Source organism: Pseudomaricurvus alkylphenolicus, assembly GCF_011683955.1.
GTDB lineage: Bacteria > Pseudomonadota > Gammaproteobacteria > Pseudomonadales > Cellvibrionaceae > Pseudomaricurvus > Pseudomaricurvus alkylphenolicus.
Window position 1 is genome coordinate 1 of the sequence record NZ_JAAQPI010000012.1, and the last position, 57,671, is coordinate 57,671.

The following is a 57,671-nucleotide window of genomic DNA, read 5'->3' on the forward strand; positions in this document are numbered from 1 at the left end:
CGGGCCGAAGCCAACGAACATCTCCGGCAGAACCGGCGGATTACGGCGCAAGCGCCTAATCCGCCCTACGCATAAACAACGCCGTCAGAGTACCAATCCTGCGAGTTTCTAAGACCGGTTATGGCACTTTGCTGCCTATCCAATCCCGGCACCGTGGGCGCCACAAAAAAAGGGCAATCAGCTCTCACTAATTGCCCCAATACAAACTCCGAAACTCAAGCGACTACTTCAAAACCACCGGTCGTGCCACCTTCTCCCCACGACCCTCAAACCGAAAATCCTTCATCTCCGGCGGCGTCACCGCCACCTCCTCAGGCCGCTGCAACTGCGGCACCCAATCATAAGGCACCCGGTAACCACGAAACACCGGATTATCCCCACCCGGATTGCGCCACTTGGACTCCACAAACTCCCACACAATCTCCAAATCCTCGGTCACCTCGAACATCCGTCCATAAGCCGCCTCAGTAATCAACGTATTCCCATTCGGCAAGCGCTGCGCATTACTCTGAAACGGTGAAAAAAACTGATGCGGATTTCGTACAGAGCCATGATTCGCCTTCTCCGCCGAATACTCCCACACCACCTCCAGCGTCACCGGATTCACCTCCAGCACACGGGAATAATGACGCCGCATCGTCCCCAAGCCATGAGGCGCACCAGGAACCGCATCACCGACACCAGACCAACCACCATTGTCAAACACCAACAAATTACCCGCCCCGGGCAAACCCACTGGAATAATATGCGCCCCATGAGAACCAATAATCGGCCCCATTCTACGGGTACGCGGATCACTGTCATAATCCGGCCCCATCTTCCACACAATCTCACCCGTCTTGCGACTCGTGATAGCAATAATGCTGGTGTTGCGTGACGTCCACAAAATATTATCCGGATGAAAACGCTCATCCCCCTCGTCATACCACTTGTTCGGTCCCACCCAGGAAACCGCATTAATATGCGCCCAATCCACCGCACTCTTACCGGCGGCTACCGCAGCCCCGCCATTGTGCGACATAAACCGATGAGCACCGTGCAACGCCTCCCGCGCCACCTCATCCAAACCCAACTGATCAATATGATCGTTAATATCCCATTCCCAGAGAATATTGCCTTCCCAGTCCACCTCCAGCAAAAAATTGCCCTCAACCGGACCACCCTCCATCACCTCAGGTCGAACCTTCTGCCCCTTGGTGCCGCGAAACTGCGCATTCAGCAACGTTCTTCCGCCCTTGACCTTGGGCTCCATATTCGGCGCCGGCGTATAATAGCCAACGGGGTTACCCTCACGGTTAATATCATGACTGTTATAAGCGCCGTCATACTTCCAGATCACATTGCCATCCCAATCCAGCACATGGGCCGTCGCCTTCTTGATGGTGCCGAACTGGCCGCTGATATGCCCGCCAGGCAAAATCTTGGCGGAGTGCCCCAACAAACCCTTCCACTCCTTCACCACCTTGCCGTTCATATCCACCATATAGGTGCTGGCATCTCCCCACCAACTGGGGCCAATCAGGTTATACCCTCCCCACGCCTTTTCCGGTTTATAGATCAGTGTTCCCGTCGGATATACCGAGGGAAAAGAAGATACCAGTGACGGTATCAAGGCCATTCCAGCCAGAGCCAGTTTGAGTTTTGTCTTCATCATCATCTCTCATTGAATGGTTAAACATGTGCGTTAGAAAACATCGAGATCTTGCGCAGCAATCACCTCGCCGGAATACTTGGATTTGATCTCCTCAAGCAATCCCTCCCGGGATCCACCCCACAACAACAGGTGGTAAAGCACCAGCAACTTCGGTTCCGCCTCGTTGGCAATTTCCGCCAGCTCGAATGTGGAGGTGTGATTCTCCGCGTGATACTGCTGCCAGAACTCACTCTTTTGCTTGTAAGTTTTGCGGTAGTAAACTTCGTGAATCAGCATGTCAGCTCCGCTCGCATACTCCATCAGCTTTTCGGAAGGCGCCGTATCGCCTGAAATTACGATCACCTTGTCCGGCGTAGTAAAACGGTAACCCCAGGCATTGGGCCAGTGACCATGGGGAACGGGAAAGGCTTCCACCACCACATTGTCATCTTTGTAGATCACACCCTCTTCCCGAATTTCATGACTGTTCACCCTCCAGCCTTGATTATTGGCAGGCTCCGCCCCATAAAGGCGATACCGAATATCCTCCTGGTAAGCCTCCAGAATATTGTTGGTCATCGCAGTTAAGCCTTCGGGGCCATAGACCTCTAACGGAGCATCCCGACTCATCACCCAGGGCGTCAGAATCAGATCCGGGTAACCGGTGGTATGATCGGAATGCAGATGCGTCAGAAACGCGCGCTTGATCTTTCTCACTTGCAAACCCGGAATATCCCCCCCATAGCGGGGTGAAAAGCGGGCTGCCTGACGGATCAGACCGGGACCGAAATCAACAATATAGGGAGTATCCTTAACAACGATGGCAATGGAACAACCGGATTGAAACGGAGATGGGTTGGGTGTACCGGTCCCGAGCATCACCACCTTGGTAATGTCGGAATCGGAGAAATCCCGCTGCGCCCAGCTGGCTCCACACAAAACCAATCCCATCGCCACAAACAGCAGTTGAATGCGTATTGGCATCTCAAAACCTCAATTGAAAATATCCATGGGTATCAGTAGTTGGGAATGGCCATGCTGTTATTGCCATCGCTTCGCGCCAGTGAACGAGAGACCAGATTGCCTTGCGCGTCCCTCTCAGGATTGATGCGCTTGAACAACTCAGGCGTTAACCCCCTGACCTTGAGCAAATCCCTGGGATGTTTAAAGGGACCATGGGTATCCCGGTGGTTGACAATCGCCCGCGCCAGAGACCGGGAAACATAATCAATCTTCATCAATTTGAAGGAAGAGGCGGTGTTGAGATTAATCTCGTCTCCGGCCAGCGCCCCCACAGTGGAAAAACAGAGACCGAAAAATATAACCAGCGAGGCCGCCAATTTGGTCATGCAGCTGATAGGGTGGAACTTCATGGTAAACGAACTCCTGCAGTTGGGTATCGAATAAACAATCTACCCACTCCTCCCCGACGATGCGTCCACCCCCACCGTCATGCACCCAAAACCGGGCGCCAAGCTCTGCGCCGATCCCTGCGGACTCTAATCTGATAAAAACCTGATATAAGACAACAACTTATTGATAGTATCCGGATACAGCGGCGACAACTGCCGGCGCTAAGTGACTATAAGACTGGCAACAGCCGAATCAGTTTGTTATAAGAATTGACGCCCTTTTTATAATGAGAGACGTAACAGCTTGATGGATTGGATAGGTCTGCTTTACGGGTTTGGTATTCTTCAGGGGCTGGTGTTGGCTACGGTACTGTGCCTGACCCCCAGTGGACATCCGGTGGCCAATCGCTTTATGGCGGCATTGGTCATTGCTATAGGCACGTTCCTTATCCACAGCTGGCTCATTCGCAGCGGCTACTTTCTCCGCCACCCGACCGCCTGGACCTTACTGCCTTCGCTTATATTTAGCTGGGGGCCATTGCTGTTTTTCTATGTCCACAGCATGACCGGCCATTCGATCCACTCACGGCAGATGCTGCATTTCTTACCCGCCCTTCTGTTAACGCTGATAACCACGGTGAGCTTCTGGCAGGAGAGTGAAGACGTTCAGCGATCTTTCCTTCAGTATTTTTGGAGCCCGCGGGACGACATCGAATTAATCACCCGGTTTCAGGCAACCGTGCCGCGCTTTTGGCAGCTGTGGACGGACTGGCACGTTCAAGGCAATTTGTTTGCCCTGCACTTTGCCGGCTACTGCCTGATCGTGTTGAGGCAGATTCGCAACCACAATGCCCGGCTGGTGCAGCACTACTCCTCCGTGGAAGAAATGAACCTGCGCTGGTTACATACCCTTACCCTGGCCTGTCTGGTATTTGTCGCTGTTTATATGCTCTTCAATCGGACCACCGTGTTAAGAGCCGGGTACTTCAATGCAGACGCCCTGGCTCCCAGCGTGCCCTTTCTGTTCCTGGTGGTGTTGGTTTATATCATTGGTATTGCCGCCACCTTCCAGTCCAACCTGATCAGGGGATTAGCACCGGTAGCCGCCGCTGCGCAGACGCGTAATGCCCCCCCTCAAACTGAACCGGCCGCAGTAGCCACCGAGCAGGTTCAACCGTCAACCACCACAAAATACGCCCGCTCCGGCCTGAGTGACGAAGACGCGGAAGCCTACAAGCAGCGACTGATCTCTAAAATGGAGTCCGAGCGCTATTATCTGGACTGTGATTTAACCCTGCCGGATCTGGCCCAGGCGGTTGATCTGACCCCCCATCAGGTTTCGCAAGTCATCAATGAGCGCTTGAACCAGAGCTTTTTTACGTTTGTCAGCGAATATCGGATCGAGCTGGCGAAACAAATGATGGCGAATCCCAAAACGCGCCAGATGCCCATAGTGGATTTGGCGATGGAGGTGGGGTTCAAATCCAAATCTTCGTTCTATAACGCTTTCAAAAAGTTTGCCCGGATGACCCCTACCCAATACAAGAAGACACTGCCAACCGACAGCACATAACGCCATCAATAAATGAACTTCCGCGGTGTTCTTTGACGACATCCATTGGTACTATTTGAGAAATTTTGGGCGCAGCTGTTCTATGGATTTTGTTGGATTTCTCTTTGGTTTCGGCCTGCTGCAGGGCCTGATCCTTGCCGGGGTGTTACTCTTCGCCCGCAGTGGCCATCGCCTGGCCAATCTATTTATGTCGGGACTGGTGGTTGCCATCGCACTGAGCCTGTTGCAAAACTGGCTGGTCCGGGTCGGCTATTTCTTTGATCATCCCTCGACGGGGCTCTTGATTCCACCCCTGGATTTTCTTTGGGGGCCACTGCTTTTCCTCTATGCCTATAGCCTGACAAACCGCTCTGTGCATTGGCGACAGGCTCTGCACTTTGTTCCCTCTTTGTTTTTATTGGCAAACTCCGCCAATTTTGTGCTCTACAGCCAGGAGGAACAGAGTGCCATCCTTTCCTACATCTGGAGTCAACACACCGACACCGCGCTGGAGCAGCAGGTTGCCAGTACTGTACCTGCGGTCTGGCGCCTCTGGATCGACTATCATCTGCAGGGCAGCTTGTTTGCCCTGCATTTTGGCACCTACTGCGCTTTGGTTCTGAGGCAGATCCGACAGCACAATCAGAGAATGCAGCGACATTTTTCATCCCTGGAACACATGAATCTCCGTTGGTTACGTGCACTGGCGCTGACTTGCCTGTTTTTCCTGCTGGTTTTTCTGACCTTTAACCGTTCCCAACTGATTATCGTCGGTCACTTTGATGTCAACGCGCTGATCCCCAATATTCCCTATTTGTTTTTGGTTGTCTTGATCTATATCGCTGGCGTGGCAGCCATATTTCAACCCAATCTCATTACCGGTGTTAACGCGGCCCTGGACAGCGACCCCAACACGCAGTCAGATTTACCAAATCCCAGTTCCGATCCTGCTCCCGCCCCGGCGACAGAGGTCGAAATACACGACCTACCTGAACCGGTAAAGGAAAGTACGCCATCAGTGGCTGAACACCGTACCGAAGAAGAGAAACCCAACAAATACGAACGCAGTGGCCTCAGTATTGAAGATGCCGAACGCTACAAGATCCTATTGATGCAAAAAATGCAGGAAGAGGAATTGTATCTGGATTGCGAACTGACGCTGCCGGAGCTCGCCCAGAAAACGGGGCTGACCCCGCATCAGGTGTCCCAAGTACTTAACGGACAAATGAATCAGAACTTCTTCAGCTTTGTGAACAACTACCGTATTCAGCTGGCCAAGACTCTGTTAAGTACCCCGGAAACCCGCAATATGCCGATCGTGGAGTTGGCGGTGGAAGTGGGTTTTAAGTCCAAATCCTCATTCTACGATGCCTTTAAGAAAGCCACCCAAATGACGCCAACCCAGTTCAAGAAAAGCGTTGAACAACAATGACGTGGGTTTTGCCTTAGCGCCTCGCGTAGTCGACAAAAATCGGTGACGACCAGGCCCGATGCTCTGAAGGGGCCAGACAATCGTCACTGTAGTCCGTACGCTCATCGATGTGGCAGGGATTCACCTTAATGCACTGACCATGCTCATCATATTCGCAGCGCAGATTCGCCCCATTGATGGTTGGTGTCGGCTCCTGAATGGCGCGAACATAATAGAGACTGTCACGGCTCATGGCCGAAAAGTCTTCGTCCTCAAACTCGACCACACAACCTTGACCCCGGTCATCACAAGCAAAGCTTTTCCAGGTATCCAGGATCAGCTCTCCCAGGTCCTCCTCGGGCTCAACCTGGGGGGTGATCTTCACCACCTCGATACGTGAAATACGGTGGCGTTCATCATCCGGGTTATAACACTCGCCATAGCACACTTGCTCCAACCTTTCCGCAGTCAGACCAGAGACCGCGTAATCCGGGCACCCCGGCTGCTGCTTAAAGGCCCCCAGAGCCCGAACCCGAAAACGGGGAGTCTCTGCCATTTCCAGTTCGGAACCCATTGGTTGTTCTCCATTGTTGCCATTCAATAGATCAAACCAGAGCAGCATGCGGGGGCCGCTGGTACCGTAAATCTCCTTGCGTTGCAGCGCGTCCCAGATGGAATGGCGATCACGGCCGCTGGCGTGAGTGGCTATCAGTCCACCGGTGTAGACAAACGATCTTGAACGCTCAGTAAAACGCACACTGGCGTCACCGCTGTGCCCATCGAAAGCCACAGGACTGGTCAGGGGTTGGCCTCTGCCGTTCATAATTCGCGACAGCCACTGAGCCTTGGGCCCGGAAATATCCGCCGCATTATGACGTCCTACCTCCTTAAAACCGGTGCCGGCACGGGCAACGTGGTTGTCACTGGAGGCCATCAGCGCAAACTTAAAACGTTCGCTCTCGCCCTCCCCCGCCTCAAAATTTCGTACGGCCAAGGCTGCCTGCACACTGGTGTTCGGTCTCAGGCCACTGACGGGTTGAAAACAATCGTTACACTGGCCGGCGTCAAGCCACTCCTCAACTTCTGAGCCGCCCACCACCGCGAACTCCTTGTGGCCGGCTCGCGCCGAATACAGTCGGGCAAGATCTGCACGGTCGGCACATTGCTGCGCCTCGGTACCTTCAGCCAGACAGCGCTGTTCAATGATGTTGCCTGCCTGCCAGCACATGGCCGTATAGTTGTCTGAGGGCTCCGGGCAGTAGGCATTGCCCAGTTCGTCCAGGGCATAGTCCTTAAAAGGCCGATATTCTTCGGAATTGCCATGGCCGGAATACACCTCGATCATACCCTGCAGCGCCGGGTCGTGATTGCCGGAAGTCAACTGATTCATCCAGCTGGAACCCTGGGGGGTATGGTGGCCCACCGCATTGCCGTGAGGGATAACCATGGTCGGGAAGCCCCACTGCTTGAGCTTGGCAAACAGCTCTGCCGGGGTGCTGGCGTATTCGATACAGTCACTGGGAAGATCGCGGGTGTCCGTGCCTTCCGGGCAGAATTCCGTTTTGGTCTCCCGCAGAAAGTTTTCAAAGTCGTAGTATTGTTGACGGTTGCCCGGATCCAGCGCCGGCAGCAGGTATTTCTTGGCCCCGGTGGACGCCGTCTGAATGGTCTGCAGCGCCGGCCCCATGGCCGCAATGGGTCTCTCAGGCACCTTGTCGTCATCGGTATCCACAAAAATCACGTTCTTGTGACCAAAATGATTCGAAGCCTCGGTACCCGTCTGTGTCCACTCCCAACCTAAAAAGGCGACCGTGTCCGGGTTGGCGGGATCGCCGGCTCCGGCATTGCACTGGCGGATGGTTTCCTTGGTCTCCAGCCAGCGGCGTGGATTGAGGCTCTCCGCGTGATCATTAATGGACCAAAAATCCAGGGCAGAGCAGTAGCGGGCAAAATCGCAGGCATCCGCCGGGGGATGAACACCTTCACCCTGCATTAGCGGTAGGGTGTTGAGATAGGCATCGATGGAAAACGAGGTATGCACATGCAGATCCCCAAACAGGATTTGCTTGTCAGAATCCGCACCCAGCTCTGCCGCTGCACTTTGCTGCTGGACCCGACGATTGCCAACCGCCGCGTGCTTGCCCCCGTTGGCAGCTACAGGAGTTCCGGGATCCATTGCTCGACCATACCAATTCTGGCCAACTCCCAACACATAAATTCCCAATACGGTGATCATCGCGGCCAGTGCCACGCCGACGGTCTTGTTCGTGCTCCAGGTGCCCAACCCCATAGAAAAACTCCGGTTTCGTATGCGCATGTATCAAGCTCCATCTAACCCTATCGGCATGGAGCAATGCGTCCGAACGGATGGGTCTGGATACCTTGGCCCTTGCCCCGTCTGGTCTCCGTTGTTTCCGACCTGACTGACAAAGTCCGTATCCATCGGCACGGACGCATCATCGGCTGCATCCGGGTGACACTGTTCCCAGGAACAAAATGACCATTATTTCGGACCCCACCATGCTGAAAAAACCACTGTTTATGACCACCGCCGCGCTTGCTCTGGGTTCGAGTCTCTACCTGGCCCTGGCCTACCAGGGCGCCTTTGGCAAGCTGGAAAGTGCCGGCAGCGTCAACCCGACGCCACGCCCGGAGCAGGTCACCCAACAAGGTCAACTCGCACAGCAAAAAGTGTCCCCGGCCCGGCAGCAAGACGGCAACCAGATTCTGTTCGGTGATCTGCATGCACACACCACCTACTCCATCGATGCTTTTCAGTACAGCCTGAGCATGATGGGTGGCGAGGGCGCCCATCCACCGGCAGACGCCTGCGACTTTGCCCGTTACTGCTCTGCCCTGGATTTCTTCTCCATCGCCGATCATGCAGAACACTCCACCCCGGACCACTGGCAAGACACCAAAGACAGCATACGCCAGTGCAACGCCACCGCGGGCGATCCATCCAATCCCGACATGGTGGCCTTTCTCGGCTTTGAATGGACCCATGCGGGCACCCGTCCTGACAATCACTACGGCCATAAGAACGTGATTTTCAAAGGTATTGAAGAGCACCAGGTCCCTGCCCGCCCCATCTATGCTCAGGGTGCGGGTATCGTGAATCGATCGGCCAGCCCGGCTGAACGTCTGATCATGCCGTTCTTCGACCCCGCTGACCGCCAGCGGGTCTTTGATTTCAACAAACTCACGGATACCGTCTACGGCACCCCCGAATGCCCTGCTGGAGTGCATGTCCGGGCCCTGCCGGCGGACTGCCGCGAGGGAGCCGCTTCACCGAAGGAACTGTTTACCAAACTCGATCAGTGGGATTTCGATACCCTGGTCATTCCTCACGGCAACGCCTGGGGGGTATACACACCGCCGGGCACCACTTGGGACAAGCAACTCAAAAACGGCCAACAGCGCAGCGACTACCAGTTTATGATCGAGGTCTTCTCCGGCCATGGCAATTCCGAGGAATATCGAGACTGGCGTTCGGTGGAGATCGACTCCATCGGTAATACCCACTGCCCTGCACCCACCGCCGACTACCTGCCCAGCTGCCATCGCGCCGGCGATATTATCCTGGAACGCTGCCTGGCCGAGGGCACCAATCACACCGAATGCGAGCTACGTGCCGACCTGACCCGACAAATCTACGCCCGCAACGGCGTGGCGGGTCACAACACCGTCAGTGGCCTCCTCTTCGAAGACTGGCTCGACAGTGGCCAATGCCGCGACTGTTTTCTGCCGGCGTTCAACCTGCGCCCCGGTGGCAGCGCCCAGTACGCACTCTCCGTCACCAACTTTGACGACCCGGAAAACCCGCAACGTTTTGACTTCGCCTTTATCGCCTCCAGCGACAACCATGTTGGCCGCCCCGGTACCGGCTACAAAGAATTTGACCGCTACGGCATGACAGAAACCTCCGGAGTACAGGAAGAGTTTGCCCGCAACCTCGCCTACCCCCGTTCGGAATACTCTACCCTGCCCCGCGAAGGCGACTTTATGAGCCTGCCTCCGGTCAAGAAGTTCGAACACGAGCGCAGCAGTTCCTTCTTTTACACCGGCGGTCTGGTGGCCGTACACAGCTCAGGACGGGACCGTGATTCCGTTTGGCAAGCGATGCAAAACAAGCAGGTCTACGGCACCAGTGGCGAGCGCATCCTGCTCTGGTTTGATTTGCTCAATAACGATCAAGGGGAAGTGCCCATGGGCTCTACCGTTCATCAATCCGAAGCGCCGCGCTTCCGGGTATCGGCAGTTGGAGCCTTTAAACAAAAACCGGGATGCCCCGATTATGTAATGGATGGTTTGTCCACTGAACGTATGGAAAGTCTTTGTCGAGGCGAGTGTTATAACCCGGGCGACGAACGCCAATTGATCACCCGGATCGAAATCGTGCGGGTTCGTCCGCAGATGAACGAAGGTGAACCGATGCGATTAAGCGATGGAAGTTCTCGCATCGAAGATATCTGGAAAACATTTGAGTGCGAACCCGACCAAAACGGCTGTAGCGTGGAATTTTCCGACCCTGAATTTGGGTCCATGCAACGGGATGTGACTTATTACGCAAGGGCAATTCAGGAACCTGCGCCCCATATCAACGCCGACAACCTTCGCACCCGGTTTGACGAGAACGGAGAACCAATCCGTGTTCAGCCCTGCTATAGTGACAAACGTACCGAACCATCGGATAACTGCCTGGCAATGACCGAAGGCCGAGCCTGGTCATCGCCAATATTTGTTCGCTATCAATCGCGCTGAAGCAGAAAGTTGAACGTCCACTTGGTGCCATAACCGGAAATTCATAATCCTGGTTCAGGGCACCATGGGCATCCGATAATGTCCGCAACGACCGCACGACGTAGGGTGGATTAGAAGCGCTTTGCGCTTCGTAATCCACCGATCCGCCGAAGGTTTAAATTGGCGGCGGCCGTGTACAAATCACCTGTTACAGGCACATTCAAGGGTGTTAAAAACCGGGCCGCAGCCAACGAACATCTCCGGCAGAACCGGCGGATTACGGCGCAAGCGCCTAATCCGCCCTACGCATAAACAACGCCGTCAGAGTACCAATCCTGCGAATTTCTAAGACCGGTTATGGCACAGAAGAAACTATGCAACCAATGCCTATAGCCGCCCAACCGTTTTACCTTTTTCGAAACGCCAACGGCGGTTTACCCGTCCACTTCTTGAAGGCTCGTCGGAAGTTACTGACATCGCTGAACCCCACCAAATAAGCAATATCTTCGAGCAACAAATCAGAAGTTGCCAGATACTGCTTTGCCATTTTTTCCCGGACACTGTCCAGCACCGACTGAAAAGAGCTGCCCTCCGCCTTCAGAGCCCGACGCAAAGTACTTTCGCTCATCCCCATTTCTTCGGCGACAGTATTGATCGACGCAAACTCACCAGGCGTTTGCAACAAGCGACTGCGCACTTTATCAACCACGCCATGCTCACTGTTCTGATCCCGAATCAACTCTTCACACAAATTTATCGCCTGCTGTGAGGCAACAGGATTATGACCCGGCAAAGGCTGATGAATGGCATTGATATCCCAGACAATTTGATTTACCGGTCGATCAAACTTAACAGGACAACGAAAGTGAGCCCTATAGCGATCTTTGTACCTGGGTGCCTGATAACTGAAATGGACTTCCCTGGGCCTGACCGGATCACCTATATAGGTTTGCAGTAAATGAATCACCCCACCCAGGTCTTCTTCTATAAAAAATGGCAACAGATCCCCAACGGGATACAAAGTGTCGGAGGTCAGCGCAAAATAATTATCGCTTACTTGCAAACTGTTTTCGGTCAAACGCGTTGCAGCACCGCTATAGCGCAAGCCAATTCCCAAAGCCTCCTCCAGCGTGGCACAACTGGCCACGGCGTAGCCGAACATGCCCCAGTCCGTAAAATTCATCTGATTGGCAACACTTAAGCCCAATCCAGGATCGGAAGTCAGCGCCAATGCATTGCCAATAAGACACTGTGACTGCGCAAAGGACAAACGGGTATCCTGCCGGCTCAGCTCAACCAGCGTCAATCCCGAACTCTCCATCATAGGTTCCGGATCAAGCCCTCCTGCACGCAAGACTTTGACGACCACATTAAACATGTAAGTAGGAATACAGCGTGTATCAATTGCCATAGCAGCAAATTAGTTATCCGTTTCCAGCAGTCTAATCCGTTTGCCCGAAATTGACCAATTGTGCCCGTTTCGAAGCTATCGGCAAAGTTGGCGCGGCTCTAGGATAGAAGCGTCTGATTTATCCTGAGGCTACACAATGAAAAAACAGTTTGTCAGTATCGGCGTGACCATCCTCGACATCGTCGGCCACCCCATCCGTCAGATACCCGAAGGCGACAGCACCGAGTTGGTGGAATCTATTCAGATCTGCCCTGCGGGCACCGCTGCTGCTCCCGCGGTTGTCGCCGCCAGACAGGGGCTGGAAACCACCTTGATCGGGGCCGTGGGCAATGACGATCTGGGGCGTTTCCTGAGAACCAAACTGCAGGACGAAAACGTCAAAACCGACTGTCTGCAAGTTCGGGATGATATGCCCACCGCGGCAACCATTTTGCCTATCAACAATGAGGGAGATCGCCCCAACTGGCATATGCCAGGGGCGTTTCTAATGTTGGAACTGGACGATAACCGTCGCCAACGTCTGGTCAACGCGGACCATATTCACTGGGGGGGAGTGGGCCTGCTGTTCAACCTTGACGGCGATGTCGGTGCAGAACTGCTGGCCGAGGCCAAAAACAATGGCGCCACCATCTCGGCCGACCTGATCGCCCCGGGCCCACACACGCTCGATTCCATCGCGGCCATTGCCAAATATCTGGACTATTTTATGCCCTCCATCGACGAAGCACTGGAAATCGCCGCAACGGATAATGTCGCCGACGCGGCACAGTTTTTTATCGATCTCGGCGTCAAGAACTGCGTCATCAAATGCGGCGCTGACGGTGCCTACCTGGCGCACGCCTCGGGCATTCGCGAGCAGATACCAGTGATTTCTGAAGTAAAGGTCGTGGATACCAGCGGTTGCGGTGATTCATTCTGTGGTGGCTTCAATGTCGCGTTGGCACATGGCTTTGAGCCACTGGACGCCTGCCGTTTTGCCAGCGCCACCGCCGCGCAGGTTGCCAGTGGTATGGGCTCCGGGGCCGGTGTTGTGGATTTCGAAACCACCTTGAAAATCATGCAGGCGGGCAGCATGACAATTTTGCACCAGGAGCAACCGGCATGACACCTATCGATCATGACAACCAACACGGTCGTCAGCAACTGGTGGATACACTGCGTACTCTGGTAACCAAGGGTCTGACCAGTGGCACCTCCGGCAATGTTTCCATGCGCACCGCTGCGGGCATGATAATTACCCCCACCGGAATTGCTCCGGACCAACTCTTACCTGAACACATCGTTGCCATGACCCTGGATGGACAAATGGGCGACGACCAGTTGACACCCTCCAGTGAGTGGCGCATGCACGCCGATGTCTATCACCATCGGCCGGGGTTAGAGGCGGTGGTTCACTGCCACTCCCCCTACGCCACCATTCTCGCCTGTGCCCACAAGAGTATTCCGGCCCTGCACTACATGATTGCCGCCTCGGGCAGCAGCGAAATCCCCCTGGCGACCTACGCCACCTTCGGCAGCCAGGAATTGTCTGACGCAAACCTTGAAGCCCTGTCCTCATCCCTCGCCTGCCTGCTCGCCAATCACGGCCAATTGGCTACCGGATTTTCACTCGAAGGCGCGCTCAAGCTGGCAGAGTTGGTTGAAGAGCTGGCGCACGCCTACTGGGGTACCCTGGCCATCGGCGGCCCAGAGTTGCTCGCGCGCGAACAGATCGACGACGTCATGGTGGCCTTTGCCGAATACGGCCAGCAAAAGAAACGCCCGGATCTGGCCTCAGGTAATCGCCTGAATCAGTAGCCCTAACCAGCTGGCAACTGCCAGCAGCAAACTTCAGATTCCGCAAAGACCTTTCGGAGAAAACTCAATGAGCAATACCCCGACAACCTATTCACTGAAAATCGACCTCGAACTGCGCCAGCGGGCCCAAAGCGCATTTCCCAACGGTGTTTACGGGCACATGAATGCCGCCTCACTGTCACCCGCACACCCGCAGTTTTTTGCCAGGGCCGAGGGCGGACGGCTTTGGGATGTGGACGGCAATGAATACATCGACTTCATGTGCAGCTACGGCACCAATCTGCTGGGTCACCATCACCCCAAAGTTGACGAAGCCGCCCGCCGACAACAAGCCATTGCTGACTGCACCACCGGCCCCTCCGCTTTAATGCTGGAGCTGGCGGAAACCTTTAACAACAAAGTCGCTCACGCCGACTGGACAATGTTTGCCAAAAACGGAACCGATGCCACCACCATCTGCGTAATGACCGCCCGTGCCCAAACTGGCCGTAACACGGTTGTCCTGGCCACCGGAGCTTATCACGGTGCCAACCCCTGGTGTACGCCCGCCGCCAAGGGTGTTACCGAAGGTGAAAAAGCCAATCAGATCACCTATACCTACAACGACGTGGAGAGCCTGAAACAGGCTGTGGAACAAGCCGGAGATGACCTGGCAGCTGTTATTGTGTCGCCTTTTAAACACGATGTGTTTGAAGATCAGGAGTGGCCTACCGATAATTTCGCCAAGACGGCTCGGGCACTTTGCGATCAAAAGGGTGCGGCATTGATTCTGGACGACGTTCGCTGTGCGTTTCGTTTCACTACCGGCAGCACCTGGGAAACCATCGGTGTATTGCCGGACCTGTGCGCCATGAGTAAGTCCGTCGCCAACGGTTACAGCCTTTCCGTGGTTACCGGCAACGACAAATTCCGAACCGGCGCCGGCGAAATTTACGTGACCGGCTCCTTCTGGTTTGCGTCGGTATCCTTTGCCGCCTCACTGGCCACCATTGAGGCCATAGAAACCGAGGGCGCGATTGACAAGATGCACAGTGCAGGCTCACTGCTGCGCCAAGGACTGGAAGAGCTGGCCGGAAGTTACGGGTTCCATTTACGACAGACCGGTCCGGTACAGATGCCGCTGGTGTTATTTGAGGACGACCCCATGTGGGAGAAGAACAATTTCTTCTGTGCGGAAGCCGCCAGACGTGGCGTTTATTTGCACCCCTGGCACAATATGTTTGTGTGTGCGGCTCACGAAGAACGGGATATTCGAGAAGCCCTGGAGCGGATCGACGGCGCCTTCAGCGCTCTGAAAAAACAGTTTGGATAATCGCGGATTATTTTTTCTTGCGACGACTGGCGGGCTGCGATTTCTTCTTTTCTTCCGCGTCTAACTTTGCGCCCGCCTTTTCCAGCCAAAATAGCGTATCCATGTAGGAGACAAAGCGGTTAAGATACTGGGGAGAGAGTTCTCGCAGTGTACGCAGAGAACGAATCGCCAGTTGATGCTCGTTGAGAGGGCCGGGATTTTCCGGTCCTTTCGCTACCGATTCCGCCACGCGGTTGCTGGCGTTAACCCGTGCCAGAGATTCCCGGAACAAACGCACGGATTTAAGCTCCGAAGCGCCGCTCATGCCAGTATCAACCTTCTGCAGCAAATCCAGTTCCTGTTGCTGCAGCCGATCACCAAAGCTCATCTGCTGCCAGGTCTGTTGCGGCTGCAAGTCGTCCTGTAATAGCTCGAGAGTTAGTGCCCTAAGCGCACTGCGCGGCTCTGTGGTCTGCGGCTCAGAAATTTCCGAATCTGAATTTTTTACACTGAGATGGCACTGCCAGCGATGCTCGTAGTCATCCAGAGCGCTGCCAGCCTTGCCCAGCACCAATGCCGCAACCGTTGGTTTATGCTCGCGAGCACGACGCTCCAACGCCTCAATATAACGCCAACGCACCGGATCAAACCTATGCGCCGATTGAGAGCGCAATTGCTGCAGACGTTCTGAGATGCCGCTCGGCAGCGCAGTGGCCGTTTCGGCCACTGCTGCTTTAATTACCTCAGCTTCGCGCAGATCCGTCATCGCATCAATACCCTAGGATTTCGCTGAGTCATCGGAGAGGTTGTTGCCCCTGGGCACCGGCGCCATTTCCACCCGGCGGTTGCGGGAGCGATTTTCACTGTCGGTATTGGGTACCACCGGTTGCTGATCACCGAATGCCGCGGCGAATACCAGCGAGCGCGGCATGCCCGCATCGATCAGTGCACGAGTCACCGTCAAGGCACGTTGGGCAGACAGCTCCCAATTATCATCAAAATGAAGATTGCCCTTCTGAATCGGCAGATCATCGGTAAAACCGCTGACCATCAGCAGTTCATCTTTGTCACGCAGGTAAACCTGCAGTGGCGCCACCAGCGTCTGCAGCAGCTGCCGACCTTCAGGCTGCAGCTGATCGGAATTCAAGGCAAACAAGACACTGCCGCTGATGCCGATGCGACCGTCATTCAACGTCACTCGCCCGGAAGACAGAGGGTCTTCCAGCGCCGCTTCCAACTGCGCCCGACGCTGCTCCTCCTGCTCACGTTTTTGCACTTCCTGTTGCAGCGACTGAGCCAGCTCCAGCTGAAAGCCCAATACCCACACCAGAATCAACACAAATACGCCGACCAGGCCGGACATCAAATCCCCGAAGATGGCCCAAACGGGGGTATCGTCGGACTGTTCCCATTCATCCATGGAGCAATCCTCAGGCTTCCGCCGCCGCGGTCAGATTGAGCTCATCCTGACGACCAAACTGGCGCAGCTCCTCCAACATTTGCTTCTGGGACAATACACTGTGATCGATAATATCCCGCGCCTGGGCCACGTAGTAACCCATCTGCTCATCGCTGCGTGCACCCGACTGCTGCAGGGCCGTTTCAATACTGGCAAAGCTCTCTGCCAGTATTTGATTGGACTGATTGAACTGTTCGACAGCCACACCAAAGGCTTCACCAAGACTCGCCAACTCCACTGCACTGCCTGCGAACTGATCGTTCACATCACTGGCAACCGAGGCGAGCTTCTCGCTTTCTGCATCAACACGCTCGGCGAAACGCCCGCCTGCTTCGCCGAGCATCGATTCGGAAGTCTCCAGCAATCGGGTCACGGCCTCCTGCTGCCCCTCGGAAGAGGACTGCAAAGAGGCAGACAAGCGTTCCAATTGCTCGAAAATATCACGTCGCTCTTGCAGCAGCTTGTTATCCCGCTCGATATTGTTTGAGATTTCCTCACGCAGCTGAGCGATAACCCGGGCAGCCGCCTGTGGAGCCTCCGATGCCGTTGCAATCAGCTCGCTCATCGGCCCCTGCAACTCACTACCCAAACTGACAAGATGTTCCGCCACGCGGCCTTCCAGCGCCGACAGACGCTCAAGGGCAGCATCACCACGCCTCTGTTCGTCCTCCCGAAGCGTTTTCAATTCACGGCCGAGAACCTCAGTAATGTCACCCACTCGCTGTCCGTGATCCTCCAACCAACGTCGTTCTGTATCCATACGGGCCTGAACCAACTGTTCAGACGACTGCACCAGAGTACCGATTCTATCCAACAACTCACTGGAAACCCGGCTCGATGCTGCGCTCATTTCTGTCGTGCAGGACCGCAGATCCGCCAACAATTGTTGCTGCTGTTGGTTTGCCGACAAGGTGTGTTGCTGCCACTGCTCGGCAAAGCGACCAAGCTGTTGCTCGAATTCACCGGTGACTGTCTGCAGAGACTGCGTCTGCATGGATGCCGCCTGCGACAATTGTTGGTGAATGGTCGCTGTGGTTTTGGCCAGGTCTTCACTGGCGCGTTGCTGCGCCTGGCCAAAGGCCTCGCTCAATTGTTCAAGCCGCAGCTGATCACCCTGTTGCTGTTGCTGCAACCAACGATCCGAGACCTGCTGCAACTGTTCAATCAAGGAACGGCTGCGCTGGGTCAGCTCATCACCGCAGCCCTGCAAGGATTCCTCCATACGGGACAACACCGCTTGATGGCTTTCATCCTGAGCGGCAAGACTATCGCGCAGAACCTGCTCCACGGTCTCCGTGGTTTTTGCCACAGCCGACGACTGAGATTGCAGCTGCTCCTGAGCCACCCGGTTAAGCTGCTCATGTGACTGATCAACGCTACCCTTCAGCTCTACCCGCAAGTCGGACATCGCTTGCTCCAGCACCGGCCGCAAACTTTCACCCGCCAGTCGCCCGCTGTTCGCAATCTGTTCGCCGGCCTCCAGCATCTGCTGAGATTGCTGCTCAACGCCATGTTGCAAACTGTCGCTCACCGATTGCGCCAGTTGTTCAAAACTGGAAGTCACCGACTCATGAAAAGACTGCTGATTGGCCAACAACTGATCGTTCAAAGCGGTTTTCATCGAATCCAGGGAATCCGCCAGACTCATTAACTTATCCGCCACCTGCGGCAAAGCTTGCGACTGACTGCGAATAGCGTCATAGGTTTCCTGGCGCTGATGTACAAGAGAGAAACCCCGCAGAGCACCGGTTAACTGAGTGTCCAAACGACGACTTTGCAACAAACGTTCACGCCGGCACAAGGTCGACATCAAACCCAGCATTGCAGACGCAGACACACCGGCCACCGAGGTACCAAACGCCAGCCCCAGCCCCTCAATCGGCGCCGCCAAACCGGCGCGAATCGCTTCCAGCTCCGAAGTCCCCTGCAAAGCAGCCACGGCCCCTTGCAGCGTATCCACCATGCCAACAAAGGTCCCGAGCAGCCCCAGCATCACCAACAGTCCAACCAGATAAGGTGTCATCACCGGCGCCGGCAACGGTGTGCGCTCCCCTTCCACCCGCAAACGCACCGAATTGCGCAAACTGGCCTCCAGCCTGGACAACCAGGACTCCAGCGAATCCACGCTCTCACCGGTACTGTCCAATGCCTTTGACAGGCTCTCAGTCGCAGATCGGAAATGCCAGAGCTCCACCACCCCGATCACATACGCCAGCCCAATGACCGCTGTCACCGTCAGCGCCAAAGCATCCACCCCGACAAAAATCGCGCCCATCCACAACACCGCCGCAGCGCCCAAAACAAACGCAATCCAATTGAGCATTCTAGTCATGCTTCGACCTCTTAATATCTTGTACGGCATCTTCATCGATGGCCTCAACCAGCCCCAGGACGGGCTGCAACCGCGCTTCCAGTTCCGCCAGCAACAAACCCTGCATCTCTCTTCGAAACTGCTCGAGCCAGGTTATGGGGCGCCGGGCATCCTCCCCCTCAAACAACGGCTGCTGATGCTGTTGCTGCTGATACTCCAGCCACAGAAAATGAAAACGTCGCTCCAACAACTTCGGGATCACCCCAAAAAAACGCCGTCCCTGCTGAGCAACCGTCTCGCCCAGCGCCAACTCCAATTCCACCAGCTTCGCCAAACGCGGGGACAAACCCATGGCGCCGTCGCGAACAAACGACTGCAGAAACTGCACCCGCGACTCCAACTCCCGCTGATGTCCCAAATAAAAGCGCTGATAAACTTCAAAGCCGGGACTGCCTTGAGACTCGTTCCCGGCTTGCGGTTCCTTAGCGACAGGAAAACGGTATTTGACCCCTGCCGCGTCCGGCTCAAAACTCTTTAAAATTGCCTTCACCGCCGCCTGGCGAACCTGCAGAAACTCGCGTTTGATAGCGTCCGCCGTGATATCCAATGGCTCAAACTTTAACCGCTTCAAACCACCGTGAACCCGGGACAATTTGATGGAATCCGAAAAGTCGAACATTTGCCCCAGCCGCAGGGCAAAATCCTTATGGGAAGGCTGAACATCGGATACCGCCAGATCGCTCAAATAACGAACAAGACGGGAACCGTGAAGAGAAATCTGAGACTGGAATTGAGTCATTAACACTACTGCGACAACTCAACCGCTGCCTACTAACCTATTGATTTTATTGAAAAAGCTATACCCTCCAAGCCCGTTAAAACGGCACCGGACCTGAATCTTCATTCACATCGCGGGACAACTGCGGAGAGGTATTATTGCTTTATTATTGTGCCGCCATTATCGACATACACCAGGGATATTCAAGACTCCCACAACGGAGAAGTTTGTGGTAGGAAATACGCCGATTGCCTGCTTTTTAAACAGGCAGTCGATCAATAAACCTGCATCTGTTAAGTCAGGAGTGTGCCATAACCGGAAGTTCATAATCCTGGTTCAGGGCACCATGGGCGTTCGATAATGTCCGCAACGGCCGCACGACGTAGGGTGGATTAGAAGCGCTTTGCGCTTCGTAATCCACCGATCCGCCGAAGGTTTAAATTGGCGGCGGCCGTGTATAAATCACCTGTTGCAGGCACATTCAAGGGTGTTAAAAACCGGGCCGCAGCCAACGAACATCTCCGGCAGAACCGGCGGATTACGGCGCAAGCGCCTAATCCGCCCTACGCATAAACAACGCCGTCAGAGTACCAATCCTGCGAGTTTCTAAGACCGGTTATGACACACAAGAGTCATTGCCACTCCGAGTGAGTATCAATCCCTAAATTGAGTAACCTCTTGAACTGAAGGCTCAACCCAATCCGGAAAATAGCTCTCATAAAATTGATTCCGCCCGCCATACTCCATTACCGCCTTGGCGCTCCCACCGCGCCAAACATCAAACCGAGGATTCGCATGCTTTGTGAAAAACACATTCAAATCCTCAGCCAAAGACCTCTCAATATCAGCCACCTGCGCCTGCCCCGCCAGATTCTGATACTCATGAGGATCGGACTTCAAATCGTACAACTCATCCGGCCCCTCCGGAAACCGCTTCACCAACTTCCAACGATCCGTACGAATCGCCCGCGTCCGCATATACTCGAAGAACACCGCTTTGTGTCCCTCAACCGTTTCCCCCTGCAGGGCAGGTACAAAACTCAAACCCGGCGTGTTCGCAAACACCCGATCCGCCATGCCCACATAATCCAACACCGTCGGTGCAATATCGAACTGATTAATCAACTGGTTTCCTCGCGCCCCCTCAGCAATACGACCAGGCTGACGCAAAATCAAAGGCACATGCATATTCTCATCATAGGCCGCTGTCGGAAGCGACGCCGAACTGTTGCCCCAAAGCCCATGCTCACCCAACGCCGCCCCCTGATCAGATGTAAACAACACCAGAGTATTCTTATCCAACCCCTGAGCCTTAAGTGTCGCCATCAGCCGACCGACACCATCATCCACCATCGTCAACTCCGACAACGCATGCACCATTGCCTCTGGGTTGTTTAGCGACCTGACCATTCCCCAGGCCACCTCCGCCCAACGGCTGCTGTGACCTTGTTCCTCCGCACGCCAACCCTTTAAGAATTCACCGCCACCATCGGAAGACGCATCGGCCATGCGAACAAAATTCTGCAAGAACGGATGTATGGGATCGCGGGGCATTGGAGCTGGATTCTTGCGGTAAAACTCCGCGTGTCTGTTTTTCGCCGTCTCCAACACCAACGGCGGCAGCATATAAGGCCCGTTGTAAGACAGATAGAGGAAAAACGGCTGTTTCTTATCTTGCTTTTTAATAAAATCCACCGCACGGTCGGTCCAGAAATCCGTGATGTGTTTCTTCGTACGATAGTGTTTACCGTTATCAATCACCACCACATCGTGAAAACTGCTGGTGTGACCACTGGCGAATGTAACCCACGAATCAAATCCCAACTGGGATTGATCCGGCACACCCAAATGGTACTTACCCACCAACCCGGTACGATAACCCGCATCCGCCAAGGTTTGTGGCAAACTCCGAAACTCACCAACAGCCGCCCAATCGGCAACACCCACCTCCGACGGCAAAGCGTTGTGAACACCGGTCTGCGACGGCAATAAACCGGTTAACAAGGTGGCACGTGTTGGAGAACATACACCGCTGGTTGCAAATGCGCGGTCAAACGTCATGCCCTCATCGGCCAGCTGATCGATATTCGGTGTTTTCACATGACGATTACCGTATGCACCGATTAATTGTGCGGGCACATTGTCCACCAGAACCACCACTACATTGGGTTGCTGATTGCCGAAGGCGAAAAAGGAAAAGCTGAATAACATTGTACTCAACAGGGTTCTACATACTACAGAAAAATAATCCATGAGAAATCCAAAGACTCATTCATCGTCATCAAGAAAACCGTGATGAAATCTAGTGTCGAATTAAAATTCCCAATCGAACTTCACACCAAACTCACGAAAGCGACCGGGTTCAATCTGAGCCATGCCAACCGGGTTATTTACCGCTATACCCGATACCAAATATTCCTCATCTGTCAAATTGGTACCGAACAGGCTTAACTTCCAGGGCTCACTTTCTGGCGCATAACTGATGTTGACACTGAGCAGCCCATAAGCATCCTGTTGAATAAAGTTGGCGTCGGGAATCACCGAACGGAAATCGTCCTTCCAACCGTAATCAACTCGCGCACTTATCGCTTCCCACTCCGCCGTCAGTCCAATGGAGTAAGACCACTGGGGCGCACGGGCAAAATCACTGTCAGTACCAACCGCTGCATTTTCTGTGGCGATGTCCGTGTACTCGGCATCCAGATAACCTACAGCGCCATCCACTGTCAGTACGTCGTTCAACACAAACGTAAACTCGCCTTCAATACCACTCAGCTCCGACTCACCCACATTCTGGATGACATTACGAGTTGTACCCGGCAATATCGAGCTGATTTGCATATCCGTATATTCACCAAAAAACGCCGTCAGATTCAGACGCAGGCGATGATCAAACAGTTCACTGCGAATGCCCAACTCGAACATATCCAACGATTCTTCGTCAAAGGAGGTAATCCCGTAGTTATTTTCGGGCCCCAAATCAGTACGGATGCGATCATTAAACCCGCCGGAGCGAAAACCGCGAGCTGCCGAGGCAAACAGAAAAATATCATCCGCTGCCTGAAACTCCAGACTGACACGACCGGAAAGCGCGCTCCAGGTATCATCATTGTCCACATCCTGATCCACCCGCGGCGCACCAGAGGCCCTGAGTTCATTGGCTTGAATACTCTTGTCGTCATAGGTATAGCGAAGTCCTGTGGTCACCGACCAACGCTCGGACAAATCCAGAGTTGCCTGCCCAAACGCCGCCAGGCTCTCCACTTCATAGGGATCCACTATGCGGGTAGAAGTCCGGTTGACGGAGTTGGTAGTGGTCAATACGTCGCGAACATCGCTGGCCTCTTCGCGGTAATAAAACAATCCCGCCACCCAATTAAGCCCTTCGCCGGCACCCGAAAGCTGGAACTCTTGGGAGAACATATCGATATCCCGCTCAAACACCTGTTCGAATAAAACCGCGTCAGTGCCGTCTGTATCGTAAGCCCCCTCTATGTCGATTCGACGCACCGATGTAGAAGATTTCAACTCCAGCTTGTCGTCAAGGGCCCAATTCAATGTCAGATTTGCGCCCGTATTATCAGACTCATAAAAGTTTTGACCTGTCGAGTAGGACTTTTCAAAGTCTCCGGTGGGCAGCCGTGTGGCATCAAATCCTACTGCCGCCTCTCCCCGCACAAAGGGAGCCTGCTCATTCACGCCCAGGATCACGCTCGCACCACCATTGGTATCCATATGCGTGTAATCCGCCGAGAACAACAATTCCAGGGACTCATTGATATCCCACCGCAAATAGCCCCGTATAAGATCGCTGTTCACATCGCCGTAGTCTTGACCGGTAAACACCCCTTCCACATGCCCATCCTGATTTAAGGTGGCCGCCGTCAATCTGGCAGCGGCGTTATCATTCAGGGGCACATTCACCACAGCCTTGAGATCGCGTCGGTTCTCGCTACCCAGAGTGGCCTGGAGCTTGCCCTCAAACTCCTCGGTGGGTTTTTGCGTGATATAGCGAATGGCACCGCCAGTCGCGCTACGACCAAAAAGCGTACCCTGTGGCCCGCGGGCCACTTCCACCTGAGCCACATCCAGCACGCTGAGCAATGCACCATCGGTGCGTCCGTAGTAGGCATCATCCACATAGAGCGCAATGGCCGTTTCCTGATTGACGGCGTTGCGATCCGTACCGATACCCCGCACAAAAAATGCCGCATTGCTGCCGCCCAAACCGCCCGAGCCGCCAGCGGCCACATTGGGCATTTTCATTTCCAGCCCCTTCAAGTCGGCGACGTTCTGCTGCTCCAGTGCTTGTTCGTCCATCGCCATAACGGACAGAGGCGTCTCCTGCAGACTTTCCACCCGCTTACGAGCAGTAACCACAACCTCTTCCAATTGGAATTCCGCCAGCACGTTAGAGGTCGGGAGCAACGTGGTAATGGCCAGCGCCAACAGATTCTTGGATGTTTTCATCTTGTCTCCTCGATGGGATTGCGACTGTTTTTATTTGAGTTCTCAACATCAACAGGCACGGGATATGAACTAAAAATAGATGCTCTTCTCCTGTGCATCCAGACTAACTCCCGGGGTCAGTTGATATATCAATCGTAGACCTTTGTCAGTTGCTATGTCAACTGATAAAGCGATAAAAGTTTGCTTTCAGTGCTGTCAAATTTTGGAAAGAAATCTTATTAAAACTGAAAAAATCTTTTGGTTTCAATGACCTATAAACTTAGAACGGTTGACATATCAAGGCTTCAACCGGATACTGAAATCCGTCAGACCATAATCAACACTTCGGAGGACAGGGTGGCCAGGGTAAAAGACCCCATCGTGCTGAACAATTATTTCCCCTACTTGCTGCGCTCAATCTCCGGGCGTATTGCCGTAGGCACCAGCACCGTGAATATCGGGGCACACCGCATCGGCATGCGTGAATGGCGCATTCTCTCGCAAATGGCAGACCGGGGCCCTCTGACCAATAAAGACATTGCCGACGACACCGGAATGGACAAAGCCTCTGTCAGTCGCGCGCTAAAGTATCTGGAACAGCAAAATCTGGTGCAGCCTGCCCCCAATGGCGATGACAACTGGCGTAGCAAACCCTTCGACCTGACGGACGAAGGTGGCGACGTTTATTGTGAGATTGCCGCCCAAAAGTTGGCTCGAGCCGACCAATTCTGGAGCGATATGAGCAAGTCCGAACAAAAGGAACTGATTCGCTTGCTACAGAAGCTGAAAAACAATGTCGATCGGGTGCTTAACCAAAATCGCTGATGCCCTGAAAAACGATTCCGATCTCGTAAACTTGTGACCCTTCACTACAAAGATCAGAATAAAGTCAAATAAAATCAAACACTTAAAACACATAGTTGACAAGTATTTTAAAAAGCCCCAGTATCTGCCCAACTTGTGAGCGTCATCACTAACATTAATAACAATTCGACGTAAACTACAGGCTTAGCCCTGGGAGGAACCAGCAAATGGAATACCTGGATTCAACCCACCCTGAGTGGGACGACATGTGGGAAGATTTGTCTGCCTATGCCATCAATGAGGGCAACCCGCTTTGCATCTACAAGGGAATGTGCTGGGAATACCTCGGCTCCACACCGGACCACCACAACTTTCGCCACCCCAAACACCCCAAGACCGGACGCGTCGAACATATTTATATCGAGCGTGCTCGATCGGCTGTAGGCTGGGCCTGACGGGACTTTCGAGCCTATTTGGCGGCCGTGACTCACGGCTGCCATCAAAACTTCTTTGGTTTGTCATCTTGCCAACCTAATTTGGTTTCTGGTACAACAGACGTACGCGCGGTGGCCAGAACTCCTTAGAGGAGTCGCCGAGCTGCCGTTGCGGTGTTATCAACCAGAAGGAAGGATGCTCGCTTATGGTAGATAGTTCACTCGCCGAATCCATCGGCACCAAAGACAACAATCAATTCAACCCCGACAAACGTCCCATACTTTACGTCCTCGACACCAACGTCCTGATACACGACCCCACTGCGCTGCTCAATTTTGAAGAACACCACGTCATGATTCCCATGACGGTTCTGGAAGAACTCGACAAACTCAAAAGCGGAAAAAAAGCACAGGCTGCAGACTGCCGCCAGGCGATCCGGGAGATCGACAAGATACTCGGGCGAGCGAGCCCCGAAGAAGTCGAAGGCGGTGTGCCGATACGACGAGAGGCCTTCACCGAACCCAACGGCAGGCTCTCGATCTTAATGACCACCCCTCCCGACAACGTCTCCGTCCTCCCCACCCACCTCAACGACAACAAAATCATCAACGACCTGGTCCTCCTCAAGGCCAACAACCCCGACCACCGCGTCGTCCTCGTCACCAAAGACATCAACATGCGCCTCAAGGCCCGCGGCTGTGGTATCGAGTCCGATGACTACCACAACGATCAGCTGGTCACCGACATCGAAATGCTGAATAAGGGTTATCTGGAATACGCCGGCAGCTTCTGGGATACGGTCGAGCAGGTGGATACTGAACAGCAGATGGGCCGCACCGTGCACTATTTGCCACGGGATCACTTCCCCAAAGAGCTGTTCCCGAACCAGTTTATTACCGATGAACAGGGTTTTACGGCACGGGTGATCGCCGTCAACGACGACGAAGTGACGCTGTGGCATATGGAACCGGCGCACTTCCTCGAGCAGGAAGCCTGGGGCTTAAAACCCCGCGACGTGCACCAGGCGATGGCGCTGAATCTGCTGCTCGACCCGGACGTGCATCTGGTCAACCTGACCGGCGCAGCGGGCTCGGGCAAGACCATTTTGGCCCTGGCCGCCGCCATTGAAATGACCGTTGCCACCAAGCAATACCGCCGCATCATTGCCACTCGAAGTACTCAGGGCCTGGACGAAGACATCGGATTCCTGCCCGGTACCGAGGCGGAAAAAATGGAGCCCTGGCTGGGAGCCATCACCGACAACCTCGAAGCACTGCACTGTGATGATGAGGACTGCTCCGGCAGCATCGACTATGTGTTGAACAAGGTTCCACTGCACTTTAAGTCACTGAATTATATTCGTGGCCGCAGCTTTCAGCACAGTCTGATATTGATCGATGAAAGTCAGAACCTGACTCCCCATCAGATCAAAACCATTGTTACGCGGGCTGGCAGTGGCTCCAAGGTCATTTGTCTTGGCAATCTGGCCCAGATTGATACGCCCTACTTGAATGCGACCAGTTCTGGTTTGACCTATTTGACAGAGCGTTTTAAAGGTTTTGAGTACGGAGGGAATATCGCCTTACAGGGTGTGCCTCGGTCATTGTTAGCAGAGTATGCTGAAGCGAATTTGTAACTCTTAATCGCGCAGAACTTTAACCGCAGGGTGTGGTGGTGGATTACGGCTTCGCCTAATCCACCCTACGCGGCCTTGGAATAGTTAACTCAACTCTCGCAAAATCAACGCTGGTGGAGTTGTCATCACTCGGCGACAGGAAATCACCCCCATCACACCGATGAGCGCCGTAGAAGCAATCACACCCCACAGCATTAACATCCAGTGAATCTGCAGTGGCATTTCCAACACCCACTTCTGAATCGACAGAATCAGCACCTCGGCACCGACTGCCGCCATAATGCCGGAAAGAAAGCCCAGCACCGAAAATTCAATCCACAAACTGCCCAGCAGGCGATTGCGGGAACTGCCCAAAGCACGCAACAGCGCCGCCTCCTGCATGCGCGCCTCCATACTCGAAGACACCGCCGCCCACATCACCAGGAAACCGCCCAGCAATACCAGCCACAGCATCAACTCCACCCCAAAACTCACCTGTGTCACTATTGACTGTACCTGAGCAATAACCCGGTCCATCTCAATCACCAACACCGACGGAAACTGTTGCAAGAGATCATTGATAAACAACTTGTCCTGCTGCGGCAGATAGACACTGGTGAGGTACGTGGGCGAGAATGAATCCAGTGCTCCCGGAGAAAACAGGAAATAAAAATTAGGATTCATCGAATCCCACTTCAGCGATCGGATACTCGCAACCCGAGCTTCCAATCTCAAACCGCCGACGCTAAAGCGCAGATCATCACCCAGCGAAAGCCCCAGCTCGCCAGCGATCTCCTCCTCTACGGATACACCATACACACCCGGCTCAAACCACTGATCCCACCAGACACCCTTGACCAGCTTATTGTCGTCAGCCAAAGATTCTGTCCAACTGAGATTGGCTTCACGACGCAACACCTCGGCCCGCTCTGCAATCTCCTGACTGGGAATCTCACCATTGATATGGGTAAGACGACCACGCACCATTGGATACATACCCTTTGCCTCCAGGCCGTCGGATCGCATCATGGACTCGACATCGGCAACTTCAGCAGGGGTAATATTGAGGAGAAAGTGATTGGGAGTTTCCGGGGGCAATTGCAGCTGCCAGTCGTTGATCAGGTTAGTGCGCAGATTTGTCAAAGTGAGCAGCAACATCACCGCCAGCGCAAACACCATCATCTGAATAATGCTCTGACGGAGATTACGCTGCAGGCCGGAGAGCGCCAGGCGCCAGATGTTACCTACCTGGCTGCCAAGACGACGCCCTAACGCCAGCAACCCAAACGCAAACAACGCAACCAGGGTCAACAATGCAACAACGGCGGAAACAACACTGGCGGTTAACCAGAGATCCTGACTGAACAGCGCGATCAGAAAAACCAGCGCCAGCAAACCCAGCATCGACTGCCAATAAAAACGCAGCCCTTTCACCTCCAGCTCGCGCCTGAGAATTTTGATGGGCGGCACCATCGGCAGATGCCAAAGAGGTGGGACCACGAAACACATCAGGCATACCATGCCGGTCAGCAGGCCGAGCCCGTAGGCTGTCCAGTCCCCGGCCATCAGCTCAACCGGGTAAAGCGACGCCAGTGCCTTGGCGATCCATTCCTGTAACACGTGCCCCAGCACAAGCCCCGCCAAGGACGTCACCAATCCAAGCGATACCAGTTGAATACCGTAAATATTGCGCACCGCCCAGCCGCTGGCCCCCAGGCTTTTCATCAGCGCCACCTGTTCGACGTGGCGGCCGGCAAAGCGACGCGCCGCTATTGAGATAGCCACTCCAGCCAGCAGTACACCAATCATGGCAGACAACAGCAGGAATTTACGTGCGGTGGTGAGTGTATTGGCCAGCCCCTGTTGCGCCGATTCCACATCCATCACACGCTGATGTGGCGTCAATCTGGGTTTCAGCTCGGTCAGCAGTGATTGCAACTGAATCTCCGAACCGCTCAGCATCCAGTGATAGCGAATGCGGCTGCCGGGCTGAATAACCTCCGTCGCCGCCAGGTCGGAGTCGTTGATCAACAACCGCGCTCCGTAGAGGGCAAAACTGCTGCCGCGATCAGGTTCATCGATAATCACCCGTGTCACCGTGAAGTCTTTTTCACCGACGCTGAGGGTCTCGCCCAGCTCAATGTCGAGCAGTGGCAGCAATCGGGAATCGGCCCAGGCTTCACCGGGTGCCGGTACCGTCTGAGCTTCCAACATTTGCAGTGGATCAGTGGCAAAGGGTTGCTCACTGATGGTGAGATGCCCGACGAGGGGATAGCCGGCCGTTACCGCCTTTACCGCGGCCAGATGCATGCGTTCACCGGCAAACACCATAGAGGCAAACTGAGTGGTTCGGGCGGTACGGCAACCGGCCTCATCGGCCAGGGCCTGCCAGCCCTCGGGAATGGGCTGAGAACTGCGAACGATGCGATTGGCGCCGAGAAAGGTGTGGCTCTCTGCCACCAGTGTTGTTTCCAGCCGGTTGGTAAACACAGCGATACAAGTGACTACCGTAACGGCCAACACCAGCGCACCGGCAAGAATACGAATTTCACCGCTGCGCCAATTACGCCACAACAGACGGAGAGGTAACAGCATAGACTGGGGTGACATTAAACAGCCTCGCAGCAGGCCATTTCCATGGGAAAGCGTTCGACCACCTTGCCTCCCTCCAGACTGATGCGCTGGCGGCAGTGCTCGGCAAGGCGCTGCTCGTGAGTTACCAGCACCAGAGTGGCGCCCTGCTCACGATTGAGCTCAAACAACAGATCGATCACGTGAGCGCCGGTGGCGGAATCAAGATTACCGGTGGGCTCATCGGCAAACAGTATGTCGGGATCACTGGCAAACGCCCTGGCAATGGCAACCCGTTGCTGTTCACCGCCGGAAAGCTGCTGGGGATAGTGTTGCAGGCGATCTTTGAGACCTACTCGGGTGAGGAAGAATTCGGCTTTGCCACGGGCACAATCGCGACCGTGCAATTCCAGGGGCATCATCACATTTTCCAGGGCTGTGAGCCCCGGCAGCAGCTGGAACGATTGGAACACAAAACCCACGTGGTCCGCCCGGACCCGGGCGCGGCCCTCTTCACCCATCGCCGTCAGCTCCTTGTTGTGCAGGGTCATGGTGCCACTGCTGGGCTGATCCAGCCCTGCCAGAATACCCAACAAGGTGGATTTACCGGACCCGGAGGCACCGGTAATGGCCAGGCTGTCGCCGGCAGCGACGCTAAGAGAGACGTTTTCCAGGATTTTTAGCTCTCCCGCCGCGGTCATGACCTGCTTGCAGAGAGATTGAGCGTGCAACATAGGGATACCGAAACTGTCGTGATTGTGGCTATTGTTGTGTCGTGCGACAAGAGTGTCCAAGGTTTTCACAGAACTTTACCCTTTAAGTAAAGTTCTTGGCATTCACTGTTAAAGCGGATGCGGTAGGATAGCCCTGTCTTCCCGATTTACAGTACCTGACCCTATGCTTCGCCCCCTGATTGCCCTGATAGTTGCCCTCTGGTTGCCTCCCCTGCATGCCGCCAACGTGCTGGTACTGGGAGATAGTCTGAGTGCCGCTTACGGCATGAATGAGAATCAGGGCTGGGTGCAACTGCTAAGAGAGCGTCTTGAGCAAAAACAGCTGGATATCCAGGTCATCAATGCCTCGATCAGTGGCGAAACCACCGCCGGCGGCCTGGCCCGCCTGCCCCGCCTGCTCAATGAATATCAACCCTCGGTGGTGATTCTGGAGCTGGGCGGCAATGACGGTCTGCGGGGATACCCCATACAGAGCATGAAGAAACAGCTGCAGCGCTCGGTGCAGCTGAGCCACCAACACCAGGCGCAAGTACTACTGCTGGGCATGGAAATCCCCCCTAACTATGGCCGCCGCTACAGTGAGCTGTTCCGCTCGGCCTATCAGGAAATCGCCAAACACAATGAGTTGGTGCTGGTGCCCTTCTTTTTGGAAGGCGTGGCTACCAATCGGGAATTAATGCAGGCTGATGGAATTCACCCCCGCAGTGAGGCCCAGGCCCAAATGCTGGATAATGTCTGGCCTCTGCTCGAGCCCTTGCTCGACGCAGACTCTAAGCAGTTGGAGGCAAGCGCCAATCACTGATCACCCGCTTTGGACGGGCTCAAGATACTCCACCATTAACTGCAGGGATTCGCGGCCCCGGAACTCATTCACATCCAGTTTGTAGGCCAGATTCAGCTTTTGCACGGCCGGATTAGGCCATTGATCCGTATCCACATTAAAAGCGATAGCATCCACCAGTTGTTGTTTGGCGTCATCCACTGCCAGCACCATCTTCAGGTGCTTCTCCCCCACCAGTCGTTGCTGTACCAGATAAAAGCTGCCATCAAAGATCGGCTCGGGGAAATGCTGCCCCCATGGCCCCGACTCCCGCAGTGTATAGGCCAGCGGAAGGTTGATTTCGTCGTGGCTTAGTGCACCATCCGATAGAATCTCTGCCTGCAGTTGCTCAGGCTTAAGCACCCGCCGTACCACCTCATCAAATGCTTTCTGGAATCGCTCAAAATCAGACTTTTTCAGACTCATTCCGGCCGCCATGGCATGGCCACCAAACTTGGTTAGCAAGCCCGGATTCGCGCTGGCCACGGCATCCAGTGCGTCGCGAATATGCAAACCCGGTATTGAGCGGGCTGAGCCCTTGATCTCTTCTTCGTTGGCGTCAGCAAACGCAATCACCGGACGGTGGAATCGCTCTTTGATACGTGATGCCAGAATACCGATAACACCTTGGTGCCACTGACCATCGTAGATACATAGCCCCCAGGGCAGATCCGAATCCTCTCCCAACGTCAACGTCTGCAGCGACTGCAAAGCCTCCTGCTGCATCCCGGCTTCAATGGCACGGCGGTCGCGATTAAGCTCGTCCAGCTCCACCGCCATTTCACGGGCCAGCTCGGGACTCTGACACAGCAGACACTCGATCCCCAGCGACATATCATCCAGTCGTCCGGCCGCGTTCAGCCTTGGCCCTACGGCGAAGCCCAGGTCCGAGGCCACCAGCCGGTCGCGCTTGCGACCGGCCACCTCCAACAGAGAGAGAATACCCGGGCGGGCGCGGCCACTGCGAATGCGCTGCAGTCCCTGGTGCACCAGAATCCGATTATTGTTGTCCAGAGGCACGACATCGGCCACCGTACCCAGAGAGACCAGATCGAGGTAATCCCCCATTTTGGGTTCAGGCAGGAGATTATCCTGAAACCAGTTGATCTGACGCAGTGCACCGCGAAGGGCGCTCATCAGATAAAAAATCACACCCACACCCGCGAGATTTTTGCTGGGGAATTCACAACCAGGCTGGTTGGGGTTCACAACGGCGTCCGCCGCCGGCAGCTCTGCCCCGGGCAGATGGTGGTCAGTAACCAGCACTTTGATTCCGGCAGCCTTGGCGGCATTGACACCATCAATGGAAGAAATACCGTTGTCGACGGTGATGATCAGATCCGGATTGCGAGTTCGCGCCACCTCCACAATCTCGGGGGTTAGGCCATAACCAAAATCAAAGCGATTTGGGACCAGATATTGAACCTGGTGGGCGCCCATATCCCGCAAGGCCAATACTGCCAGGGCACTGCTGGTAGCGCCATCGGCGTCAAAATCGCCAACAATCAGGATGGACTGCGCGTCCTGCAACGCTTCCACCAACAGAGCAACCGCGTCGTTCAGCCCTTTCAGTTGCTGAGGCCTGAGCATAGCGCCCAGCGAGCGCTCAATCTCATTGATGTCGGTAATGCCGCGCGCGGCGTAGATACGCTGCAAGCGCGGGTGCAACGTGTGAGGCCAAAGGATATCGGTGTCAGGAATAGAACGTCGGGTAATTCGGGTTTGCATGGATCCGTTCCTGTGAATGCCTTATGCCAGATACGAAGAGCCCGCCATGGGGCGGGCTCGAACCAGGAGCTGCTACGGGTGTCGAGCGATCAAAAAAATCACGCGCGAACGTTGGCAGCGATGTGCTGCTGAACTTTTGTCAAATCCTTCTCCAGCACCTCAAAGCGCTCCTCTCGATCAAACAAATCGCTCATATGATGCGGCAGCGCCGGGTCTTCATCCTGACCGGCTTTGCGGACCGCTTCCGGGAACTTGGCCGGATGCGCGGTAGCCAGGCAGATCATGGGAATATCCTGACGGCGGCGGGTCTTGCGAGCCGCCTGCACACCAATAGCCGTGTGCGGATCAAGCAGATACTCGGTGTTCTCAAACACATCACGGATCACATCAATGGTTTCTTCGTCACCCAGTCGGTAAGAGCTGAACAGCTCACGGGCACCGGACAACGCCTCTTCAGACAAGGTCATGGCGGTACCGCCTTTAAAGTCTTCCATCAGCTGCTTGATCGCAGCCCCATCGCGGCCGTAGAGATCGAACAACAAACGCTCAAAGTTGCTGGATACCATGATATCCATGCTGGGCGACAGTGAGTGAATCAGCTCTTTTTTGCTGTGGTCGTTGGCACTGATGCAACGGTGCAGAATGTCGTTGGCGTTGGTGGCGATCACCAACTGATCAACCGGCAGCCCCATTTGCCTGGCCAGGTAACCGGCAAAGATATCGCCGAAATTACCGGTAGGCACAGAGAAAGACACCGGACGCGCGGGAGCGCCCAGCGCCAGACCTGCGTAGAAGTAGTAAACAATCTGAGCCATGATGCGCGCCCAGTTAATGGAGTTTACTGCCACCAGCTGGCGACCTTCGGGCAGGAAAGACTGATCACCAAAACTGGCCTTGACCATGTTCTGGCAGTCATCGAAGTTGCCTTCGAGAGCGATATTGTGAACGTTGTTTTCCAGCACCGTGGTCATCTGGCGACGCTGTACGTCGGAGACACGATTGTTGGGGTGCAGGATAAAAATATCGATGTTGTCACAGTGGCGGCAGCCTTCGATAGCGGCGGAACCGGTATCGCCGGAAGTCGCCCCCATAACCACAACTTTCTGGTCACGCTTTTTGAGAATGTAATCCAGCAGATTGCCCAAGAATTGCAGGGCAAAGTCCTTAAACGCCAGCGTGGGACCCTGGAACAACTCCAACACCCACTCGTTGTGGGCGGTTTGCACCATTGGAGCAATAGCGTCGTGTCGGAAGGTGGAATAGGAATCGTCGATGATTTTTTTCAGGTCGGCGTCGGGCACCTCGCCTGCGACGAAGGGTGCGATCACCTTAAAGGCCAGATCCTGATAGCTGAGACCGGCCCAGGAGGCAATTTCCTGCTGACTGAACTTGGGCAGATTCTCGGGCACGTACAAGCCGCCGTCCGGCGCCAGACCTGTCAGTACAACGTCTTCAAACGCCAGTGGCGCGGCTTCGCCGCGGGTGCTGATGTATTTCACAGTAACCTCTTAAAAAACAATAGCCCGGGATCAGCCCAGGGATTCAACACGAATATGGCTCACGCCACCCTGGATGGAATCGAGCGCTTCGATGCTCTCCACTGCAGCCAGCATTTGTTTTTCCACTGCACGGTTGGTCAACAGAATCAGCGGCACTGCGGTCTCACCGGTGTGCGGCTCCTTCTGTATCAGGGCTTCAATACTCACACCCGCATCGCTGAGAATCTGGGTAATCTGGTTGAGCACACCGGGACGATCCTCAGCGGTCATACGCAGATAATAAGCCGTCTCCACATCGCCCATAGGCAAAATCGGATAATCCTTCAGGGCTGCCGCGTTAAAGCCAAGATGAGCCACTTTGTTTTCCTGGGGTGCGGTGAAAGCGCGAGCCACATCCACCACATCCGCCACCACGGCGGAGGCAGTGGGCTCCGCGCCGGCGCCGGCGCCGTAATACAGGGTTGGACCAACCGCATCGCCTTTAACCAGCACGGCATTCATGACACCGTCGACATTGGCAATCAGGCGCTTTTCAGGAATCAGGGTTGGGTGCACACGCAACTCCACGCCCTGCTCTGACTGGCGGGCAATGCCCAGGTGCTTGATACGGTAACCCAGCTCTTCAGCGTAGGTCACGTCCTGGGGCTGAATGGTGCTGATGCCCTCGGTAAAAATCTTGTCAAACTGCAGCGGCATACCAAAAGCGATAGACGCCAGAATCACCAGCTTGTGGGCTGCATCGATACCTTCTACGTCAAAAGTGGGGTCGGCCTCGGCATAACCCAGCTCCTGGGCCTCCTTCAGCACATCCGCGAAGTCGCGGCCCTTATCCTTCATCTCGGTAAGGATAAAGTTGCCGGTGCCGTTAATTATGCCCGCCAGCCACTCGACCTTGTTGGCGCCAAGGCCCTCGCGCAGAGACTTAATGATGGGGATACCGCCAGCCACTGCAGCCTCGTAAGCGATAGACACACCCTTGGCCTCAGCACGGGCAAACAACTCGTTACCAAACTCGGCGATCAACGCCTTGTTGGCGGTGACCACGTGCTTACCGTTATCGATGGCCTCTTCCACCAGCTCTTTAGCCACAGTGGTGCCACCGATCAGCTCGACCACCACATCAACATTAGGATTACGAACCACATCAAAGACATCACGGGTGACGTTGCTGGATGACGTATCAGCATTGGGATTGTCGCGACGGGCGCCAATCTGCTCAATAATGATGTCGGTACCGGCGCGGGCGCTAATTTCACGTGCATTACGTGTCAGAACATTAAATGTACCGCTACCGACGGTACCTAACCCACAGATTCCTACTCTTACCGGTTTCAAGGTGATTTTCCCCTAATCAATGACATCAAACGGCGCCACCACTTGGCTGTGGGAAGCGCCGAAAATAAGAGGGGGAACATTACTGGCCAGCCCCCGCGCTGTCAATGTCGGCGGGGGCTCAGAGTGGGGTGAGAAACTACAAACCCAGTTGCATGGCCAACTGGTCGGCGGTCAGATAACCAGGCAGCATGGTACCGTCGGCCAATACAATGGCAGGAGTACCGCGAACCCCCAGCTCACCCCCCAGACGGAAGTGATCGGCGACGGGATTGTCCTGGCAATAATCCACATTAACCCCCTGCCCATTCTTCAGTTTGGTCATGGTCTCCAAACGCTCGTCATCCTTGGCACACCAGGCTGCAGCGATCTTCTTGTGCGAGGCAGAACCAATGCCGGCACGGGGATAGGCCAGATAGCGAACCTCGATGCCCTTGGCATTCATAGCCGGCACCTCACGATGCAGTTTACGACAATAGCCACAGTCTACATCGGTAAAAACATGGATATAGGCCTTGGTCTTGCCCTCGGCTGGGAAAACCACCTTATCGCTCTCTGGAACCGCATTAAGCTTGGCCACCCGTTCAGGCTTAAGCGACTGCTCCTTCAGGTCCACAAAGCCTTTTGCCGTTACCCCATACAGGGTACCCGTGATAATAAACCCGCCATCGGCGCTCACATACAGCAAAGGCCCATTTTCGACCTGAACCTGATAGATGTTATCCATGGCGGTCGGCTTGATCTCGCCGTACATGAAATCCGGCCGAGCTGCCTGCAGCTTGGCTAATATTTTAGTGCTCACAGCCGCGGGTACCGCCTCCGCTGCCTGTACCACTGCACCCAGTCCCATCAGCGCCGAAAAGCACAAAGCCCCGGCGAGCTGTCTTAGTTTCAAAATGCTGAACCTCTGAAATTCTTCCAATTAACGTGTTCCGGACCCTTGGTTCGGATTCTGATTTTCGCCCTGGATACCACCTCTGGCGGAACCAGACTGGTATTACCCTCAGGCGCGGGGTCTCAACCAACAAGGCCAAGATCTTACTGTGCTTTGAACCCCGACAACAACCATTAGTTCCAGGCAGAGAAATATAAGGCATAACACTCATAAAGCCAGTGAATAGTTTTGACATTTAGCCGAAACAGCAGAACAATAACCCAACACCTTGACCAGCCTGAATGCCCACCTATGAAGTCCAATAAGAACCGCTCCCTCGACCGCATCGATACCGCCATTCTCAAAACACTGCAGGGAGACGGCCGCATCTCCAATGTAGAACTGGCGAAACGAGTCAACCTCAGCCCCAGTCCCTGCCTGGAGCGAGTCAAACGACTGGAAAGCGAAGGATTCATACAGGGCTACTTCGCCAAACTCGACGCGACCAAGCTCAATCAAGCCATGTCAGCCTTTATCCAGGTCACCCTGGACCGCACCACCGCAGACGTCTTTGAACGCTTCAAGGAAGGTCTGGTCACCATTCCCCAAGTGGCCGAATGCCATATGGTGGCCGGGGGGTTTGATTACCTGGTCAAACTCAGATTCAGCGACATGGAAGCCTATAGGGTGGTCCTGGGGCAATTGGTGGAATTACCCGGCGTAGCGCAGACGCACACATATGTTGTGATTGAAGATGTGAAGCAGGATGGAGGATTGTATCTGCGATAACAACCGAAGGCGGGTTTGTGCCATAACCGGTCTTAGAAATTCGCAGGATTGGTACTCTGACGGCGTTGTTTATGCGTAGGGCGGATTAGGCGCTTGCGCCGTAATCCGCCGGTTCTGCCGGAGATGTTCGTTGGCTTTGGCCCGGTTTTTAACACCCTTGAATGTGCCTGCAACAGGTGATTTGTACACGGCCGCCGCCAATTTAAACCTTTGGCGGATCGGTGGATTACGAAGCGCAAAGCGCTTCTAATCCACCCTACGTCGTGCGGCCGTTGCGGACATTATCGAACGCCCATGGTGCCCTGAACCAGGATTATGAACTTCCGGTTATGGCACTCTCCTGAAGACCCGAACCCGCGCCCCATGCCAGAAGAAATCGAATTTTAAATAGCGTCCAAAGCTGCTTCTAAACTGGCAACCGTGCGATCAATATTCCCAAGCTTGTCCAAACCAAACAACCCAATCCGGAAGGTCTGATAATCCTCGGGCTCATCACACTGCAGCGGAACACCAGCGGCGACCTGCAGCCCTTGAGACAAAAACTTCTTCCCCGTATGCACATCCGCATCCGCGGTATAACTCACAACCACTCCAGGCGCTTCAAAGCCCTCAGCAGCAACACTCTGATAACCTTTATTCGCCAGCAAAGCACGAACCCGCTGCCCCAGCTCAATCTGCTGCTGCTTAACCGTTTCGAAACCCAGAGACTCTACCTCTTTCATAGTATCGCGGAACTTGGTCAAAGCATCGGTGGGCATTGTCGCATGATACGCATGACCACCATTCTCATAAGCTTGCATAATCTGCAGCCACTTCTTCAAATCACAGGCAAAACTCGTACTGGTGGTCGCCTCAACCCGCGCCAGCGCGTCCTCACCCAACATGACCAGCCCCGCACAAGGCGAAGCGCTCCAGCCCTTCTGCGGCGCACTGATCAGCACATCCACACCGATGTCTTTCATATCCACCCAGAGCGTGCCCGAGGCAATACAATCCAACACAAACAAACCGCCAACAGAATGAACCGCTGCCGCCAGCTTGCGCAAATAATCATCCGGCAACAACATTCCAGACGCCGTCTCCACATGCGGCGCAAACACTATATCCGGTTTCTCACGCTCAATGGTCTCAACCACCTGGTCAATATCAGCAGGGGCAAACGGCGACTGGCTGTCATCAGACGCCAGCGACGCTTTCAGCACCTCCACCGAAGACGCGATATTGCCCATCTCCAGAATCTGGCTCCAACGGAAGCTGAACCAGCCATTGCGGATCACCAGACACTTCTTGTCCGTCGCTAACTGGCGAGCCACCGCTTCCATACCATAGGTGCCGCCACCGGGAACCACCGCCACACCTTCTGCGTTATAAACCCCCTTCAAGGTCGAGGAGATATCGCGCATAACCTGCTGGAACGACTGCGACATATGGTTGAGGGAACGATCGGTAAAAACAACGGAATATTCCAGCAGACCATCGGGATCAACATCGGGGAGCAAACCGGGCATAATTGTCTCTCTTGTAGCTGTACTTTCGTAAATTCAAGGCTTTGTCTGGCGGGCATTATAGGGGCTTTTACGCCAACCGCCAGTGTCGAAATCGTCCACCACCTGCGCGATTCAAGCGCGCGGATGGTGTTCAAGATGCAGTGTCTTCATCCTCTCGATTGCCACATGGGTATAAATCTGTGTCGTCGACAGATCACTGTGACCCAGCAACAGCTGCACAACCCGAAGATCCGCACCGTGATTGATCAGGTGCGTGGCAAATGCATGGCGCAAAGTGTGAGGCGAGATATCTTTATTGATGCCGGCGACCACAGACCAATGCTTGATCCGATGCCAAAACGTCTGGCGGGTCATTTGGGTGCCGCGATTACTGGGGAACAACACATCAGAGACACTCTTCAGCAGCGCAGGCCGCGAGTGGCGCACGTATCTCTCTAACCAGTCCATGGCCTCGGCCCCCATGGGAACCAGGCGCTCTTTGCTACCTTTACCCATGACACGGATAACACCTTGGCGCAGATTCACATCCACGGTGGTCAACCCCACCAACTCACTCACCCGCAGGCCGCAGGCGTAGAGCACTTCCAGCATGGTGCGGTCACGCAGCCCGATAGGATCATCCAGATTCGGCGCTGCCAGGAGCATTTCTACGTCTACCTCTGTCATGGACTTGGGCAGTGCTCTGGGTTGCCGGGGACTTTCTATCAATGCCGTAGGGTCTTCTTCGATGCGTCCTTCCCGCAAGAGATAGGCATATAGCCCGCGACAACAGGATAAAAATCGGGCGCTACTGCGTGGGGAGAATTGCTTTTGTTGGAGACGCCAACCCAGATATCCCTGCAGGGTTTCGGAATTCATGGTCAGCAGTGGCACCCCTCGGGGACCGGCCCAGCGAGCCAGCCCGGTAAGATCCTGGCGATAAGAGGAAAGCGTGCTGTCACTCAGCCCCTTCTCGACCCAGACAGCATCGATATAAGTATCGATTAGATTTTGATCAACCCCATCCGGAGCTTCCGCCAGCGCATCAGTCATGGCGACACAGACTAACCAAATCCCCGACCGAAAGATAGCACAGGATTCAAGGCTGCAATTGTTCCAGAAGATCTGCCAGCGCCTGTTTTTGCAACGGTTTGGTCAGGTAAGCATTCATACCAACCTCGGTGGCTTTATCCCGATACTCTTGCAACGCGTGAGCGGTCAGGGCCGCAATATAGGTCGAGCCCTTGGGAGCCGGCAGTTGCCGTATCGCCTCCACCGCCTCAAAGCCATCCATCACCGGCATTTCACAGTCCATCAGAATAAGGTCATAACAACCCGATTCCGATTGCACCTTGGCCAGGGCCTGAGCGCCATCATCACAGAGATCCGCTTCCACCTTGAACAGTTTAAGCATGCCCTGCACGACCTTGCGGTTAACCGGATTATCTTCTGCCACGAGAACTTTCATGTCCTTATAGTCCGCGTCATTCACCGGCTTGGTTTGAGTCGTCTTACCGACAAAGGGTTCCAACGGCAATAGGACTTTAAATTGGCTGCCCTTGCCCTCTTCGCTTTGAACTTCAATGCGTCCCTTCATCAACCGCACCAGCCCCTTGCAGATGGAGAGTCCCAGACCCGCCCCCTTGAGTGACTCTTCGGCATTGGCCTGACGATTTTGGACAAAGGCTTCAAACATCTGATCCTGCAACTGAGAGGCAATTCCAATTCCGGTGTCGATTACGGAGAGCGCCAACCAAGCATCGTCCTCCACATTGATCTTTAGAGTAACACTGCCTTGTTGCGTAAATTTGATAGCGTTCATCAACAGATTCAGCAACACCTGCTGCAAACGGCGGGTATCGAGCAGGCACAGTGCAGGCACGGCGGCATCGATACTGAGATTGAGTGCCAGTCCTTTACTCACGGCTTCAGACCGAAGCAGCTCCAGGCAATCACTGCTCAAATGCTGAAGATCAGTGGGTTGCGGGTGCATCTCCACCTCGCCCGCTTCGATTCTGCTGTAATCGAGAATATCGCCAATCACCTTGAGCAGCAGCTCACCGGATGATTCGATCAGGCCCACATACTCGCTCTGTTGCTTATCCAGAGAAGTGGTGTTGAGCAGTTCGGTCATACCCAACACGCCATTGAGCGGCGTGCGCAACTCATGGCTGAGCATCGACATAAACTGTGACTTGGTTTCCTGGCTGGCCTGCAACTCCAGGAGGCGGTTTTCAGCCGCTCGTATTTCGCGATTACTGACAGCATGGGCAACCTGGTCGGCAACATCCGCCACAAAGGAGATTTCTTCACTGCTCCAATAGTGAAACTCACCCACGGACTCTGCGCACACCACACCAATAACTTCACCGGCCTGTAACACGGCACAGTGCAGCATGGATTTAACATTCAGCTCCCGAATATAGAGGTCGAGCAACGACTGTACACGCGCATCCCGGGTGGCATCACGATTGTGCAGAGCCCGTTCAGCCAACAAGGTGTGGTAGTAGTCGAGGTTGTCCGCCACTGACAGTGAAAGGCCCGACTGATACCGGTCGCAGCTGTTACGGTAGAGCGTTTGCAACACAATGTTGTCGCCGCTGGGGTCCAGCAACCAGACTCCGGCCCGCTCCACACCCAGCAAATCGGCCACAGCCTTGGCCAGATGCCGACAGAAAATTTCCACGTCACCACGGGCCAAGTGCGGATTCTTGGCCAACTCCAAAATAACGGATTGTGCCTTGCGATTGCGCTGGGCCTGAAGCAGGCTTGGAGTCGCGTCGCAGATATAGCCGGTCAGCCCCTGCAATTTGCCTTCATCATCGAATATCCCTTGCCCCTGCTCCCACACATAACGGACTTCACCATTGAGATGCTGGATGCGGTACTCCAGATTAAAGACGCCTTTGCTGATGTCATGGAACAGCCCTTCTCGAATGGCCTCGCGATCCTCTTCCAGAATAATATCGGCATAGGCCAGCGCGCCGCTCAAAAATTGATCAGGCGAATAACCGGTGATGGACTCTATTTGAGGGCCCAGCTCCATCATGCTCCAGTGCTCGTCAGGCAGGCATCGATAGGCGGCTCCCGGCAGTGCAGCGAGCAGTGCAGCGGAATTCGAGATGCTGTTGCTGTTATCAGACATTTTGCTATTGCCAGACAGGGTACTTGGATCAGACATAGAGACGACCAGAGCCGATTTCCTTTAGTTTAACGCAGCTGAACGACGCAGCCCAAAAAATCATTACTGAGGTGGTCGAGATAAGACTTTGGTCAGGGCAAAAAAAAACCGGAGCCTCTCGGCTCCGGTTTTTTAGGATGCTTGTCCGCCAGGGGCTTACTTGGACAGCTTCTCCTTAATACGAGCCGCCTTACCAGTCAGGTTGCGCAAGTAGTACAGCTTGGCCTGACGTACGTCACCGCGACGCTTAACAGAAACGCTGTCAACCAGCGGGCTGTGAGTCTGGAAAGTACGCTCAACGCCCACACCGTGGGAGATCTTGCGAACGGTAAAAGCGGAGTTCAGACCACGGTTACGGATACCGATTACCACACCTTCGAACGCCTGCAGACGCTCGCGGCTACCTTCTTTTACTTTTACCTGAACAACAACGGTGTCACCGGGGGAGAATTCCGGCAGATCCTTTTTCAGTTGCTCGTTTTCCAGTTCCTGGATGATTTTGTTACTCATGGTCTGCTCCTAGAGTCAGTAATGTAGCTTCACAGCTAGATAGAGAACGATAGCAGGCTTTTCCCACCGTAAGTTCTCCGATTAATCGTCTTGACCGCCGTCTTTCAGCTCCTGCTGATAGAGATCGAGCAACGCTTGCTGCTCCTCGGTCAAATTCAGTTTCGCCAGCAGGTCCGGGCGCCGTTGCCAGGTCCTGCCCAGCGCTTGCTGCAAGCGCCAGCGCCGTATGCGTTCATGGTTACCCGAAAGCAATACCTCGGGCACCGTGCGACCTTCGTATACCTCTGGTCGCGTATAGTGAGGGCAGTCGAGCAGGCCATCCGTAAAGGAGTCCTGTTCGGCGGACTGGGCATGGCCCAGCGCCCCCGGTATCAGTCGTGTCACGCTGTCGATCAGCACCATCGCGGCCAATTCACCACCGCTCAGCACGTAATCGCCGATGGACCATTCAGCGTCCACCTCCAGCTCAATCAAACGCTCGTCGATACCCTCGTAGCGGCCGGCAATCAACACCAGGTTGACACCTTCCGCCAGCTCAGTGGCACCGGCCTGATCCAACTGCCGCCCCTGAGGGGACAGATAGATCACCTGACAAGCTTCGGTGTTACCGTTACTGGCCCAGGCCTTGGCTTCGGTGATGGCGTCGCGCAGAGGTTGAATCATCATCAACATGCCCGGTCCACCGCCGTAGGGTCGATCATCCACCGTCTGGTGACGATCACTGGTGAACTGCCGGGGATTCCAGATCTCCAGCTCCACCAGCCCCTGCTTGATCGCGCGACTGGTAATACCGTAATCACTGATGGCGGAGAACATCTCCGGGAACAGGGTGACTATTGCAATTTTCATCTGCAATTATCTCAGTGTCAGCCGGTTCCGATTAAAAATCGGGATCCCAGTCAACCCGGATTTCCCCTGCATCCAGATCCACGCTTGTCACGAACTGATCCGGTACATAGGGGATCAGCCGCTCCTCCTGGTCCACACTCTGTTCGTCACCCTGTACCACCAGCACATCATTGGCGCCGGTTTCCAGCAGACGGGTTACAGTGCCCAGACGGCTCTCCTGCCCTTCATATTCAGTGATCACACTCAACCCCTGCAACTGGTGCCAGTAGTATTCACCGACCTCCAGCTCAGGCATCTGATCGCGCTCCACCGCAATGGTGACCCGGCACAGTTCCTGCGCCTGATCGCGATCATCGATACCCTTGATGTGTGCCACCATGCCTTTGCCGTGGGGACGATGCTCGTCCACTTCCACTGCTTTGACACCGTGGCGGGTCTTCAGCCACCAGGGGTTGTAGGAAAATATGTTTTCCATCGGCTCGGTCTCGGAGTGGATTTTCACCCAACCCTTGACCCCAAACACCGTGGAAATGCGCCCCACATTGACCAGATTAGAACGCTTTTGAGCTTTATTGGCGTTCTGATCAGTCATATTCGACGCTTAACTTCTCGACTGTGTCCGTTAACGGGCGCTGATTAAGCAGCAGCCTGCTGGCTGTCTTTCAGCAGCTTGGCAACACGGTCGGAGCACTTGGCACCTTTTTCTACCCAGTGGGCGATGCGATCGGCGTCGATGCGCAGACGCTCTTCCTGGCCACGGGCAACAGGGTTGAAGAAACCCACGCGCTCAATGTAGCGGCCATCGCGAGAGCTGCGGCTGTCAGTTACGGTCACGTGGTAGAAAGGGCGCTTCTTGGAACCGCCACGAGAAAGACGAATGCTTACCATGTAAGTCTACTTCCTGTTTAGCAAATTTCGCGCGATGCCTCTCGGCATGGCGCACTCGGGTAATCGGTAATAAATTGGTATCACGCAGGCACAGCCCGCGAAAGGCGCGGTATTTTAGGGCAAACCCCTGCCACAGGCAAGGGTTAATCGCATCCGCGGGAATGCGCGCCTGGATGGGGCTTATTTAAATCCCGGAGGAAGGCCACCACCGGGAAGACCACCTGGCGGCAAACCACCGGGAGGCATACCGCCGGGAGGCATTCCACCGCCGCCCCCGCCGAGCATGCCGCCCATGCCCCGCATCATTTTGGCCATACCGCCGCCCTTCATCTTCTTCATCATCTTGGCCATCTGCTTGTGCTGCTTAAGCAGACGGTTGAGATCCTGAATCTGAGTACCGGAGCCTGCGGTAATGCGGCGTTTGCGGGAACCGTTGAGGATGTCCGGATTGGCCCGCTCCTGGGGGGTCATGGAATCGATAATGACTTCCATTACCTTGAATTGCTTGGTCATATCAGCCTGCTCGGCCAGTTGGGCGATATTGCCCATGCCAGGGAGCTTTTCCAGCATGGAGGTCATGCCGCCCATATTCTGCATCTGCTGCAACTGGTCACGCAGATCTTCCAAGTCAAATTTCTGCCCCTTGGTGACCTTCTTGACCAGCTTCTCGGCCTTGGATTTGTCGATCTTGCGCTCAGCTTCTTCAATCAGCGACAGCACGTCACCCATGCCGAGGATACGGGAGGCCACACGATCAGGGTGGAACGGCTCCAGGGCATCGACCTTTTCACCCATCCCCAGGAACTTGATAGGCTTGCCGGTAACGTGGCGCACAGACAGAGCGGCACCGCCACGGGCGTCACCATCCGCCTTGGTCAGGATCACACCGGTCAGCGCCAGGGCTTCATTGAACGCCTTGGCGGTATTGACGGCATCCTGACCAATCATGGCGTCGATCACGAACAGGGTTTCAGCGGGCTCGATGGCGCCGTGCAACTCCTTGATCTCATCCATCAATTCATCGTCTACATGAAGACGACCGGCGGTATCCACAATCACCACATCACAATAGTGCTTGCGGGCGTGCATGATGGCGTTGTTGGCAATATCCACCGGTTTCTCATCGGGGCTCGACGGGAAGAATTCCGCCTGCACCTCACCGGCCAGGGTCTCCAACTGCTTGATCGCCGCCGGGCGGTAGATATCCGCCGAAACCACCAGCACCTTCTTCTTTTCACGTTCAATCAGGAATTTGGCCAGCTTCGCCACAGAGGTGGTTTTACCCGCACCCTGCAGGCCTGCCATCAGGATCACGGCAGGAGGCTTAACCGCCAGGTCGAGGCTCTCATTGGCCTCCCCCATCATGGCGATCATTTCGCTCTCAACAATCTTGATAAACTGCTGACCGGGATTAAGTGCCCGGGAGACTTCCTGCCCCACCGCACGCTTGCGCACACTTTCGATAAAGGCTTTTACCACCGGCAGGGCAACATCAGCCTCCAGCAGCGCCTTTCGCACTTCGCGCAGAGTATCCTTAATATTGTTGTCGTTGAGACGAGCCTTGCCCGTCACCTTCTTCATGGTGCGCGACAGGCGGTCCTGTAGGTTCTCAAACATGCTGATCCCGTAAACTGTTCGTTTTTTTGGACTGGTATAAAGGCCGCGAGTATACCGGATTTTTATCCCGCATGCTGCCGGGACTTCTCATTGGCCACACCCTGTGACAAACTGCGCCAGGAATGGAAATCAATCTCAAACCCGGCTACCGCACAGGTATCGCCAGGGTTACGACAGGGTTCAACTGCTTCATCCTATGACCATCACCACATACCTGGCCACCAACCTTGCCGCTATCGTCCTGTATCTGGGCGGGGCAGCGTACCAGATCTCCCTGACCGCACACCGTCGCAATAGCGACAACCAATGGCTGATGATGTTCGCCATTAGTGCGCTGCTGTTCCACGCCGTGGGCAGCTACCCAACGCTGGCCCATCCCCAGGGCGTTGATCTGGGCTTTTTCAAGGTGGGCTCGCTGATCTTTTGGGTAATTAATGTGCTGGTGCTGATCAGCGGCATGAAAAAGCCTCTGCACACGCTGTTTATTTTCCTGTTTCCCCTTTCGGCAATGGCGCTGTTGGCAGCCACCTTCTCGAACAGCAGCGACCGCGTGGCCCTGGCGAGCTCCGAGGTAATCGCCCATGTGATGCTGTCGATACTGGCCTACAGCCTGATGTTTATCGCGGCCCTGCAGGCCATCACTCTCGCCTATCAGAACTACCAGCTCAAGCATAAACACCCGGGCGGTCTGATTCGATTGCTGCCGCCGCTGCAAACCATGGAATCACTGCTGTTTGAATTGCTGGCCGTGGGGCAATTGGCATTGACGGGCGCCATCGTCACCGGATTTATCTTTATTGATGATGTGTTTGCCCAGCACCTTGCCCATAAGACCGTGTTCTCGTTGTCGGCCTGGATTATCTATGCGGTACTGCTGTGGGGCCATTATCGCCTGGGCTGGCGAGGCAACACCGCTGTACGTTGGACTCTGGTGGGCTGCTGCGCCCTGATGCTGGCCTATTTCGGCAGCAAATTTGTGCTCGAAATTGTGCTTTCCTGAGCGGCTCACCCCACTTCCCAAAGCTTCGCAGCCCCCACCAGCCGTGGCCTGCCGCCATTTTTAGCACAGCGGCACAACAAATTGTTGCGCGCCTGCCTTTTCTACGCCAAGATACGGCTTCCTCTTAGTCATACAGGCTTCACCCTCGTTGAACGACGCTCCCCTTGGCCTACTGTTTGGGATCCTGGCCATTCTGATTTTGCTTTCCGGTTTTTTTTCCAGCTCTGAGACGGGCATGATGTCGCTCAACCGTTATCGGTTGAAGCATCTGGTGAAAAAGAAACATAAAGGTGCTACCCGCGCTTCTGAGCTACTCCAGCGGCCTGACCGACTGATCGGCGTCATCCTGATCGGCAACAATCTGGTGAATATCTTCGCTACGGTAATCGCCACCATTCTTGCGTCGAGAATGTTCGGAGAAATCGGCCTGGCGGTAATGCCTATACTGCTCACCATTGTGATTTTGATTTTTGCCGAGGTTACCCCAAAGACCATTGCCGCACTTCATCCGGAGAGAATTGCCTTTCCTGCCAGCTTTGTGCTGCGACCTCTTCTGCTTTTGCTGTACCCGTTTGTCTGGCTGGTCAACACCGTTTCCAACTCACTGGCCCGGTTGCTGGGCGTAGACCCCGACAAAGCCACCAACAGCGAACACCTGAAGCCCGAAGAGCTGCGCACGGTGGTGGATGAGCACGGAGACCTGATTCCTGACCAGCACCAGGGCATGCTGCTCAATGTTCTGGATCTGGAAAAGGCCACCGTCGAGGACATTATGATCCCTCGCAATGAGATCATCGGCCTGGACCTGGAAATTGATATTCACAAGCTGCTGAAAGCCATCCGCACCTCCGAATACACGTTGCTACCTGTGTTCGAAGGCGATGTGAATAACATTATCGGCACCCTGCACCTGCGCGATGCAGCCCGTTTTATTCACGGCGACAATGCCTCGGTGACCCATGAGGCAATTCGCCGCTTTACCCGCGACCCCTACTTCATACCCGAAGGCACACCACTGCACACCCAGCTGATGAACTTCCAGCAGCAAAAGAACCGCATGGCGTTTGTGGTCGATGAATACGGGGATATCCAGGGTATTGTGACGCTGGAGGATTTGCTGGAAGAAATTGTTGGCGACTTTACGACCAATATGGCAGAAGAGGCCAGTCAGGAGATTTCAGCGCTTGAAGACAATTGGTATCTGGTCGAGGGCAGCACTTCTATTCGCGACATCAACCGACATCTGGGCTGGGAGCTGCCCACCGATGGCCCCAAAACCCTGAATGGGCTGATAGTTGAACACATCGAAAACATCCCGGCCGGGCAGATTGGCCTCAAAATCAATGGCTACCTGATGGAAACGGTTAATCAGACCGAAAAGATGATCGAAAGCGCTCGCATCAAAGCCCTCAGCCCCCAACAAAGCCCTTAGCCCCTTGGTAACAGCCCTTGCCCTTAGCCCCCTGGTAAGAGCCCTTGCCCTTAGCCCCGAAACAGCCCTCAAGCAAACGGGTTAAGCTTGCGGGCCCGCTCCGCCGCCAGCACCAGGACATCGCGCCGCTCGTCGTTGCTGTATACCCCCCAGTGGCTGATCTCATTGCCGGTGCGGTAACAGCCCACGCAGACATCCTCCTCATTGAGTGCACAGATAGACACGCAGGGTGACCTGACAGGCTTTTCTACAATGGCAGGTTTATCAATGGTGGTCTCTGACATCGATGGCTCCACGACTTCTGTGCGTAAGTTACAGGGCGCTGGATTATAGCGAAAATATCGCGTCTCGACAGCCACTGGCACAAGTGCTTCTGGATTAACCCCATTCCATTACCGGAGCCCGACTCTCCTTATGGATATCCGCCCCCAGGGCTTCATTGAGAAACGAGGCCAATAGACGGGCGGTAAACCCCCAGATCTCAAACCCCTCAAAGTGATAGGCCGGCGACCAGGCATGGCCGACACTGCGGTTGAAGATATCGGTACGCACTCGCTCATCGCGGAGAAAAAAACTCACCGGCACCTGAAAAATTGCATCCAACTCCTGATAATTGGGCACAAGCTCGACGTCTTTGGGTACCACACCAACAAAGGGCGCCACGTTCACTCCCTGGTAGGTCTGTACCACAGGCAGCGCTCCCAGCACCTCCACCAGCTCCGGCTGCAATCCAACTTCCTCCCAACTTTCCCGCAGCGCAGTCTGCAACAGACTGGCATCCTCAACATCCCACTTGCCGCCGGGCAGAGATACCTGCCCACTGTGGCTATTAAGATGTTCGGCTCGTTTGGTAAGGACAATACGGGGATCATCATCGTGATCCGTCAGAGCGATTAAAACAGCGGCACGTTTGTCGTAGTCTTTGGGATCTGGAGAGGGGTAAGGGGAGGCGGCAAGAAACGAGCGCACGCGAGCTAGCATATAATCCTTTTGATTTTGTAAGGCAGTAAATTCTGCCAGATCATCCGATCCAAAGTACCGAAATTTGGCACTAACGTCCAGCAAACAGCTCACACTTCCCGTATTTCTTGTTTATAACCAATCGATATAAATTTCCCTATACACATTACCCAGGCCAGTTTGCTAGACTGAATTTTGAGCACACTTGGCGTGAAAAGCATCATAAGGGCACCGGGCTCCAGACTATGACATCCAAACTCGACAAGAAATTTGATGACCTGATGGAGCTGGCCCAGCAAGACCCGGAAGCCCTCGAACGCTATCGCCAACAGAAAATTCAAAGTCTGATCGAAAACTCCCCCGAATATGTACGCCGGCGCCTGCTGGGATTGCAGTTCCAGATAGACGCTCACCGTCAGCTGCACAACAACCCGATGGGCAGCTGTATCAAACTCACCCAGATGATGCATGATTCATTTGATCAGATGCGCGAGCTGCTCAACAAACTCAGTGGTGATCGCCAACGGTTGCAGCCACCTCAAAAACAAAAGAACAGCGCCAAGATTTTGCCCTTCCCCACTCCTGAAAACCCCTGATTTATTACAAATCATTGGTGACCGCAGAGTCCCGGTTTTCTAATAGACCTGCATCCGTCGTATACTTGTCGGGTTTACCCGAGTTCGTCAGCCAGAGAGAGATCGAATGAAGTATTGCAGCAATTGTGGCGCCGGCGTTCGCCTGCAGATTCCCGCCGGTGACGACCGCCAACGCCACGTTTGCAACGAATGCGACACCATCCACTATCAAAATCCGCACATTATCGCCGGCTGCCTGCCTATCTACGAAGACCGCGTCCTCTTGTGCAAACGCGCCATAGAACCTCGCCATGGCTATTGGACGCTGCCTGCGGGCTTTATGGAAAACGGTGAAACCACCGAAGAAGGTGCGCTGCGGGAAAGCTGGGAAGAAGCCCGGGCGGTGATGACTCTCGACGGGCTCTACACGCTCTTCAGCCTGCCGGAAATCAATCAGGTGTATATGTTCTTCAAGGGTACGCTGGACAACCTCGAATTCGGACCGGGACCGGAATCACTGGAGGTGGAATTGTTTACCGAGCAGCAGATTCCCTGGGATGAACTGGCATTTCCCGTGGTTAAGAAAACCCTGCGCCACTACTTTGCTGATCGGCCCAACGATCATTACCCGCTGCGCAGCGAAGCACTGTATCGCCCCAAGCCCAAAGTGTAGCGGGCCTATCACTAGAGAAGCTAAAAAGACTCCACACGGATAACGTCATAAGCAGGCTCCTCGTAGGGATGAGCCTGCTTTAACGCCGCGACGGCCTGCCTGATGAGGTCATCAGCACAGACCAGCTCGACTTTGTACTCTGCCACCTGCTCCACCTGGCCACTCTGCCCGATAAAGGGCTGGCTGCCCTCCAGCGGACGGAACTGCCCTTGCCCCAGCGTCTGCCAACAACAGCTGTCATAGTCGCCGATACGACCGGCACCGACCGCAAACAGCGCGGTCTTCACCGGTTCAAGATGGGTTTCAGGCACATAAAAGCAGAGCTTGTACATCGGTTTAACCGAGTACGCGAACGGCCATGACGTGCTCAACGTCCGAGATGGCCCGCAGTACATCTTCGGACGGCATTTGTTCAACGTCGATAATGTTGTATGCCACGTCGCCCCGGCTTTTGTTCATCATGTCCAACACGTTGATCTCGTTGTCTGTGAACACAGACAATACATGCCCCAGTACACCGGAGACATTATCGTTCACAAAGGTAATACGATAACCGTCTGCACGAGGCAGATTAATCAGCGGGAAGTTCACGGAATTTTTGATGTTGCCGTTTTCCAGATAATCCTTGACCTGATCAGCCGCCATCATCGCGCAGTTCTCTTCCGCCTCGGCAGTACTGGCTCCAATATGCGGCATCGCCAGAACATCGTCCCGATTCAGCAGGCACGGCTCAGGGAAGTCACACACATACATACCCAGCTGCTTGGCATTCAGAGAAGCGACAACCGCCTCCGCATCGACAATCGCTTCGCGGGCAAAATTGAGCAAAATCGCACCGGGCTTGACCGACTTGATGGACTCGCTGTTGATCATATGGCGTGTAGGCTCAATCGCCGGCACATGCAGCGTGATGTAATCCGCGCGGCCCAACAGTGACTGCAGATTTTCCATACGCTCAACCTGGCTTGGCAGACGCCAAGCGGCCTCTACAGAAAGCGCCGGGTCATAACCCACTACGTTCATGCCCATAGCCAGCGCCATCTCGGCAACCATGGAGCCAATGGCACCCAGGCCGACGACACCCAAAGTGCGACCATAGAGTTCATTACCGGCGAAACGCTTTTTCTCTTTTTCCAGCAGCTTGCCCATTTCACCGGCATCGTCCATATCGGTGAGAGTCTGAACGTAATTCATACCACCGGAAATGTCGCGGGAACTGAGCAGCAAACCGGCCAGCACCAGTTCTTTTACCGCATTGGCATTGGCACCCGGCGTATTGAAAACCACCACGCCAGCTTTGGTGTAGTCTTCAACAGGAATATTGTTAACACCGGCACCGGCGCGGGCGACAGCCTTCAGGGAAGAAGGGATTTCCTCGCCATGGAGTTTGTGGCTGCGCAGAACATAGGCATCGGGCGCCGAGCTTTCGCTGGAGACTTCATAGTGTTCGCGTTCAAAGCGATTCAATCCCTTGGTGGAGATCGCATTGTAGGTCTTAATCTTAAACATAAATCCTTCCTTATAATTCCAATCAGGCGGTCACTTGCTCATAGGCCCACTTGAGCCATGGCATCAGTGCTTCCATATCCGCTTGTTCAACGGTGGCACCACCCCAGAGACGCAGACCGTCCGGCGCGTCGCGATAGGCCCCAATGTCATAGGCCACGCCTTCCTGGTCCAGCAATTTGACCATCTGCTTGACCTGATCAGCACCGGCATCAACCGTCAGGCAGATGCTGGTGTTAGAGAGCGTTGAGGGCTCCTGTGCGAGGAACTGAATCCAATCGTTTTCAGCCACAAACCCGTCCACCACCGCCAGGTTGTCTTCCGATTTTTTGATCGCCGCGGCGACACCACCGATGGATTCGATCCAATTGAGCGCATCCAGATAGTCCGCCACGCACAGCATGGAAGGTGTATTGATGGTGGCACCTTTAAAGATACCCTCGATCAACTTACCACCCTTGGTCATGCGGAAGATCTTGGGCAGCGGCCAGGGCGGAGTGTAGGTTTCCAGACGCTCAACCGCGCGAGGGCTCAAGATCAACATGCCGTGAGCACCCTCTCCGCCCAACACTTTTTGCCAGGAGAAGGTCACCACATCCAGCTTTTCCCATGGCAGCTCCATAGCGAAGACCGCAGAGGTAGCGTCACAAATCGTCAAACCTTCGCGGTCATCGGCAATCCAGTCACCATTGGGCACCTTGACGCCGGAGGTGGTACCGTTCCAGGTAAATACCACATCGTGGGCTGGATTAACTTCGCTCAGATCCGGCAGCTGACCGTATTCAGCCGTCAGGGAACGGACATCCTCCAGCTTCAGCTGCTTGGTGATATCGCTGTGCCAGCCACTGCCGAAGGATTCCCAGTGCACCACATCCACAGGACGCTGGCCCAGCAGAGACCAAAGCGCCATCTCCACTGCGCCGGTATCGGACGCAGGCACAACCCCCACCCGGTAACCTTCGGGCAAACCCAACAGCTCCGCGGTCCGGTCACAGGCCTGCTGCAGCGCCGCCTTGCCCAGGGAAGAACGGTGGGAACGACCCAGCGTGCTGATATCCAGCGCGGACACATCGTAGCCTGGACGCTTGCTGCAGGGGCCGGAGGAGAAATTCGGGTTATTGGGTTTTACCTGGGGTTGCATAGTTCTCATCTCTAGTTCGCTTGGGACCCGGACTCATAAGTCTCGCTTTGCCTTCTATAAGGCCGGCTTATCCGGGGGAAGGGATTATGCCAGCTTTAATGGCACAGTGCAGCGCCCTGATAGTGGATATAAGAAGGGGTGATAATGGCACCGGTTACCAGCTGCGAATCTGGCCCAGCAATACCTGCAGAGCGGCCCGGGCCTGCTCGCCCTTACCCAGCCCCTGCAGGGCAATCAATCCCTGAACCTGCATCAACAGAAAATCGGCCAGGGCTTCAGCATCAGCGGACGGACTGATGTCACCTTTTTCCCGGGCCGAGATAATGACATCTCTGAGAGCCCCTTGCAGGCGACCAAAGGTTGCGTTGATGCTCTCCCGGGTTTGCGGGTCCCGGACTTCACCGGAGAGGATCGCGGTCTGCAGAAAGCAACCGCAGAGCCCCCTCTGGCCAGTCAATCCATCCAACAGGGCCTGGAAATAGACTTCCAGCGTTTCAACGCCGGGCTCCGGCACCTGCAGCCGTCGGATCAGCGCCCCAAACACCTTGTCCTCGTAATAATCCACCACTTTGGCATAGAGCGCCTGCTTGTCACCAAAGGTGTTGTAGATACTGAACCGATTGATGCCCAGCGCATTGACCAGATCCTGCATAGAGGTGGCCTCGAAGCCCTTACGCCAGAACAGCAGCATGGCCTGGTGCAGTTTTTCGTTGGGGTCAAAAGCGAGGGGTCTTGCCATGATTGGGGGGTTCCGATTTGTACCTGGTGGCTTTGAATAAAAAGATCATACCGTATTGTTGACCGATTGTTTAGAAATGACGTAGGATTTCTAAACGGTCATTCTGAAACCCATCTGATACAGGATCCCCAATCATGAAGATTTACGAGACCAGCACCGCGCCCAACGCCCGTCGGGTAAGAATGTTCCTGGCCGAGAAAGGCGTGAGTGTTGACTACGCCCAAGTGGATATCGTCGGCGGAGAAAACCTGAGTGAAGCCATGCGAGCCAAGAATCCCACCACCAAGATCCCCTTTCTGGAGCTGGACGACGGTACCTGCATCGGTGAAACCGTGGCCATCTGCCGCTACTTCGAAGAGCTGGAACCGAACAACAATCCTCTGATGGGCCGTAACCCTCTTGAAAAAGCGGAAGTGGAGATGTGGCAGCGACGCGCTGAGCTGCACGTCATGTTACCAATCGGCATGTGCTTTCAGCACACCACCGGCTACTTCAAGGACCGTATGACTCCCGTCGCCGAGTGGGGTGAAGTTTCCGGTAAGAACGCGGTTGAATATCTGAAGGATCTCAATGATCACCTTGCCGACTCGCGCTTCCTGGCTGGCGACTACTTCAGCATTGCCGACATCACCCTGTTGTGCGCCCTGGACTTTGGCCGGGTCATGAAAATACGCATTGCAGACGACCAGACTCACTTGCAGCGCTGGTACGAAGAAGTAAGTAGCCGCGACAGCGCCAAAGCCTGAGACAAACTCCCCGGAGAAACCCAATGATTGACCTGTACACTGCCGCCACGCCCAACGGCTGGAAGGCATCGGTGGCCCTTGAAGAAATGGCGCTGCCTTATCATGTTCACAAAGTGAATCTGTCAGAAGGCGAACAGAAGCAACCCGCCTTTCTGGAAATTTGCCCCAACGGTCGAATTCCAGCCATTGTGGATCGCGATAACGACCACTTTGCCGTATTCGAATCCGGCGCCATCCTGATTTATCTTGCGGAAAAAAGCGGCAAATTCTTCCCCACCGATATCAAGGGTCGCTCCGAGGTGATCCAGTGGCTGATGTTCCAGATGGGTGGCGTCGGCCCCATGATGGGCCAGGCCAATGTGTTCTACCGCTACTTCCCGGAAAAAATCCAGCCCGCCATCGACCGCTACCACAACGAGGTCAAACGACTGCTGACAGTGCTCGATACACGCCTCGCCGATAATGAATTTCTTGCCGGCGATTACAGCATCGCCGATATGGCCAACTGGTGTTGGGCGCGGACTCACGAATGGTCCGGCGTCGCTATTGATGAGCTATCGAATCTGCAGCGCTGGCTAAATACCATTGCCGAAAGACCGGCGGCTGTGCGCGGTATCGATGTACCCGGCAAGATAAACGTCAACAAGGAAGAGTTTGTCAAAGGCGCTCAAAAAATGCTGGCATAAGAACCAATCTGTCTTAAAGAACTGCGCTCCCCTGCCGATCGCCCGTTGAGGGTAAAAATCCAGGGGAGCAACGATGATTCAATTTACGGTTGAACATGCCCATCAGCGCCTGCGCTCCCTGGTGGATCCTCGTCCGGCACCGACACAACCCACGCTTGACCCGGAACCTGCGCCAGAAGTCATTCCTGCGGCAACCGAAGCAAAAAAAGACGCCGCCATCTCGCTCGCCAGCCCCCTGGCGGCATCCCTGCCCGATTCACGCATGCAGCTGCTGATTGCCATGGTCGAATACCTGTCCGGTAAGAAAATTTCCACGTACGGTGATGGCGATCCCGCCAAAGCACTGGAGGTCAATTCCACGGCGAGCAGTCAAACACTGACTGTCGAGAGCTCACCTGACACCCTCAACGCCGCAGATACAAGCGCAGATGACTCTATCGCCAATGTGCGTATTCGCCTGCAGGAGTCTGAATCACTGCAAATTCATATGCAGGGGCAAGTGACACTGGGTGACGGCAGAGAAATGTCCTTTGCCTTCAGCGAAAGCCAACGGCGGGAACTGGATATCCGACTGCAGGTGAGTTTTGCTGAGGCCGCGACGCTGATCGATCCCCTGGTTATCAATCTGGATGGACCGCTGAGCCTGCAGGATAAAACAGTCGCATTCGACCTCAACGGTGACACCCTAAAAGAAGAACTGTCGCAACTGGACCGGGGCAGTTACTACCTGGCTCTGGACCACAACGGCAACGGCAACATCGACGACGGCAGTGAATTGTTTGGCGCCATCAGCGGCGATGGCTTCGGGGAATTGGCCCTGCTGGACACGGATGGCAACGGCCTGATCGATGCCTCAGACCGGCATTTCAGCCAACTGATGCTATTCAGGCCCGGCGACGGCAGTTTTACCACCCTCAGCTCGGCAGGCGTTATCGCCCTGGGACTGGAAAACTCCGAGACTCCTTACACCTTTACCAACGACCAAGCGAAAGCCTTGGCACAGATCCGCAGCACCGGTTTTTACCTGCGGGATGATGGTCGCAGCGGCAGCGTTCAACAGATCGATTTTGTCGTTTGAGACAAGATTAAAAGCCCCATTCGGGCCTGCTGCTCGCTCACAGCGAATTCTGCGCCAAAACCCGCCCCCTCCAACACTCCCGGCAGCGCCCTCCCCCATCAAAGAAAGTTAATAATTTTCAAAGACTTATAGAAAATCGAAACAAAAATCTCCGACCCCATTCAGATTCGCAACAAAAACCTGTCAAAAACGCCATATTTCGCTTCTAAATGCCGCCAAAAACCTTGTATACTACCGCGCAATTTTTTCCCAGGCCTATTGAGAAACAGCAATGACCGACTTATCCAAATACAGAAATATCGGTATCTTCGCGCACGTTGACGCCGGTAAAACCACCTCTACCGAACGTATCCTGAAGTTGACCGGTAAGATCCATAAAACCGGTGAAGTACACGACGGTGAATCCACCACTGACTTCATGGAGCAGGAAGCTGAGCGTGGTATTACCATTCAGTCAGCGGCAACCACCTGTTTCTGGAAAGACCACCGCATGAACATCATCGATACTCCAGGGCACGTTGACTTCACCGTTGAAGTTTACCGTTCTCTGAAAGTTCTCGATGGCGGCATCGGCGTATTCTGTGGCTCCGGCGGTGTTGAGCCTCAGTCCGAAACCAACTGGCGTTACGCCACCGAGTCTGAAGTTGCCCGTCTGATCTTCGTCAACAAGCTGGACCGCATGGGTGCTGACTTCTACCGCGTGGTAGATCAGGTCAAGAAGGTACTGGGCGCCAACCCTCTGGTGATGACCCTGCCTATCGGCATCGAAGACGACTTCAAAGGCGTTGTCGACGTACTGAGCCAGAAGGCTTACATCTGGGACGACACTGGCCTGCCAGAAAACTTCGAGATCGTCGACATCCCCGAAGACATGGTTGACGACGCTGCCGCTTACCGCGAAGAGCTGATCGAAACCGCTGTTGAACAGGACGATGACCTGCTGGAAGCCTACATGGAAGGCGAAGAGCCCACCATCGAAGACATCAAGCGTTGTATCCGTAAGGGTACCCGCGACCTGGCCTTCTTCCCCACTTACTGTGGCTCCGCCTTTAAGAACAAGGGTATCCAGCTGATCCTGGACGCCGTTGTTGACTACCTGCCTGCGCCTACCGAAGTTGATCCTCAGCCTCTGACTGACGACGAGACTGGTGAGCCCACTGGCGAAGTCGCTACCGTATCTGCCGAAGAGCCACTGCGCGCCCTGGCATTCAAGAT

General features: G+C 54.7%; 50 protein-coding genes (1 of these 50 running past the window's edge). 19 read left to right on the forward strand and 31 right to left on the reverse strand.

Going from position 1 to position 57,671, the window contains the following annotated elements:
• Positions 1 to 223: 223 nt before the first annotated feature.
• The 3 genes from HBA55_RS25415 to HBA55_RS25425 are packed head-to-tail and all read right to left on the reverse strand — an operon-like array spanning position 224 to position 3,006.
• Entirely contained in the window at positions 224 to 1,651 is a 1,428-nt protein-coding gene (locus HBA55_RS25415; RefSeq protein WP_166997252.1) for an aryl-sulfate sulfotransferase, read from the reverse strand.
• A 33-nt stretch (positions 1,652 to 1,684) separates the two neighbouring features.
• Positions 1,685 to 2,617, reverse strand: a complete 933-nt coding sequence (locus HBA55_RS25420; protein WP_166997254.1) for an MBL fold metallo-hydrolase — start codon at positions 2,615 to 2,617, stop codon at positions 1,685 to 1,687.
• Between the two features lie 32 nt (positions 2,618 to 2,649).
• Positions 2,650 to 3,006, reverse strand: coding sequence for a helix-hairpin-helix domain-containing protein (locus HBA55_RS25425; protein WP_166997256.1), 357 nt, complete (start codon positions 3,004 to 3,006; stop codon positions 2,650 to 2,652).
• 286 nt (positions 3,007 to 3,292) lie between these two features.
• Between HBA55_RS25425 and HBA55_RS25430 the strand changes: the two genes are divergently transcribed.
• On the forward strand, positions 3,293 to 4,558 hold the full coding sequence (locus tag HBA55_RS25430; RefSeq protein ID WP_166997258.1) for a helix-turn-helix domain-containing protein: 1,266 nt from the start codon (positions 3,293 to 3,295) through the stop codon (positions 4,556 to 4,558).
• A gap of 82 nt (positions 4,559 to 4,640) precedes the next feature.
• On the forward strand, positions 4,641 to 5,969 hold the full coding sequence (locus HBA55_RS25435; protein ID WP_166997260.1) for a helix-turn-helix domain-containing protein: 1,329 nt from the start codon (positions 4,641 to 4,643) through the stop codon (positions 5,967 to 5,969).
• A 13-nt stretch (positions 5,970 to 5,982) separates the two neighbouring features.
• Here the strand turns inward: HBA55_RS25435 and HBA55_RS25440 are convergent, their stop codons facing one another.
• Positions 5,983 to 8,265 (reverse strand): DUF3604 domain-containing protein, encoded by a 2,283-nt coding sequence (locus tag HBA55_RS25440; RefSeq protein ID WP_166997262.1) that lies wholly within the window; start codon positions 8,263 to 8,265, stop codon positions 5,983 to 5,985.
• A gap of 179 nt (positions 8,266 to 8,444) precedes the next feature.
• Between HBA55_RS25440 and HBA55_RS25445 the strand changes: the two genes are divergently transcribed.
• Positions 8,445 to 10,712 (forward strand): DUF3604 domain-containing protein, encoded by a 2,268-nt coding sequence (locus tag HBA55_RS25445; protein WP_166997264.1) that lies wholly within the window; start codon positions 8,445 to 8,447, stop codon positions 10,710 to 10,712.
• A 385-nt stretch (positions 10,713 to 11,097) separates the two neighbouring features.
• Here the strand turns inward: HBA55_RS25445 and HBA55_RS25450 are convergent, their stop codons facing one another.
• Complete coding sequence (locus HBA55_RS25450; protein ID WP_166997266.1) at positions 11,098 to 12,102, reverse strand: AraC family transcriptional regulator; 1,005 nt, start codon at positions 12,100 to 12,102, stop codon at positions 11,098 to 11,100.
• 136 nt (positions 12,103 to 12,238) lie between these two features.
• On the opposite strand from HBA55_RS25450, the gene HBA55_RS25455 reads away from it, so the two are divergent.
• The 3 genes from HBA55_RS25455 (at position 12,239) to HBA55_RS25465 (ending at position 15,211) form a co-directional block, all read left to right on the forward strand.
• Positions 12,239 to 13,207: a carbohydrate kinase family protein gene (locus HBA55_RS25455; protein ID WP_166997268.1), complete on the forward strand. Its 969-nt coding sequence runs from the start codon at positions 12,239 to 12,241 to the stop codon at positions 13,205 to 13,207.
• Positions 13,204 to 13,899 (forward strand): class II aldolase/adducin family protein, encoded by a 696-nt coding sequence (locus HBA55_RS25460; protein ID WP_166997270.1) that lies wholly within the window; start codon positions 13,204 to 13,206, stop codon positions 13,897 to 13,899. Before HBA55_RS25455 ends, HBA55_RS25460 begins: the two co-directional genes overlap by 4 nt.
• Before the next feature lie 67 nt (positions 13,900 to 13,966).
• Positions 13,967 to 15,211, forward strand: coding sequence for an aminotransferase class III-fold pyridoxal phosphate-dependent enzyme (locus tag HBA55_RS25465; RefSeq protein ID WP_166997272.1), 1,245 nt, complete (start codon positions 13,967 to 13,969; stop codon positions 15,209 to 15,211).
• A 7-nt stretch (positions 15,212 to 15,218) separates the two neighbouring features.
• Here HBA55_RS25465 and HBA55_RS25470 read toward each other — a convergent pair whose 3' ends face one another.
• The 6 genes from HBA55_RS25470 to HBA55_RS25495 all read right to left on the reverse strand — a co-directional run bounded on the left by HBA55_RS25470 (position 15,219) and on the right by HBA55_RS25495 (position 24,208).
• Positions 15,219 to 15,956 (reverse strand): DUF2894 domain-containing protein, encoded by a 738-nt coding sequence (locus HBA55_RS25470; RefSeq protein ID WP_166997274.1) that lies wholly within the window; start codon positions 15,954 to 15,956, stop codon positions 15,219 to 15,221.
• 12 nt (positions 15,957 to 15,968) lie between these two features.
• The gene (locus HBA55_RS25475; RefSeq protein WP_166997276.1) at positions 15,969 to 16,610 is read right to left on the reverse strand and encodes an OmpA family protein; all 642 of its coding nucleotides are present in this window, start codon (positions 16,608 to 16,610) and stop codon (positions 15,969 to 15,971) included.
• Between the two features lie 10 nt (positions 16,611 to 16,620).
• The gene (locus tag HBA55_RS25480) at positions 16,621 to 18,981 is read right to left on the reverse strand and encodes a coiled-coil domain-containing protein (protein WP_166997278.1); all 2,361 of its coding nucleotides are present in this window, start codon (positions 18,979 to 18,981) and stop codon (positions 16,621 to 16,623) included.
• Positions 18,974 to 19,759 (reverse strand): DUF3348 family protein, encoded by a 786-nt coding sequence (locus HBA55_RS25485; RefSeq protein WP_166997280.1) that lies wholly within the window; start codon positions 19,757 to 19,759, stop codon positions 18,974 to 18,976. The genes HBA55_RS25480 and HBA55_RS25485 overlap by 8 nt, the downstream gene beginning before the upstream one ends.
• Before the next feature lie 633 nt (positions 19,760 to 20,392).
• On the reverse strand, positions 20,393 to 21,949 hold the full coding sequence (locus HBA55_RS25490; protein ID WP_240946300.1) for a sulfatase-like hydrolase/transferase: 1,557 nt from the start codon (positions 21,947 to 21,949) through the stop codon (positions 20,393 to 20,395).
• A 102-nt stretch (positions 21,950 to 22,051) separates the two neighbouring features.
• A complete protein-coding gene (locus HBA55_RS25495; protein ID WP_166997283.1) occupies positions 22,052 to 24,208 on the reverse strand; it encodes a TonB-dependent receptor in 2,157 nt (718 codons plus the stop codon).
• 336 nt (positions 24,209 to 24,544) lie between these two features.
• Here HBA55_RS25495 and HBA55_RS25500 point away from each other — a divergent pair, with 336 nt between their 5' ends.
• From HBA55_RS25500 to HBA55_RS25510, 3 genes are all read left to right on the forward strand, one after another.
• Positions 24,545 to 25,012, forward strand: a complete 468-nt coding sequence (locus HBA55_RS25500; RefSeq protein WP_166997285.1) for a MarR family transcriptional regulator — start codon at positions 24,545 to 24,547, stop codon at positions 25,010 to 25,012.
• Positions 25,013 to 25,218: 206 nt separating this feature from the next.
• The gene (locus HBA55_RS25505) at positions 25,219 to 25,446 is read left to right on the forward strand and encodes a 4-diphosphocytidyl-2C-methyl-D-erythritol kinase (RefSeq protein WP_166997286.1); all 228 of its coding nucleotides are present in this window, start codon (positions 25,219 to 25,221) and stop codon (positions 25,444 to 25,446) included.
• A 185-nt stretch (positions 25,447 to 25,631) separates the two neighbouring features.
• A complete protein-coding gene (locus tag HBA55_RS25510) occupies positions 25,632 to 27,062 on the forward strand; it encodes a PhoH family protein (protein ID WP_166997287.1) in 1,431 nt (476 codons plus the stop codon).
• A gap of 84 nt (positions 27,063 to 27,146) precedes the next feature.
• On the opposite strand, the gene HBA55_RS25515 is transcribed toward HBA55_RS25510, so the two are convergent.
• A complete protein-coding gene (locus HBA55_RS25515) occupies positions 27,147 to 29,651 on the reverse strand; it encodes an ABC transporter permease (RefSeq protein WP_240946292.1) in 2,505 nt (834 codons plus the stop codon).
• Entirely contained in the window at positions 29,651 to 30,346 is a 696-nt protein-coding gene (locus tag HBA55_RS25520) for an ABC transporter ATP-binding protein (protein WP_166997624.1), read from the reverse strand. Before HBA55_RS25520 ends, HBA55_RS25515 begins: the two co-directional genes overlap by 1 nt.
• Before the next feature lie 163 nt (positions 30,347 to 30,509).
• Between HBA55_RS25520 and HBA55_RS25525 the strand changes: the two genes are divergently transcribed.
• A complete protein-coding gene (locus tag HBA55_RS25525; RefSeq protein WP_166997288.1) occupies positions 30,510 to 31,148 on the forward strand; it encodes an arylesterase in 639 nt (212 codons plus the stop codon).
• Here HBA55_RS25525 and recJ read toward each other — a convergent pair whose 3' ends face one another.
• From recJ to HBA55_RS25545, 4 genes are all read right to left on the reverse strand, one after another.
• Positions 31,149 to 32,894 (reverse strand): single-stranded-DNA-specific exonuclease RecJ, encoded by a 1,746-nt coding sequence (gene recJ / locus HBA55_RS25530; protein ID WP_166997289.1) that lies wholly within the window; start codon positions 32,892 to 32,894, stop codon positions 31,149 to 31,151. It lies immediately after the preceding gene.
• A 98-nt stretch (positions 32,895 to 32,992) separates the two neighbouring features.
• Positions 32,993 to 34,393 (reverse strand): threonine synthase, encoded by a 1,401-nt coding sequence (gene thrC, locus HBA55_RS25535; protein WP_166997290.1) that lies wholly within the window; start codon positions 34,391 to 34,393, stop codon positions 32,993 to 32,995.
• A gap of 30 nt (positions 34,394 to 34,423) precedes the next feature.
• Positions 34,424 to 35,728, reverse strand: a complete 1,305-nt coding sequence (locus HBA55_RS25540) for a homoserine dehydrogenase (RefSeq protein ID WP_166997291.1) — start codon at positions 35,726 to 35,728, stop codon at positions 34,424 to 34,426.
• Between the two features lie 136 nt (positions 35,729 to 35,864).
• Entirely contained in the window at positions 35,865 to 36,620 is a 756-nt protein-coding gene (locus tag HBA55_RS25545) for a DsbC family protein (protein WP_240946293.1), read from the reverse strand.
• Positions 36,621 to 36,911: 291 nt separating this feature from the next.
• On the opposite strand from HBA55_RS25545, the gene HBA55_RS25550 reads away from it, so the two are divergent.
• Positions 36,912 to 37,388: a winged helix-turn-helix transcriptional regulator gene (locus HBA55_RS25550; protein WP_166997293.1), complete on the forward strand. Its 477-nt coding sequence runs from the start codon at positions 36,912 to 36,914 to the stop codon at positions 37,386 to 37,388.
• 383 nt (positions 37,389 to 37,771) lie between these two features.
• Here HBA55_RS25550 and HBA55_RS25555 read toward each other — a convergent pair whose 3' ends face one another.
• The 8 genes from HBA55_RS25555 to ffh all read right to left on the reverse strand — a co-directional run bounded on the left by HBA55_RS25555 (position 37,772) and on the right by ffh (position 45,920).
• Complete coding sequence (locus HBA55_RS25555; RefSeq protein WP_166997294.1) at positions 37,772 to 38,896, reverse strand: aminotransferase class V-fold PLP-dependent enzyme; 1,125 nt, start codon at positions 38,894 to 38,896, stop codon at positions 37,772 to 37,774.
• Between the two features lie 111 nt (positions 38,897 to 39,007).
• Positions 39,008 to 39,928 carry a site-specific tyrosine recombinase XerD gene (gene xerD, locus HBA55_RS25560; RefSeq protein WP_166997296.1) on the reverse strand — a complete coding sequence of 307 codons (921 nt, stop codon included), beginning with the start codon at positions 39,926 to 39,928 and terminating at the stop codon, positions 39,008 to 39,010.
• A 46-nt stretch (positions 39,929 to 39,974) separates the two neighbouring features.
• Positions 39,975 to 42,056, reverse strand: a complete 2,082-nt coding sequence (locus HBA55_RS25565; protein ID WP_166997298.1) for an ATP-binding protein — start codon at positions 42,054 to 42,056, stop codon at positions 39,975 to 39,977.
• A gap of 156 nt (positions 42,057 to 42,212) precedes the next feature.
• Positions 42,213 to 42,566, reverse strand: a complete 354-nt coding sequence (rplS, locus tag HBA55_RS25570; protein WP_166997300.1) for a 50S ribosomal protein L19 — start codon at positions 42,564 to 42,566, stop codon at positions 42,213 to 42,215.
• Positions 42,567 to 42,647: 81 nt separating this feature from the next.
• Positions 42,648 to 43,415, reverse strand: a complete 768-nt coding sequence (gene trmD, locus HBA55_RS25575; protein ID WP_166997303.1) for a tRNA (guanosine(37)-N1)-methyltransferase TrmD — start codon at positions 43,413 to 43,415, stop codon at positions 42,648 to 42,650.
• 31 nt (positions 43,416 to 43,446) lie between these two features.
• Positions 43,447 to 44,007: a ribosome maturation factor RimM gene (gene rimM, locus HBA55_RS25580; RefSeq protein ID WP_166997304.1), complete on the reverse strand. Its 561-nt coding sequence runs from the start codon at positions 44,005 to 44,007 to the stop codon at positions 43,447 to 43,449.
• A 44-nt stretch (positions 44,008 to 44,051) separates the two neighbouring features.
• Entirely contained in the window at positions 44,052 to 44,303 is a 252-nt protein-coding gene (gene rpsP, locus HBA55_RS25585) for a 30S ribosomal protein S16 (RefSeq protein WP_166997307.1), read from the reverse strand.
• A gap of 180 nt (positions 44,304 to 44,483) precedes the next feature.
• Positions 44,484 to 45,920, reverse strand: coding sequence for a signal recognition particle protein (gene ffh / locus HBA55_RS25590; protein WP_166997309.1), 1,437 nt, complete (start codon positions 45,918 to 45,920; stop codon positions 44,484 to 44,486).
• Between the two features lie 196 nt (positions 45,921 to 46,116).
• On the opposite strand from ffh, the gene HBA55_RS25595 reads away from it, so the two are divergent.
• Both HBA55_RS25595 and HBA55_RS25600 read left to right on the forward strand, forming a co-directional pair.
• Positions 46,117 to 46,920, forward strand: a complete 804-nt coding sequence (locus tag HBA55_RS25595) for a cytochrome C assembly family protein (protein ID WP_166997317.1) — start codon at positions 46,117 to 46,119, stop codon at positions 46,918 to 46,920.
• Between the two features lie 148 nt (positions 46,921 to 47,068).
• Positions 47,069 to 48,352: an HlyC/CorC family transporter gene (locus tag HBA55_RS25600; RefSeq protein WP_166997320.1), complete on the forward strand. Its 1,284-nt coding sequence runs from the start codon at positions 47,069 to 47,071 to the stop codon at positions 48,350 to 48,352.
• A 68-nt stretch (positions 48,353 to 48,420) separates the two neighbouring features.
• Here HBA55_RS25600 and HBA55_RS25605 read toward each other — a convergent pair whose 3' ends face one another.
• The gene (locus HBA55_RS25605) at positions 48,421 to 48,636 is read right to left on the reverse strand and encodes a DUF1289 domain-containing protein (RefSeq protein ID WP_206019972.1); all 216 of its coding nucleotides are present in this window, start codon (positions 48,634 to 48,636) and stop codon (positions 48,421 to 48,423) included.
• A gap of 94 nt (positions 48,637 to 48,730) precedes the next feature.
• Positions 48,731 to 49,333, reverse strand: coding sequence for an NUDIX hydrolase (locus HBA55_RS25610; protein ID WP_166997322.1), 603 nt, complete (start codon positions 49,331 to 49,333; stop codon positions 48,731 to 48,733).
• A gap of 224 nt (positions 49,334 to 49,557) precedes the next feature.
• On the opposite strand from HBA55_RS25610, the gene HBA55_RS25615 reads away from it, so the two are divergent.
• Both HBA55_RS25615 and HBA55_RS25620 read left to right on the forward strand, forming a co-directional pair.
• Positions 49,558 to 49,908: a DUF3135 domain-containing protein gene (locus HBA55_RS25615; RefSeq protein WP_166997324.1), complete on the forward strand. Its 351-nt coding sequence runs from the start codon at positions 49,558 to 49,560 to the stop codon at positions 49,906 to 49,908.
• A 106-nt stretch (positions 49,909 to 50,014) separates the two neighbouring features.
• Complete coding sequence (locus HBA55_RS25620; protein WP_166997326.1) at positions 50,015 to 50,560, forward strand: NUDIX hydrolase; 546 nt, start codon at positions 50,015 to 50,017, stop codon at positions 50,558 to 50,560.
• Positions 50,561 to 50,580: 20 nt separating this feature from the next.
• On the opposite strand, the gene HBA55_RS25625 is transcribed toward HBA55_RS25620, so the two are convergent.
• The 4 genes from HBA55_RS25625 to HBA55_RS25640 all read right to left on the reverse strand — a co-directional run bounded on the left by HBA55_RS25625 (position 50,581) and on the right by HBA55_RS25640 (position 53,946).
• A complete protein-coding gene (locus tag HBA55_RS25625; protein ID WP_166997328.1) occupies positions 50,581 to 50,892 on the reverse strand; it encodes a YqfO family protein in 312 nt (103 codons plus the stop codon).
• A gap of 4 nt (positions 50,893 to 50,896) precedes the next feature.
• Positions 50,897 to 52,069 carry a phosphoglycerate dehydrogenase gene (locus HBA55_RS25630; protein WP_166997330.1) on the reverse strand — a complete coding sequence of 391 codons (1,173 nt, stop codon included), beginning with the start codon at positions 52,067 to 52,069 and terminating at the stop codon, positions 50,897 to 50,899.
• 22 nt (positions 52,070 to 52,091) lie between these two features.
• Positions 52,092 to 53,207: a phosphoserine transaminase gene (locus tag HBA55_RS25635; RefSeq protein ID WP_166997333.1), complete on the reverse strand. Its 1,116-nt coding sequence runs from the start codon at positions 53,205 to 53,207 to the stop codon at positions 52,092 to 52,094.
• A gap of 154 nt (positions 53,208 to 53,361) precedes the next feature.
• A complete protein-coding gene (locus tag HBA55_RS25640) occupies positions 53,362 to 53,946 on the reverse strand; it encodes a TetR/AcrR family transcriptional regulator (RefSeq protein WP_166997335.1) in 585 nt (194 codons plus the stop codon).
• Positions 53,947 to 54,080: 134 nt separating this feature from the next.
• On the opposite strand from HBA55_RS25640, the gene HBA55_RS25645 reads away from it, so the two are divergent.
• The 4 genes from HBA55_RS25645 to fusA form a co-directional block, all read left to right on the forward strand.
• Positions 54,081 to 54,692 carry a glutathione S-transferase family protein gene (locus HBA55_RS25645; RefSeq protein WP_166997337.1) on the forward strand — a complete coding sequence of 204 codons (612 nt, stop codon included), beginning with the start codon at positions 54,081 to 54,083 and terminating at the stop codon, positions 54,690 to 54,692.
• Between the two features lie 23 nt (positions 54,693 to 54,715).
• Positions 54,716 to 55,378: a glutathione binding-like protein gene (locus tag HBA55_RS25650; RefSeq protein WP_166997339.1), complete on the forward strand. Its 663-nt coding sequence runs from the start codon at positions 54,716 to 54,718 to the stop codon at positions 55,376 to 55,378.
• A gap of 73 nt (positions 55,379 to 55,451) precedes the next feature.
• The gene (locus HBA55_RS25655; RefSeq protein WP_166997341.1) at positions 55,452 to 56,456 is read left to right on the forward strand and encodes a hypothetical protein; all 1,005 of its coding nucleotides are present in this window, start codon (positions 55,452 to 55,454) and stop codon (positions 56,454 to 56,456) included.
• A gap of 271 nt (positions 56,457 to 56,727) precedes the next feature.
• A protein-coding gene (gene fusA, locus HBA55_RS25660; protein ID WP_166997343.1) for an elongation factor G crosses the window boundary here: on the forward strand, positions 56,728 to 57,671 show its beginning. It continues 1,144 nt past the right edge of the window; only the first 944 of its 2,088 coding nucleotides appear in the window; it begins with the start codon at positions 56,728 to 56,730; its stop codon lies off the right edge, out of view.

Coding starts and splice junctions, on each gene's coding strand:
- rpsP (WP_166997307.1), bottom strand. CDS start 44,303: ATGGTAAGCATTCGTCTTTCTCGTGGCGGTTCCAAGAAGCGCCCTTTC.
- HBA55_RS25615 (WP_166997324.1), top strand. CDS start 49,558: ATGACATCCAAACTCGACAAGAAATTTGATGACCTGATGGAGCTGGCC.
- HBA55_RS25440 (WP_166997262.1), bottom strand. CDS start 8,265: ATGCGCATACGAAACCGGAGTTTTTCTATGGGGTTGGGCACCTGGAGC.
- HBA55_RS25445 (WP_166997264.1), top strand. CDS start 8,445: ATGACCATTATTTCGGACCCCACCATGCTGAAAAAACCACTGTTTATG.
- HBA55_RS25640 (WP_166997335.1), bottom strand. CDS start 53,946: ATGGCAAGACCCCTCGCTTTTGACCCCAACGAAAAACTGCACCAGGCC.
- HBA55_RS25415 (WP_166997252.1), bottom strand. CDS start 1,651: ATGAAGACAAAACTCAAACTGGCTCTGGCTGGAATGGCCTTGATACCG.
- HBA55_RS25595 (WP_166997317.1), top strand. CDS start 46,117: ATGACCATCACCACATACCTGGCCACCAACCTTGCCGCTATCGTCCTG.
- HBA55_RS25420 (WP_166997254.1), bottom strand. CDS start 2,617: ATGCCAATACGCATTCAACTGCTGTTTGTGGCGATGGGATTGGTTTTG.
- HBA55_RS25555 (WP_166997294.1), bottom strand. CDS start 38,896: ATGCCCGGTTTGCTCCCCGATGTTGATCCCGATGGTCTGCTGGAATAT.
- HBA55_RS25655 (WP_166997341.1), top strand. CDS start 55,452: ATGATTCAATTTACGGTTGAACATGCCCATCAGCGCCTGCGCTCCCTG.
- trmD (WP_166997303.1), bottom strand. CDS start 43,415: ATGAAAATTGCAATAGTCACCCTGTTCCCGGAGATGTTCTCCGCCATC.
- HBA55_RS25435 (WP_166997260.1), top strand. CDS start 4,641: ATGGATTTTGTTGGATTTCTCTTTGGTTTCGGCCTGCTGCAGGGCCTG.
- HBA55_RS25515 (WP_240946292.1), bottom strand. CDS start 29,651: ATGTCACCCCAGTCTATGCTGTTACCTCTCCGTCTGTTGTGGCGTAAT.
- HBA55_RS25480 (WP_166997278.1), bottom strand. CDS start 18,981: ATGACTAGAATGCTCAATTGGATTGCGTTTGTTTTGGGCGCTGCGGCG.
- xerD (WP_166997296.1), bottom strand. CDS start 39,928: ATGACTGATGCGCTGGCGGAAGCTCCGGATGGGGTTGATCAAAATCTA.
- HBA55_RS25625 (WP_166997328.1), bottom strand. CDS start 50,892: ATGTACAAGCTCTGCTTTTATGTGCCTGAAACCCATCTTGAACCGGTG.
- HBA55_RS25430 (WP_166997258.1), top strand. CDS start 3,293: ATGGATTGGATAGGTCTGCTTTACGGGTTTGGTATTCTTCAGGGGCTG.
- HBA55_RS25455 (WP_166997268.1), top strand. CDS start 12,239: ATGAAAAAACAGTTTGTCAGTATCGGCGTGACCATCCTCGACATCGTC.
- HBA55_RS25490 (WP_240946300.1), bottom strand. CDS start 21,949: ATGTTATTCAGCTTTTCCTTTTTCGCCTTCGGCAATCAGCAACCCAAT.
- HBA55_RS25460 (WP_166997270.1), top strand. CDS start 13,204: ATGACACCTATCGATCATGACAACCAACACGGTCGTCAGCAACTGGTG.
- HBA55_RS25505 (WP_166997286.1), top strand. CDS start 25,219: ATGGAATACCTGGATTCAACCCACCCTGAGTGGGACGACATGTGGGAA.
- HBA55_RS25630 (WP_166997330.1), bottom strand. CDS start 52,069: ATGTTTAAGATTAAGACCTACAATGCGATCTCCACCAAGGGATTGAAT.
- HBA55_RS25465 (WP_166997272.1), top strand. CDS start 13,967: ATGAGCAATACCCCGACAACCTATTCACTGAAAATCGACCTCGAACTG.
- ffh (WP_166997309.1), bottom strand. CDS start 45,920: ATGTTTGAGAACCTACAGGACCGCCTGTCGCGCACCATGAAGAAGGTG.
- HBA55_RS25650 (WP_166997339.1), top strand. CDS start 54,716: ATGATTGACCTGTACACTGCCGCCACGCCCAACGGCTGGAAGGCATCG.
- HBA55_RS25485 (WP_166997280.1), bottom strand. CDS start 19,759: ATGACTCAATTCCAGTCTCAGATTTCTCTTCACGGTTCCCGTCTTGTT.
- HBA55_RS25645 (WP_166997337.1), top strand. CDS start 54,081: ATGAAGATTTACGAGACCAGCACCGCGCCCAACGCCCGTCGGGTAAGA.
- HBA55_RS25425 (WP_166997256.1), bottom strand. CDS start 3,006: ATGAAGTTCCACCCTATCAGCTGCATGACCAAATTGGCGGCCTCGCTG.
- HBA55_RS25605 (WP_206019972.1), bottom strand. CDS start 48,636: ATGTCAGAGACCACCATTGATAAACCTGCCATTGTAGAAAAGCCTGTC.
- HBA55_RS25565 (WP_166997298.1), bottom strand. CDS start 42,056: ATGTCTGATCCAAGTACCCTGTCTGGCAATAGCAAAATGTCTGATAAC.
- rplS (WP_166997300.1), bottom strand. CDS start 42,566: ATGAGTAACAAAATCATCCAGGAACTGGAAAACGAGCAACTGAAAAAG.
- HBA55_RS25450 (WP_166997266.1), bottom strand. CDS start 12,102: ATGGCAATTGATACACGCTGTATTCCTACTTACATGTTTAATGTGGTC.
- HBA55_RS25470 (WP_166997274.1), bottom strand. CDS start 15,956: ATGACGGATCTGCGCGAAGCTGAGGTAATTAAAGCAGCAGTGGCCGAA.
- HBA55_RS25510 (WP_166997287.1), top strand. CDS start 25,632: ATGGTAGATAGTTCACTCGCCGAATCCATCGGCACCAAAGACAACAAT.
- HBA55_RS25495 (WP_166997283.1), bottom strand. CDS start 24,208: ATGAAAACATCCAAGAATCTGTTGGCGCTGGCCATTACCACGTTGCTC.
- HBA55_RS25550 (WP_166997293.1), top strand. CDS start 36,912: ATGAAGTCCAATAAGAACCGCTCCCTCGACCGCATCGATACCGCCATT.
- HBA55_RS25475 (WP_166997276.1), bottom strand. CDS start 16,610: ATGGATGAATGGGAACAGTCCGACGATACCCCCGTTTGGGCCATCTTC.
- HBA55_RS25620 (WP_166997326.1), top strand. CDS start 50,015: ATGAAGTATTGCAGCAATTGTGGCGCCGGCGTTCGCCTGCAGATTCCC.
- rimM (WP_166997304.1), bottom strand. CDS start 44,007: ATGACTGATCAGAACGCCAATAAAGCTCAAAAGCGTTCTAATCTGGTC.
- HBA55_RS25525 (WP_166997288.1), top strand. CDS start 30,510: ATGCTTCGCCCCCTGATTGCCCTGATAGTTGCCCTCTGGTTGCCTCCC.
- HBA55_RS25635 (WP_166997333.1), bottom strand. CDS start 53,207: ATGCAACCCCAGGTAAAACCCAATAACCCGAATTTCTCCTCCGGCCCC.
- HBA55_RS25520 (WP_166997624.1), bottom strand. CDS start 30,346: ATGTTGCACGCTCAATCTCTCTGCAAGCAGGTCATGACCGCGGCGGGA.
- recJ (WP_166997289.1), bottom strand. CDS start 32,894: ATGCAAACCCGAATTACCCGACGTTCTATTCCTGACACCGATATCCTT.
- HBA55_RS25610 (WP_166997322.1), bottom strand. CDS start 49,333: ATGCTAGCTCGCGTGCGCTCGTTTCTTGCCGCCTCCCCTTACCCCTCT.